The sequence below is a fragment of the Raoultella sp. T31 genome (assembly GCF_002806725.1).
Classification (GTDB): Bacteria; Pseudomonadota; Gammaproteobacteria; order Enterobacterales; family Enterobacteriaceae; genus Klebsiella; species Klebsiella electrica.
On record NZ_PIBO01000042.1, the window covers coordinates 1 to 47,150 of the forward strand.

45 protein-coding genes are annotated in these 47,150 nt (G+C 56.4%); 21 read left to right on the forward strand and 24 right to left on the reverse strand.

All coding sequences use genetic code 11. The features are described 5' to 3' along the window. Nucleotides 1-436: hypothetical protein (locus CWM52_RS21790; RefSeq protein WP_206057731.1), on the forward strand; the 436-nt coding region annotated here is incomplete at its 5' end. Between the two features lie 116 nt (nt 437-552). On the opposite strand, the gene rsxA is transcribed toward CWM52_RS21790, so the two are convergent. Together rsxA and CWM52_RS21800 are read right to left on the reverse strand one after the other, a co-directional pair. Continuing rightward, a complete protein-coding gene (gene rsxA, locus CWM52_RS21795; RefSeq protein ID WP_100685991.1) occupies nt 553-1,134 on the reverse strand; it encodes an electron transport complex subunit RsxA in 582 nt (193 codons plus the stop codon). A gap of 174 nt (nt 1,135-1,308) precedes the next feature. Then, nucleotides 1,309-2,208, reverse strand: coding sequence for a LysR family transcriptional regulator (locus tag CWM52_RS21800; protein WP_100685992.1), 900 nt, complete (start codon nt 2,206-2,208; stop codon nt 1,309-1,311). A gap of 115 nt (nt 2,209-2,323) precedes the next feature. On the opposite strand from CWM52_RS21800, the gene CWM52_RS21805 reads away from it, so the two are divergent. Both CWM52_RS21805 and CWM52_RS21810 read left to right on the forward strand, forming a co-directional pair. Continuing rightward, entirely contained in the window at nt 2,324-3,517 is a 1,194-nt protein-coding gene (locus tag CWM52_RS21805) for a serine hydrolase domain-containing protein (protein WP_100685993.1), read from the forward strand. Further along, nucleotides 3,514-4,686 carry an MFS transporter gene (locus tag CWM52_RS21810; RefSeq protein WP_100685994.1) on the forward strand — a complete coding sequence of 391 codons (1,173 nt, stop codon included), beginning with the start codon at nt 3,514-3,516 and terminating at the stop codon, nt 4,684-4,686. Before CWM52_RS21805 ends, CWM52_RS21810 begins: the two co-directional genes overlap by 4 nt. A 215-nt stretch (nt 4,687-4,901) precedes the next feature. Here the strand turns inward: CWM52_RS21810 and lldD are convergent, their stop codons facing one another. Continuing rightward, nucleotides 4,902-6,080 carry an FMN-dependent L-lactate dehydrogenase LldD gene (lldD, locus tag CWM52_RS21815; protein WP_100685995.1) on the reverse strand — a complete coding sequence of 393 codons (1,179 nt, stop codon included), beginning with the start codon at nt 6,078-6,080 and terminating at the stop codon, nt 4,902-4,904. 433 nt (nt 6,081-6,513) lie between these two features. Here lldD and CWM52_RS21820 point away from each other — a divergent pair, with 433 nt between their 5' ends. Further along, complete coding sequence (locus CWM52_RS21820) at nt 6,514-7,728, forward strand: MFS transporter (RefSeq protein ID WP_100685996.1); 1,215 nt, start codon at nt 6,514-6,516, stop codon at nt 7,726-7,728. Nucleotides 7,729-7,853: 125 nt separating this feature from the next. On the opposite strand, the gene CWM52_RS21825 is transcribed toward CWM52_RS21820, so the two are convergent. After that, nucleotides 7,854-8,204: a DUF1304 domain-containing protein gene (locus CWM52_RS21825; RefSeq protein ID WP_100685997.1), complete on the reverse strand. Its 351-nt coding sequence runs from the start codon at nt 8,202-8,204 to the stop codon at nt 7,854-7,856. A 172-nt stretch (nt 8,205-8,376) separates the two neighbouring features. Here CWM52_RS21825 and CWM52_RS21830 point away from each other — a divergent pair, with 172 nt between their 5' ends. Beyond that, on the forward strand, nt 8,377-9,663 hold the full coding sequence (locus CWM52_RS21830) for a citrate synthase (RefSeq protein WP_100685998.1): 1,287 nt from the start codon (nt 8,377-8,379) through the stop codon (nt 9,661-9,663). A gap of 188 nt (nt 9,664-9,851) precedes the next feature. On the opposite strand, the gene CWM52_RS27200 is transcribed toward CWM52_RS21830, so the two are convergent. Then, complete coding sequence (locus CWM52_RS27200; protein WP_416308817.1) at nt 9,852-9,971, reverse strand: YnaM/YnfT family protein; 120 nt, start codon at nt 9,969-9,971, stop codon at nt 9,852-9,854. Between the two features lie 444 nt (nt 9,972-10,415). After that, nucleotides 10,416-10,583, reverse strand: coding sequence for a hypothetical protein (locus CWM52_RS26405; RefSeq protein ID WP_165785425.1), 168 nt, complete (start codon nt 10,581-10,583; stop codon nt 10,416-10,418). A gap of 186 nt (nt 10,584-10,769) precedes the next feature. Here CWM52_RS26405 and CWM52_RS26540 point away from each other — a divergent pair, with 186 nt between their 5' ends. The 3 genes from CWM52_RS26540 to CWM52_RS21850 all read left to right on the forward strand — a co-directional run bounded on the left by CWM52_RS26540 (nt 10,770) and on the right by CWM52_RS21850 (nt 11,651). Next, entirely contained in the window at nt 10,770-10,958 is a 189-nt protein-coding gene (locus CWM52_RS26540; protein ID WP_100686000.1) for a cold-shock protein, read from the forward strand. A gap of 108 nt (nt 10,959-11,066) precedes the next feature. Further along, entirely contained in the window at nt 11,067-11,297 is a 231-nt protein-coding gene (locus CWM52_RS21845; protein WP_100686001.1) for a hypothetical protein, read from the forward strand. Nucleotides 11,298-11,438: 141 nt separating this feature from the next. Beyond that, entirely contained in the window at nt 11,439-11,651 is a 213-nt protein-coding gene (locus CWM52_RS21850; protein WP_004858906.1) for a hypothetical protein, read from the forward strand. Nucleotides 11,652-11,660: 9 nt separating this feature from the next. Here the strand turns inward: CWM52_RS21850 and CWM52_RS21855 are convergent, their stop codons facing one another. Beyond that, entirely contained in the window at nt 11,661-11,933 is a 273-nt protein-coding gene (locus tag CWM52_RS21855) for a hypothetical protein (RefSeq protein ID WP_100686002.1), read from the reverse strand. Between the two features lie 284 nt (nt 11,934-12,217). Between CWM52_RS21855 and CWM52_RS26910 the strand changes: the two genes are divergently transcribed. Continuing rightward, nucleotides 12,218-12,382, forward strand: a complete 165-nt coding sequence (locus CWM52_RS26910; protein WP_224742492.1) for a YnfU family zinc-binding protein — start codon at nt 12,218-12,220, stop codon at nt 12,380-12,382. 109 nt (nt 12,383-12,491) lie between these two features. On the opposite strand, the gene CWM52_RS21860 is transcribed toward CWM52_RS26910, so the two are convergent. Beyond that, entirely contained in the window at nt 12,492-13,358 is an 867-nt protein-coding gene (locus tag CWM52_RS21860; protein WP_100686003.1) for a GNAT family N-acetyltransferase, read from the reverse strand. A 371-nt stretch (nt 13,359-13,729) separates the two neighbouring features. Here CWM52_RS21860 and CWM52_RS26410 point away from each other — a divergent pair, with 371 nt between their 5' ends. Then, nucleotides 13,730-13,882: a hypothetical protein gene (locus tag CWM52_RS26410; protein WP_165785424.1), complete on the forward strand. Its 153-nt coding sequence runs from the start codon at nt 13,730-13,732 to the stop codon at nt 13,880-13,882. 204 nt (nt 13,883-14,086) lie between these two features. Here the strand turns inward: CWM52_RS26410 and CWM52_RS26415 are convergent, their stop codons facing one another. Next, nucleotides 14,087-14,248, reverse strand: a complete 162-nt coding sequence (locus tag CWM52_RS26415) for a hypothetical protein (RefSeq protein WP_165785426.1) — start codon at nt 14,246-14,248, stop codon at nt 14,087-14,089. 253 nt (nt 14,249-14,501) lie between these two features. Here CWM52_RS26415 and CWM52_RS21865 point away from each other — a divergent pair, with 253 nt between their 5' ends. From CWM52_RS21865 to CWM52_RS21915, 9 genes are all read left to right on the forward strand, one after another. After that, nucleotides 14,502-15,140 carry a CatB-related O-acetyltransferase gene (locus CWM52_RS21865; protein ID WP_100686004.1) on the forward strand — a complete coding sequence of 213 codons (639 nt, stop codon included), beginning with the start codon at nt 14,502-14,504 and terminating at the stop codon, nt 15,138-15,140. A 322-nt stretch (nt 15,141-15,462) separates the two neighbouring features. Further along, the gene (gene cadC / locus CWM52_RS21870; RefSeq protein ID WP_100686028.1) at nt 15,463-16,995 is read left to right on the forward strand and encodes a lysine decarboxylation/transport transcriptional activator CadC; all 1,533 of its coding nucleotides are present in this window, start codon (nt 15,463-15,465) and stop codon (nt 16,993-16,995) included. A 364-nt stretch (nt 16,996-17,359) separates the two neighbouring features. Beyond that, complete coding sequence (gene cadB / locus CWM52_RS21880; RefSeq protein ID WP_100686005.1) at nt 17,360-18,697, forward strand: cadaverine/lysine antiporter; 1,338 nt, start codon at nt 17,360-17,362, stop codon at nt 18,695-18,697. A gap of 81 nt (nt 18,698-18,778) precedes the next feature. Beyond that, on the forward strand, nt 18,779-20,926 hold the full coding sequence (cadA, locus tag CWM52_RS21885; protein ID WP_100686006.1) for a lysine decarboxylase CadA: 2,148 nt from the start codon (nt 18,779-18,781) through the stop codon (nt 20,924-20,926). A 140-nt stretch (nt 20,927-21,066) separates the two neighbouring features. Beyond that, nucleotides 21,067-22,530: a dipeptide permease DtpD gene (gene dtpD, locus CWM52_RS21890; RefSeq protein ID WP_100686007.1), complete on the forward strand. Its 1,464-nt coding sequence runs from the start codon at nt 21,067-21,069 to the stop codon at nt 22,528-22,530. Nucleotides 22,531-22,986: 456 nt separating this feature from the next. Next, nucleotides 22,987-24,504 carry a lysine--tRNA ligase gene (lysS, locus tag CWM52_RS21900; RefSeq protein WP_100686008.1) on the forward strand — a complete coding sequence of 506 codons (1,518 nt, stop codon included), beginning with the start codon at nt 22,987-22,989 and terminating at the stop codon, nt 24,502-24,504. An 806-nt stretch (nt 24,505-25,310) separates the two neighbouring features. After that, complete coding sequence (locus CWM52_RS21905; protein ID WP_100686009.1) at nt 25,311-26,234, forward strand: sugar ABC transporter substrate-binding protein; 924 nt, start codon at nt 25,311-25,313, stop codon at nt 26,232-26,234. Between the two features lie 33 nt (nt 26,235-26,267). Continuing rightward, nucleotides 26,268-27,752, forward strand: coding sequence for a sugar ABC transporter ATP-binding protein (locus tag CWM52_RS21910; RefSeq protein ID WP_100686010.1), 1,485 nt, complete (start codon nt 26,268-26,270; stop codon nt 27,750-27,752). Between the two features lie 19 nt (nt 27,753-27,771). Further along, nucleotides 27,772-28,794, forward strand: coding sequence for an ABC transporter permease (locus CWM52_RS21915; RefSeq protein WP_191121248.1), 1,023 nt, complete (start codon nt 27,772-27,774; stop codon nt 28,792-28,794). Nucleotides 28,795-28,839: 45 nt separating this feature from the next. On the opposite strand, the gene CWM52_RS21920 is transcribed toward CWM52_RS21915, so the two are convergent. Genes CWM52_RS21920 through CWM52_RS21950 form a run of 7 tightly spaced genes read right to left on the reverse strand, consistent with a single transcriptional unit; the run spans nt 28,840 to nt 35,305 of the window. Beyond that, nucleotides 28,840-30,081, reverse strand: a complete 1,242-nt coding sequence (locus CWM52_RS21920; RefSeq protein WP_100686012.1) for a Zn-dependent hydrolase — start codon at nt 30,079-30,081, stop codon at nt 28,840-28,842. Then, nucleotides 30,078-30,560 (reverse strand): L-2-amino-thiazoline-4-carboxylic acid hydrolase, encoded by a 483-nt coding sequence (locus CWM52_RS21925; protein ID WP_100686013.1) that lies wholly within the window; start codon nt 30,558-30,560, stop codon nt 30,078-30,080. The genes CWM52_RS21920 and CWM52_RS21925 overlap by 4 nt, the downstream gene beginning before the upstream one ends. A gap of 17 nt (nt 30,561-30,577) precedes the next feature. Continuing rightward, complete coding sequence (locus CWM52_RS21930; RefSeq protein WP_100686014.1) at nt 30,578-31,735, reverse strand: branched-chain amino acid ABC transporter substrate-binding protein; 1,158 nt, start codon at nt 31,733-31,735, stop codon at nt 30,578-30,580. 27 nt (nt 31,736-31,762) lie between these two features. Then, on the reverse strand, nt 31,763-32,482 hold the full coding sequence (locus tag CWM52_RS21935; RefSeq protein ID WP_100686015.1) for an ABC transporter ATP-binding protein: 720 nt from the start codon (nt 32,480-32,482) through the stop codon (nt 31,763-31,765). Then, nucleotides 32,475-33,242 (reverse strand): ABC transporter ATP-binding protein, encoded by a 768-nt coding sequence (locus CWM52_RS21940; RefSeq protein ID WP_100686016.1) that lies wholly within the window; start codon nt 33,240-33,242, stop codon nt 32,475-32,477. Before CWM52_RS21940 ends, CWM52_RS21935 begins: the two co-directional genes overlap by 8 nt. Next, a complete protein-coding gene (locus CWM52_RS21945; RefSeq protein WP_100686017.1) occupies nt 33,239-34,345 on the reverse strand; it encodes a branched-chain amino acid ABC transporter permease in 1,107 nt (368 codons plus the stop codon). Before CWM52_RS21945 ends, CWM52_RS21940 begins: the two co-directional genes overlap by 4 nt. Nucleotides 34,346-34,354: 9 nt before the next feature. Further along, nucleotides 34,355-35,305 (reverse strand): branched-chain amino acid ABC transporter permease, encoded by a 951-nt coding sequence (locus tag CWM52_RS21950; RefSeq protein WP_100686018.1) that lies wholly within the window; start codon nt 35,303-35,305, stop codon nt 34,355-34,357. 171 nt (nt 35,306-35,476) lie between these two features. On the opposite strand from CWM52_RS21950, the gene CWM52_RS21955 reads away from it, so the two are divergent. Next, a complete protein-coding gene (locus CWM52_RS21955; RefSeq protein WP_100686019.1) occupies nt 35,477-36,406 on the forward strand; it encodes a LysR substrate-binding domain-containing protein in 930 nt (309 codons plus the stop codon). Nucleotides 36,407-36,422: 16 nt separating this feature from the next. Here CWM52_RS21955 and CWM52_RS21960 read toward each other — a convergent pair whose 3' ends face one another. From CWM52_RS21960 to CWM52_RS21995, 8 genes are all read right to left on the reverse strand, one after another. Then, nucleotides 36,423-37,427: a LacI family DNA-binding transcriptional regulator gene (locus CWM52_RS21960; protein WP_100686020.1), complete on the reverse strand. Its 1,005-nt coding sequence runs from the start codon at nt 37,425-37,427 to the stop codon at nt 36,423-36,425. Between the two features lie 30 nt (nt 37,428-37,457). Next, nucleotides 37,458-38,858 carry a sucrose-6-phosphate hydrolase gene (locus CWM52_RS21965; RefSeq protein WP_100686021.1) on the reverse strand — a complete coding sequence of 467 codons (1,401 nt, stop codon included), beginning with the start codon at nt 38,856-38,858 and terminating at the stop codon, nt 37,458-37,460. Beyond that, nucleotides 38,858-40,228: a sucrose-specific PTS transporter subunit IIBC gene (locus CWM52_RS21970; RefSeq protein WP_100686022.1), complete on the reverse strand. Its 1,371-nt coding sequence runs from the start codon at nt 40,226-40,228 to the stop codon at nt 38,858-38,860. Before CWM52_RS21970 ends, CWM52_RS21965 begins: the two co-directional genes overlap by 1 nt. 136 nt (nt 40,229-40,364) lie before the next feature. Further along, nucleotides 40,365-41,882: a carbohydrate porin gene (locus CWM52_RS21975; RefSeq protein WP_100686023.1), complete on the reverse strand. Its 1,518-nt coding sequence runs from the start codon at nt 41,880-41,882 to the stop codon at nt 40,365-40,367. 166 nt (nt 41,883-42,048) lie between these two features. Continuing rightward, entirely contained in the window at nt 42,049-42,972 is a 924-nt protein-coding gene (locus tag CWM52_RS21980; RefSeq protein WP_100686024.1) for an aminoimidazole riboside kinase, read from the reverse strand. Nucleotides 42,973-43,269: 297 nt separating this feature from the next. Further along, entirely contained in the window at nt 43,270-44,061 is a 792-nt protein-coding gene (locus tag CWM52_RS21985; RefSeq protein ID WP_100686025.1) for an ABC transporter ATP-binding protein, read from the reverse strand. After that, nucleotides 44,058-45,083: a FecCD family ABC transporter permease gene (locus CWM52_RS21990; RefSeq protein WP_160702570.1), complete on the reverse strand. Its 1,026-nt coding sequence runs from the start codon at nt 45,081-45,083 to the stop codon at nt 44,058-44,060. Before CWM52_RS21990 ends, CWM52_RS21985 begins: the two co-directional genes overlap by 4 nt. A 62-nt stretch (nt 45,084-45,145) precedes the next feature. Then, nucleotides 45,146-46,264, reverse strand: coding sequence for an ABC transporter substrate-binding protein (locus tag CWM52_RS21995; RefSeq protein WP_100686027.1), 1,119 nt, complete (start codon nt 46,262-46,264; stop codon nt 45,146-45,148). A 268-nt stretch (nt 46,265-46,532) separates the two neighbouring features. On the opposite strand from CWM52_RS21995, the gene CWM52_RS22000 reads away from it, so the two are divergent. Beyond that, nucleotides 46,533-47,021, forward strand: coding sequence for a hypothetical protein (locus CWM52_RS22000; protein ID WP_100686029.1), 489 nt, complete (start codon nt 46,533-46,535; stop codon nt 47,019-47,021). The last annotated feature ends 129 nt before the right edge of the window (nt 47,022-47,150 follow it).

Genomic DNA, 47,150 nt, shown 5'->3' on the forward strand with positions numbered 1-47,150 from the left:
ATATGGTCGCAAACCGCATCGAACCAGTACTTGCATCACCCGGTGCGTCCATATATGGTTAACCGGGCACAAGCATTGCGTCAGTGAGATAATGAGTATGACATTCAAATTAATGACGATGATTGGCGCAGTACTGGTCGCGTTAGCAATAGTCCTGTTTTTCCCCAAAATACTCCGTGAATCACAGACCAATACTGAAATAGAAAAAATGTTACAACATCCCGACAGTACTTTTATTGTTTTCAGCAACTGCAAAAAGGACGTGTCAGATGTTGACCGTTGCTACAACGCATACAGTGCTGCGGTACAGATTGCGGACTCGAAAAGTTGTACTCCCTCTGGGATTAAGCTCAAGCGTCAATTTAAACGACTTGTAGAGCACGCGGAAGACAGAGACATTGAGAATGAAATAAGCAAAGAGTGCCAGTTAAAATGATAACGTTTATGCTAACAATGAGTTGTGGCTGATTCTGAACTGCCAGGTGCTGTTAATGTCCTCCTCCCACGCCTTACCCGCCTTATTAAGCCGTTTCGTGATAAATACGGCGGATACTACGCCTCCGTTAACCCAGTGAATCCCATAAAAGCCAGCGACATCAGACCCGCGGTAATAAGCGATATCGGAGAGCCTTTGAAGGGGGCCGGCACATTAGCGGCTTTCAGACGATCGCGAAGCGACGAGAAGAGCACCAGCACAAGTGAGAAACCAAAGGCGGCGCTGAAGCCATAGAACGTAGAAAGAAGGAATCCGTTGTTCTGAGTAATATTGATGAGCGGCACTGCCAGAACTGCGCAGTTGGTGGTGATCAGTGGCAGGAAAATACCTAACAGACGATACAGGGCAGGGCTGGTTTTTCGGATAATAGTCTCTGTGAGCTGAACCACAACCGCGCTGGCAAAAATATAGACCATCACGCGGAGATAGGTCAGTTCGTAGGGCACCAGCAGATAATTATCAAAAAACCATGCCAGTGCGCTGACCAGCGTCAGGACGAAGGTTGTCGCAAACGACATTCCTATCGCCATCTCGGGTTTCCCTGAGGCTCCCATAAACGGGCATAGCCCAAGGAAGCGGGACAGGACAAAATTGTTAACCAGTACCGCGCTGATAAAGAGTATGCCGAATTCTTGCATGGGTAAGCTCGTGTTTTTTGACATATTTGCTTACATAATACGGATTATCCTTTCTGGTATCGACCATGAAAAATTTAAGGGAACCTGGATTTTGTTGCCGATGGTGAGATTTGCATTGTGGCTCGTCTCACCGCGTCATCAGCCGCCGAAAGCTCAGCTTCTGCCCTGAGCGGATTATCTGCTTTCAGATGACGGAAATACCCGCGCACAGAGGAAGTCGACCATCGCCCGAATTTTAGGCGAGGGATGCCTGCTGGCGGGCCAGAGCACGTAGAAGACGCCAGTACGCTCCACGCGATCGGCCAGAATGGTGCGCAACCGTCCATCTGCCAGCGGTTCTCTGATCGAGAATTCCGGCAGACAGGCGATTCCCAGGCCCTGAAGCGCAAAGCACACCCGCGTCTCAATATTGTTGCAGATCATTGAGGTGGGGAGCTGCAGATCGGCTTCTCCCGGCGCTTGCCGCAGCGCCCACGGCTCCAGCTTACCGCTGTTGGGAAAGCGGTAGTGCAGGCAGGTGTGATCCAGCAGATCGGCGGGCACTTCGGGTATACCTCGTCGCGCCAGATAATCGGGCGAGGCGACCAGCATTGAGCGGAAGGTGCCCAGCTTCCGCGCGGACAGGCGCGAGTCCGTCGGATCTCCTGTTCTTACCACCACGTCGAACCCCTCTTCGATCACCTCGACCAGCCGATCGGTGAAGTCCAGATCCAGCTCGATGGCCGGGTATTCGCGCATGAACTCGCCAAGCACCGGTAACACCAGCGAGCTGACCAGGGGCAGGCTGATCCGTAACCGGCCCCGCGGCGCGGCCGTCGCCTGCGACAACTCCATTTCCGCGGCTTCGATCTCGGCAAGGATACGTCGGCTGCGCTCCAGGAACAGCGTTCCCTCGGCCGTCAGGGTGATGCTGCGCGTGCTGCGGTGAAACAGGCGCACGCCAAGCTTCTCTTCCAGCCTCGCCACGCTTTTGCCGATGGCGGATGCCGACACGCCCAGCAGCCGACTGGCCGCGACGAAGCTGCGTGTCTCGGCGACCCGGACGAACACGACGAAGCCATTCAGGTTGTCCACTTCATACCTCCATTGCGGACAAATAGTTCCGCTAAGAACGGAACTGTACCCTACTTTTTCTTTAATAGCTGCGTTTCTATCATGCGGGAATGTTCACTGATGAAAGGAGTTGCCCATGTCTGTTCCCGCCTTGTCTCTGCACGCAGGCGTCCCGCTTGCACATCTGTCCGCCCGTATTCAGGCCGCTGTTCAGAAGGCGCTGGATGAACGCCGTCTGGTCGGCGCCGTGGTCCTGGTCGCCCGCGACGGCGTGCTTCTTCACCGCCAGGCCGCTGGCTGGGCCGACAGCGAAAGCCGTCGGGCAATGACCACGGATGCTATCTTCCGTCTGGCATCGGTGAGCAAGACCATCGTCTCAACGGCGGCGCTGGTGCTGGTGGCTCAAGGTCGGCTCAATCTGGATGACGCTCTCGAACGCTGGTTGCCCGAGTTCAGACCACGGTTGGCCGACGGCCAGCCTGCGCGGATCGCCGTATGGCAATTGCTGAGCCACACCGCAGGGCTGGGCTATCGCTTCTTCGAGACGGATACCCGGGGGCCCTATGCGCGGGCCGGCGTGTCGGACGGTATGGATATGTCCGGTATTAGCCTTGCGGAGAACCTGCGCCGCATCGCCAGCGTGCCGTTGCTGTACGAGCCAGGCACAAGCTGGGGCTATTCACTGGCAACCGATGTGCTGGGCGCCTTGATCGAACGGGTGTATGGCGAACCGCTTGATATCGCCGTACATCAGCTCGTGACCGGCCCGTTGGCCATGGCGGATACCGGCTTTATCGCGCGGGATGCGCAGCGCGTAGCGACCGCTTACGTGAACGATGAACCTCAGCCGCACCCGCTGGCGGAAGGGGAAATCGTTTCACCCTTCGACGGGGTGGTCGGCATTCGCTACAGTCCTCAGCGCATCTTCAATCCGCAGGCATTTCCTTCGGGCGGCGCGGGCATGGCGGGAACGGCCGAAGACTTTATGCGCCTGCTGGAAGCCCTGCGTCAGGGGCAGGGGGCGATTTTGCCCAACGAACTGATTGCGGAAATGGCGCGCGATCGGACGACGAATATGGCGCTGCCCAATGTACCGGGCTTCGGCTTTGGGTTGGGATTTTCGGTCCTGCGCGATCCGACGCTGGCCGCCTCGCCTGAATCAGAAGGCACCTGGCGTTGGGGAGGCGCCTATGGCCACTCATGGTTCGTGGATCGCGCGCAGGGGCTTAGCGTCGTCGCTTTCACCAACACCCTGTATGAAGGCATGTCGGGGCGCTTCGTCACCGATCTGCGCGATGCGGTCTACGGCGCTCCGGGGGCTGAGCGATGAATTCGACGATGCAGGAACCCATGCCCGTCGCATCGCTGCTGGCGCTTGCGATGGCGGCTTTCATTACCATTCTGACCGAAGCGCTACCGGCTGGCCTGTTGCCCCAAATGGCGCAAGGCCTGGCCGTCAGTGAAGCATGGGTCGGCCAGACGGTCACTGTCTATGCCATCGGCTCTCTGGTGGCCGCCATTCCGCTGACCGCCGCCACTCAAGGTGTCCGTCGCCGGCCGTTGCTGCTGGCCGCCATCGCGGGTTTCGCTATTGCCAACCTGGTGACGACGCTCTCCGCCAGCTATGCGCTGACCATAGTGGCACGTTTCCTGGCAGGCGTGTCGGCGGGGCTGCTATGGGCGCTGCTGGCGGGCTATGCGGCGCGGATGGTGCCTGACGCTCAGAAGGGCCGCGCTATCGCTATCGCGATGGTGGGGACACCGCTGGCGCTGTCGCTGGGCGTACCTGCCGGTACTTTGCTCGGCAATTTGCTGGGATGGCGCATGTGCTTTGCCATCATGAGCCTGATGGCGCTAATGCTGATGGTCTGGGTGAGACTGAGAGTGCCGGACTTTGCGGGGCAGCCCGCGGGCAAACGTTTCTCGTTGCGCCAGGTGTTCAGCCTGCCGGGGATTCGCCCGGTGCTGTTCGTCGTGCTGGCCTTCGTTCTTGCGCATAACATCCTTTATACCTACATTGCGCCATTTCTGATGAGGGCGGGAATGGCGGATCGCACCGATGTGGTGCTGCTGGTTTTTGGCATGACCTCGCTATTCAGCATCTGGGTTGTCGGCGTGCTGATCGACCGGCACCTGCGCGCGCTGACCCTGGCAAGCACGGTCTTATTCGGCCTGGCGGCATGGCTGCTGGGGACGGCGGGCGGCGATCCCATCGCGGTCTACGCGGCGGTAGTGATGTGGGGTGTGGCTTTCGGCGGGGCGGCGACCTTGTTTCAGACCGCGCTGGCGAGGAGTGCGGGCGAGGCTGCCGATATGGCGCAGTCCATGCTGGTTACCGCCTGGAATGCGGCGATTGCCTGCGGCGGGATTGTTGGCGGCTTGCTGTTGGAGAGTCTCGGCGTAGGGGCATTCTCTCCTGCGCTGCTGGTGCTGTTGCTGGCTACGCTCCTGGTGGCGTGGTCTGCCAGGCGTCACGGTTTCCCCACTTCAGCGGCATGAGACAGGAGAGAAGCGCGGCATCCTGACGGTGTAAAACCGCTCACTTTATCCGCGCAGATATCCCTCATGTGCCATAAACGAGACCTGGATCAATACGATGCCATGATGAAAGTCGCATAAATCAGCCACTATTGTCGTTTCCTGATGCTAAATTAGCGGGCGACCAGCCGCGCTAAGCTTAGCGCCGGTCTGGTCGCGTGGCTCTCATGCACCGCTTATTGTCCGGAATGCGTCCTGGCTAGCTGCGCCATCTCTTTCTCTAAACGGTCGAGGCAGTCAGCGCGAATATCCGCCGGTGATGCTGCGCCCGTCAGAGTCATCGTCACCTTCATATCTTCAGCATACAGGCGCAGCAGGTGTGCGACGCCAGCTTCTCCTGCCGTCGCCAGCGCATAAATATATGAACGTCCCAGCAGTACCCCTTTCGCGCCAAGGGCAAGCATCCGGATAACGTCTACCCCGGAACGCACCCCGGAATCGACCAGAACCGTAAGGTCATCGCCGATGGCATCCACCACCCGAGGCAGCGCCCTGGCCGTTGGGATTGCGCCATCAAGCTGCCGGCCCCCGTGGTTAGAAACCACGATGCCATCAGCGCCCAGACGGACGGCATTCTTTGCATCCTCAGGGTCAAGGATGCCCTTGATAATCAACTTCCCTTTCCAGCTGTCGCGTATCCACTCCAGATCGTGCCAAGCAATGGAGGGGTCGAAGTTATTGCTTATAAACCCCATATAGTCGTCCATCGTCATCTTGTGTCCGGTGTAGGCTTCAATGTTACCAAACGACAGGGGTCTGCCAGCCAGCCCAACGTCTATGGCCCAGCGGGGATGGGTACAGGCCTGCAGGTATTGTCTCAGGGTGGCGCGCGGTCCGGACATCCCCGAGCGATTATCGCGATAGCGCGAGCCGGGGATGGGCATATCGACGGTGAAAACCAACGTTTTCATTCCTGCGGCCCACGAGCGTTCGAGGGCATTGCGCATGTAACCGCGATCTTTAAGTACGTACAGCTGTGACCAGAGTTCACCGGAGGCATGCTGTGCAACTTCTTCAATCGGGCATACCGATACCGTGGAAAGGGTATAAGGGATGCCGGCGTCGGTTGCGGCGCGCGCCGCTTTGACTTCACCGCGCCGTGCGTACATGCCAGTGGCTCCGACAGGGCCCAGTGCGACCGGCATTGCCCATGACGTTCCAAGGATATTCGTCGTCAGCGTCGGGTCGCCAACACCGCAAAGCACCCGCTGACGCAGCGCAATTGAGGCGAGTTCAGTTGAGTTCGCGTGCATGGTATTTTCTGCTACCGCGCCGCCGTCAATATAATCAAACAGAAATCGAGGAAGACGATGACGGGCGGCCTCACGATAATCGGCGGGTGCTGAAACGATCATTTTTCTTTCCTTATAGGTCTTAACTAAGTTTATGTTCTGCAGGCAGAAAGACTATAGGCCCAATAAAATGAGGGGGAAAATGAAATTTTAGAATCCCGGTCATGCAGAAAGGGAATAACCTGTTTTTTTTAACGCTGTTGATTTTCCTGATGAAATATTTCTGGTGAAAATGCGTTCATTCGTTGACAGCAATATTTGCTAGTGAAATAACAACCTCGCTCTTGGGTTTTACTCTACGATTGTGTATTGTCCGGACGACATCTTACTTTCAATTTCACTACCCATAATGAATGGTGACCCTTTATCGGGTTGTTTAACAATGACGTTAATGAGGACAATAATGAGAGTCCTCATTATATTAATTCTTCAGGAATATGCTGGTTTGAACGTTTTCGTGCATGAAGCGGTGCAAACAGGCTAAAGGGTAGAAAATATGACTCTGCGTTCATTACAGGCATTGTGTCTGACGAGTTTTTTTATTGCCGATGTTCGTGACGGACTGGGACCTTTTCTCGGCATTTTTCTGACCCAACATCACTGGCAACCGGATGATATCGGTTTACTGATGACCGCCGGCGGCATGGCAGGATTGCTGGCGACGCTGCCCGCAGGATTCATCACCGACGCTTCGCAGAACAAGCGTCTGATGCTGGCGCTGCTCTGCGTCATCATTACCGGGAGCACACTTTTGCTCTGGTTCAGTCAGGGAAACGGCGTGGTCGCACTCTCGCAAATCGTCAGCGGTATATGCGCGGCTTTTGTCGGCCCGCTTATCACCGGCATTACGCTGGGTCTGACGGGGCAAAACGGCTTCAGTGCGCAGATGGGCAAAAATGAGGCCTTCAACCACGCGGGAAATTTCGCCACGGCATTGATTGCCGGAGGGATCGCCTGGCGCTGGGGGATTGGCGGTATTTTCATCTTAATGGCCTGTACGATGTTATTAACCCTCGTTGCCTTGCTGGCTATACGCCGCGGCGATATCGATAACCAGGCGGCGCGAGGGCTGGAGTTGACGGATACCCCACAGATCCCCGACTTCTCGGTACTGACCAAAAACACCGCGCTGTTGATTACCGGATTGACGCTGCTGCTGTTTCATCTGGCGAATGCGGCGCTGCTGCCGATGCTCAGCATGCGAATTGCCTCCGCTCCCGGCGCCATCAACCCCGGGCTGTACGCTGCGGCCACGGTGATTATTTCTCAGGCGGTCATGATCCCGGTGGCAATCTGGACCGCCGGACGAATCGATAAATATGGATACTGGCGATTGATTATGCTGGCTCTGCTGATTATGCCGGTCCGCGCGGCGCTGGCGGCAAGCACTGCGGCACCGTTGATGATGGTGCCGGTACAAATACTGGATGGCTTAGCGGCCGGTGTGCTGGGCGTGGTGGTGCCGAGTTTCATTGTGGCGCTGCTGCGCGGAAGCGGGCACGTCAATGCCGGCCAGAGCGTGGTGATGCTGATGCAGGGAGCTGGCGCGGCCATGAGCCCGGCGCTGACAGGGATGATTGCCGGTCATTACTCGTTTGCCGCGGCCTTCAGCGTCCTGAGCGTTATCGCCCTGGCGGCGCTGATTATCTGGTGGCGTAATGCGCCGACGCTCTGCTCATCGATAGTCACGCCCACCCGGTCATACGATTGATCCCGGAAGCGGCGAGCCCGTGCGGGCACTGTTCCGTCTCCGGGCGGCATCAATCCTGACCTGTCCTTTCGCGCCGGGGGAGCGACCCGCACCCCGGCACCGTCAAGGGCGGTCGGCGCGCTTTGCTAGCTGACGTACAGCGCTATCAGCGCCACCGTTGCCGGGAGAGCCTGCACATACAGTATTTTCCGACTGGCGGTTGCGGCACCGAACAGTCCGGCAATGATCACGCAGATCAGAAAGAACGCTTTAAACTCAAACCCGCTCTGCGCACTCCAGAGTCCCCACAGCAAACCGGCGGCCAGAAAACCGTTATACAGGCCCTGATTGGCTGCCATCACCCGGGTCTCGCGGGCAAAGTTTGCGCTGAGGCTGAATGCCTTGCGTCCGGTCTTACTCTCCCACAAAAACATTTCCAGGATCAGAATGTAGATATGGATGGCGGCGACGATAAAAATAAGCGTATTGGCTAACACGGTAGTCCTTATTCAGGTTAGAGCACAGGGAACCCAGGTAAAACCCGCTTTTTATCGCGTGTTTTACCGTTTATATCAAAGAATAGCCGCATCACCCTGGCTATGTTGGAAATTCGGCCTGGAGAATGTCTCCAGGGTGATCATGCGCTGGCTGTTGAGGGGAATTTACAGGATGGGAACGAAACCGTTAATACTTTCTTTGGATGGACAAGAGGCCATCCCTCTGAATACGGTGTCCGGGACGCTGGGTCACCTGGGTATTGATCTCCGCGCGCTCGCGAATTCAGGAATGTGCAGTTTTGATCCGGGCTTCAGCAATACCGCCGGGTGCGAGTCGGCCATTTCCTATATCGATACTGAGAATAGCGTCCTGCTGCACCGTGGCTACCCGGTGGATCAGCTCGCCAGGCAGTGTGAATTTCTGGAAGTGGCGTACATTATGCTGCACGGAGAGGCACCCGATGAGGAGAGCTATCAGGCCTTCCGGGAAAAAATTACCCGCCACACCCTGGTGCATGAGCAGATGTCGAAAATGTGCAGCGGATTTCGTCGCGACTCCCATCCGATGGCGCTGATGTGTGCCATGGTGGGCGCGTTGGCCGCTTTCTATCACGATGTGCTGGACGTCGAAAATCCCGAGCATCGTGCGCTGGCCGCCACCCGCTTGCTTTCCAAAATGCCGACGCTTGCGGCGATGAGCTATAAGTTTTCCATCGAGCAACCCTCGGTCTACCCGAGAAATGACCTCTCTTACGCCGGGAATTTCCTGCATATGCTGTTTGCGATTCCTGCGGAAAAGTACCAGGTGAACCCGGTTATCGAACAGGCGTTGAACCAGATTATGGTGCTCCATGCCGATCACGGGCAGTGCGCGTCGACCACCACGGTACGGGCGGCCGGCTCCTCCGGAGCGAATCTCTTCGCCTGCGTGGCGGCCGGTCTGGCGTCGATGTGGGGGCCAATGCACGGCGGCGCCAACGAGGCCAGTATGCAAATGCTGGGGGATATTGAGAGCGTCGAACAGGTCCCGGCGTTTATCAGCAAGGTAAAAAGGGATCCCCTGGCTTTCCGTCGACTGGGCTTTGGCAACTCGCGCTACAAATATCTCGATCCCCGGGCGGCCATTCTGCGCGAAACCTGCCATAAAGTGCTGGCGGAGCTGGGCATGTCGGATCGGCTGCTTCAGGTGGCAATGGCTCTGGAAGAGGTGGCGCTCCACGATCCTTACTTTGTTGAGAATGGACTTTCGCCGAGCGTTGATTTCTATACCGCCGTGATCCTGAAGGCGATGGGACTCCCTTCGTCGATGTTTGTCGTCATGACCGCGGTGGGACGCACGCTGGGTTGGGTCGCGCACTGGAACGAAATGCACGAGTCGCCGCTGAAGATTTACCGCCCACGGCAGATTTACACCGGAGAAGCGGCGCGGGATTACGTTTCGCGTCGCGGGATAAAATAAGGACATGTCCGGTCCGGCGATGAGAGCCATTGCCGGACTTTCCACTGGCGAGGCAGGACCCGGTGCGGTTAGCCGAAAAGGCGTCGCTATGCTACCTGAAACGCCGCCAGTGGCGCGTTTCAGAATATCCGCGCAAGCGACAGCGCAGAGGCGCTGGCCTTTACAGGAAGATTAAATGGAGATGAAGTTTATATATCCGTGTTATCCGGATTATTTGAAACGGCAATCCACAGCAGGGACAGAGAAAATAAAGCCAGCGCGGCGACGGAACCGATAATTCCGAGATAAATGAATACTGTCATCAACATAGTGTGACCTTCGGTGTGGTTAATCTGTGTCGGTTATATTTTTTTACAATCGAAAACGCTCTTCCAGGGCATTAATCGCATCGGTAAGAGTGGGTCTCCGGCGGACCAGCGCTGTCTGCCTCTGGGCTTTTCCGCAGTCCTGCAGGTGCACTGCCCCTGATAATGAGCGGACCAGCGTTCCTGATAATCGCTCTGACCGGCGGTCGCTGGATAAAGTTCCCGTCAAGAATCTATTTTGTTGTCATAAACATTCCCGGGACAGACCGAAGACCAAAAAATAAGTAGGCAATGGGGCGGCAGCAGGAATAAGCTACTGATTAAGTTGTCAGTAACGGTAAGTATGTGCATAGTTTTATCAGCAAAAAATACGGTAAAAAAACGGTAAGAAAATAATGCTTGCTAATTGCTGGCCTACATGCGTTAATGGCTCCAACGGTTTGAGTCTTAAAAATTATCTGCAGTAGTTTCTGGAATTTTCTCATCACATTTATCTTCTGATATCTCCTTTTGGGTATTTTTCTCTTCGATAAGTTTTTTTGCAGGCCAGAGATGCCCTTGGGGCAAATTAAAAAAACGAACAACATATCTCAGACAATCACTACAATAAGTCATGATTAATCCGGTGAAAAACCTCAGGTTAATCATGCAGAGAATGGTCGCAAAAGAAAGCGTATTCTTTGCCTGCTGTTCAGTACGGTGATTTCTGCACTAACCTTGAAAACCAGCGATCGGTTTTCAGCAGAGTATCACCTGTGGTCCCTGCGGTAGTGAATGTTGTCACACATAAAGGTTAACATCATGACTGAATACATTCATTTCAGATGCCCGTGTTGTCATGGGTCACAATACAGAACATCGCATTACGATGTGACGGAAAAAAATCCCTTTGGCGCAAAATGTATCTTTTGTAAAACATCAATGGTTACATTTGATAATATTGCTCCTTACATTTCCAGCGGCACGGCGACAATGACGTGTCAGAAATAACGCAAGGGCCCCGGACGGGGCCTTTTCTTTTTTCATCCCATAATGCATGGCATGGCATGGCATGGCATGGCATGGCCAGCATTATGCTTGCAGCCAGGTGGTAGACTCATGAAGAAAGTCATCGTTTTTTTCAATGCATTACCGGCGGTTGTCGCGAAGATAGTACCGGGCGTAACAACAATATTACGTGAGTATCCTGACGGCGAACAAAAACAACTGCAGATCATGTCTGCGGAATTTCCTTCTTTGACGGGCGATCATCGTATTGTGCACGTTGCCTCCGATCGCGATTTAACATCAGCCGAGATTCAACACGCGGCGGGAAAGCTGTTGTCATAGCGCGGCGATGACCGGCGGCCAGCGGCAAGATAAGTCAGGCTTTATGCCGCGCCGACAGGGGCGACAGCATGATTTAACCGGTGAAGATCCTGTGAGCGCCTATAATTTAAAGGCGTGTGTTGCTAGCTGAGGTAAAGTTGTATGATTACGCACCCGGAAGTTCGCCGCTGGGCATCGGTCATGCTGACCTCCGCTTTACGCGGAGAGATGTCCCAGGAGGAAATATTGAAGCAGGTTCATATGATTTGTGAGAATCATGGTTCAGCGTGTCTGGAAGATGTTATCGATGAAATTTTAATTGAGGCGGGTCGTATTGGCTCAGGGCATAGCGACGGCACGTTTTATCGACATTGAGCCTGAGCATTAAAAGGCTATTGTGAAAGATCCTTTTTCATCGGAGATGGTCAGCTCTTTGCTTTCCGCCGCCCATACCATCTCCTGATTCTTAGAGCTAAAATAAGACCCGCGCATAATTTTTTCGTCGCCAAAATCAAATGTGATCTCAACAGGATGAACGGTGATATCAATCATATAGAGATGCCCATTGACATAACCTTTTACGCTGGCGGTGATTTGTTTTCCAATCCCGATATCGGTACGACAATTTTGAGCGTGAATTGTTGAGTTTCCAGTCATTTCTTATCTCTTGTTTGTCTGTAATCATTCGATATGAATGAACATTACCATATCTCATTCATCATATTAGAGTTAAATTAAGACTCATGCCATTTATCTTATTTTTATCGGGTTTTCTGCATTTAATAGGGCGATTGGGCTGTTTTTAGTGAAAACCCCTGAAACATAGCGATTAAAACCGCGATAAATTACCCACGATGGTCATTTCCCGGTATGTTTAGTGCTGTATTTTTTTTAATCGTCTAGTGGTATGATAGACCACATTCATTCAGCGGGTAAGATCTATGTCATTCTTCGACAACGCAATGAAGCGCTTGAGTTCCACCTCTGAGACCACGGTAACCTGTCCGGAATGCGGGCATAAGTCACGGCAGCCTGTTAACAAAATAAAGCATGGCGCGGCATTATTGTGTCCGCGCTGCAAGTCGATGTTTATCGTCACTAAATAATGTTTTCACCTCTCCCGTCACGCCCCTGGCGGGGTCGTGACGGATGTGGTTGCCGCCCGGACTTCAGTGTCAGAACGGACTTCGGCCAGTCGCAAGGTGCCCGGCCGATTCAGGCATGCGAGAGCGTCGGGAACATGAGCTTACGTTCCTTAAAGATATTTTCTTTTGCCGTATAGATGAAAAGAAAATCATCAATTTCAATCTTTTCGTATTCGCCCACGCGATCTTCCGTAGGGGTAAAGCCTAAAATAACCTGGCGGGTATGCTGCGCCGCAAGTTCATTCACGATCTTCGTCAGCGAACTCTCGCTGTCACAGAAAATATCAAAACAGAGCAGGGCATGATCGTTTTGCATGGCGATCGCCACGGCATTATTGTTCTCCGAATAATAGACGAAGTGCTTCATAAACGCCGAGCAGTAGAACATCAACAGGCCGAAGTTATTGCGTGCCGAGAGGCGGGAAAACGGGTTGGATTTCTGATAATAGTATTTGAGGATATTCACATCGCTCTCTTTGTCCATATCCAGCTTGCGAAAATCTCCGGCGACAGGTGTAACCGGCAGGGCGTACTGGTACTCGTCGGTTTGTTCAAAGCCGAATTTGGGATAGAAATCAACGGTTGTGGAGTTCGCGAAGAGAAAAATACCGTCGGCCTGCTCCTGCCAGTCAGCCAGAATATGGTTAATCAGCTGGCTGGCCAGCCCCTTCTCGCGATGATCGGTGGCGGTCATTACGGTCCCAATCTGGATATAGCGCCGCGGCTGCCCCTGCCACATCAGATCGATAATGTTAGCCGACGCATTGGCAATGACTTTATTATGTTCGACAAATGCATAAGGAATATAGGACTCGCTCCAGTAGCCTTTTTTGTACCACTCTTTAAAAGAGAGGTCGAAGGTCTTAATTGCCAAATTAATGAAGCTGTTTCTTAACACATCATCATGGACAACCTGCTTGACTAATTTGTATTTCATTGGCCTGTATTCCTTTTTATAAGTTCTGAGACCTGACATGGCGACTACCAGTTTAATAGCAAAAATATTGGCTCATTTATAGCGTTGAGTATGAACTTTTCCTGATGTTTGTACAGTTTGTCCCTTCAGCGGTTTCTCAGGACGTTGGCTCGGTCACAGTACGCCGGGCCGGAAGGGGAGGCGGCCGACGAATACGCTGAACGATGGCCCGCGACCGCTATCATTTTTGCGGCCTCATTTTCCGATATCAGTCTCACCGGTAAAATTTATTAGCGCTGAGATTTAATTTCTATTAACTCTCACCTGTTTCACTCGATAAAAACTTGAAAATATATTTCTCATTGCGAATAGTTAAGCTGCCAGCTTAAATAATGAAAAGTTTAATCGATGTAACTCAGCATCGTGAATCGCGCCGCCCGCTTTATCTGCTGGCGCCGGGGCGGAAGTGTCTACCCGGCCTCAATGGTGACAACAGTGATGAGGTCATCGCCGCGATTCTCGATGTGACCCCCGCTCGTCGCTAAGGCCGGAAGCGATGAATGAGCGCCAGCGGTTTGATGAGATGGCGCAGCGCCAGGGCGGACGGCAGAAGAGCTTACCGCCGGGCAGATGTCGATGGTGGCGCATCGTCTTTGGCCTGGGAGCGAGGTTTTTTCCGCCACCCTACCTACGGCCTGCATAATTGTATCGCTGGCGGCAGGAGAGGCGAAGAGCCCGGTGGCGAGCGCTTACTCACTACGCGTTCCCCTGTCGCCGATAATCACGTGGTGACGACTCCGGCAGCCACCGCGGGCGGTATCGTCACCTTGCGTCTCTTGTGGCGGCGGCGAAAAATATCCCGCGCGGGAGGCCAGCGGCAACGGCAAAGGGAGAATGACAAGTCTGGACACAGAAAAACCTGGCAGAGTGGGAGAAACGGCCCGTTTTTATCATTAAGAATATGATCGGGGTGGAGCTATTTTGTTTAATTATGGATAATGGCGGCGCGAGTAAATAAACATAATGTCTGTCAGTTTATTCTCAACAAAATATTTCCGGAGTCAGCCATCATGATACCGGCAGCGCTTGCTCCGGTATTAAGTTTTTCCGGCTTATGATGACGGGTCAGCAAGTGGATATATTAACGCAAGAAGGAATGCCTCGATGGCCAATAAACACTGGTCAATCACCGAACGCCTGCACCAGACGGTAACCAACCCGAATGTGATCATCCGCGGCAGTCACAGCTACTACAGCGACTGCTGGGATCGCGGGTTTGAACGTTGCGTGGTGCGCTACCTGCACGGCGATGCCGTCAGCGAAGGGTGGGAGCCCTTAGGCCATGTCGATAAGCTCTTTATTGGCAATTTCGTCTGCATCGCGCCGGAAGTGGTGATCCTGATGGGCGGCAACAGTACGCATCGGATGGACTGGGTCAGCCTCTATCCGTTTGTATCGTGCGTCAACGAAGCCTACCAGCATCGTGGCGATACCGTGCTGCAGGATGGCTGCTGGATTGGCATGCGGGCGATGATTATGCCGGGCGTCACGATTGGCGAGGGCGCCGTGGTGGCGGCGGGCGCGGTGGTCACCAAAGACGTACCGCCCTATAGTGTGGTAGGCGGAAATCCGGCCACTTTTATCAAGCACCGTTTTCCTGAGCCCGACATTGCGCGGCTGCTGAAGCTGAAGCTCTATGAATTAGAGGAAGAGACGCTGTTGACTCTGCAACCGCTGCTGTCGAGCCCGGATGTTAGCGCGCTGGAACAGGCGGTGGCGCAGCATCGGCAGGAGCGCGGCTAACCTGGCGGCAAGCGCGCCATCTGGGGTTTGCGGATCTGCTGCGCGGCGACGGCGGGGGAGTCCAGATAACCGGCTTTACCGCCGCCGAAGAAAGCCTCTTTTAATCGGCGAGAGTACCGCGGCCAATGATGCAGCAGGCGATTTTTGGGAAAAACAGTGCAGATGTTAATAAAGTATTTCCGGTTTTGTTTAGAGGTAAAAACTGGGTATTAGAAATATTTTTAGAATGATATAACGTGATCAAGGTAATGACCCCTATCATAAACAGGGCGGGGGAATGTGCTATCATCGCGCCTTTCCCTTTTCGTTTCGGGCTCTTTTTATGCAACAACCTGTTGTTCGCGTGGGAGAATGGCTGGTTACACCCTCTGTTAACCAAATCAGTCGGAAGGGGCGTCAGCTTACTCTTGAACCGCGCTTAATCGATCTGTTGGTCTTCTTTGCCCGTCATCCTGGTGAAGTGCTCAGCAGGGACGAGCTTATTGATAATGTCTGGACACGTAACGTGGTGACCAGTCATGTCGTCACGCAGAGTATTTCCGAGCTACGTAAATCGTTGAAAGATGGCAACGATAGTAGCCCAGAATATATTGCGACGGTACCAAAGCGCGGCTATAAGCTTACGGTGCCGGTGATCTGGTGTACGGAAGAGGGGGAAGAACCGACGATGGCGATCCCGTCCGCTCTCCCCGCAGCAACGCCTGAGCTGACGACCCTGACGCTCTCGGTCGCCGGGGTTGAGCAAGGCCAGGCGCCGGTCGTAAAACCGGAGAAGCGCCGACGTATCACGACCTTTTGGGTATGGGTGCTGTTCCTGCTGGCGCTGGGGAGCTGCGTGGCCCTGGTTGCGCTGTCGACGATCGAATCGCGGCCACCGGTGAATAAAGCGCGCTTGCTGCTGAACCCGCGCGATATCGATATTCACCTGCTGAAAGGTAATTCCTGCACCAACTGGGTATCGCAGCACTCGTATGCGGTGGGCTTAGGCAGCCTGGTGACCACGTCGCTCAACAGCTTCTCGACCTTTATGGTGCACGACAAAACCAACTACAACATTAATGAGCCGAGCAGTTCAGGTAAAACGCTGACGATTGAGTTCGTCAATCAGCGGCACTATCGCGCGCAGCAGTGCTTTATGTCTGTGCAGATGGTGGATAATGCTGACGGTTCAACCATGATGGATAAACGTTATTTCATCACCAGCGACAACCAACTGGCGATCCAAAACGATCTGCTGAACAGCTTATCGGAGGCCTTAAAGCAGCCGTGGTCGGAACGTATGCAGACGATGCTGAAACAGTATCAACCATCGCACAGTACGGCGCTGACGCATTTCTACGAGTCGCATCAGTTATTAATGAACGGCGATGTCGATTCATTAGGTAAGGCCAGCGCGCTGCTTGATGATGTGATTAAAGACTCGCCCGAGTTTTCTTATGCCTATGCGGAAAAAACGCTGGTGGATGTATTACGTCATTCGCAACAGCCGTTAAATAAAGAGCAGCTCGGCGCGCTGTACGCTGAAATCTCCCGGGTCGGCGATATGCCGGGGATCAAAGATACGGCGGTCTTTTACCAAATTAAAACAGTGGATTTGTTGGGCCAGGGCAAAGTCGATGAAGCGTATAACGCGATTAATACCGGGATCGATCTTGAGATGTCGTGGATGAATTACGTGCTGCTGGGTAAAGTCTACGAGATGAAAGGAGAGAACCGGGAAGCGGCCGATGCTTATCTGACGGCATTTAATTTACGTCCGGGCGAGAATACCTTTTACTGGATTGAAAATGCGGTCTTCCAGACTTCCGTCACCCGCGTTGTACCTTACCTCGATAACTTCCTCTCTTCAGAATAAATAAACCCTCACCATACTCAGGATATTGCGCGTGGTGAGGTTAAATTTATGTTTCTCATGAACACCCTGATTGTTATATATGTTTAACGCGTAAATCGCGGGGTGCAACACAAAATCAACACGTGCTCTTGATCGTAACTGTTTGTAAGTCAACAGTGTTTATCTTTTTATGATATCAACATGTCATCCTGATATGTTAATTGAAAAAGGTCAAAATATCATTTGTCTGATGTTTGTAGTTATTTCACTTTATCTTTAGGACTTATCGCGTACTAATCCGTAATCTGGTTGGCAGTTGGTCGGGTCAATAAAAGGTTCATCATCATGATCTGTACCGCAAAATAAACTCAGGAGAAAAGAAAGCATGAGTTCTGCCAAGAAGATCGGGCTATTTGCCTGTACCGGTGTCGTAGCCGGTAATATGATGGGGAGCGGTATTGCATTATTACCTGCAAACCTCGCTAGTATCGGTGGTATTGCCATATGGGGGTGGGTGATTTCTATTATTGGCGCGATGTCTCTGGCTTATGTTTATGCCCGGCTGGCGACCAAAAATCCGCAGCAGGGTGGCCCCATTGCCTACGCGGGTGAACTATCTCCGGCGTTCGGTTTCCAGACCGGTGTCCTTTATTATCACGCCAACTGGATCGGTAATCTGGCCATCGGGATTACCGCCGTCTCTTATTTATCAACGTTCTTCCCAATTTTAAATAACCCGGTGCCGGCAGGCATTGCCTGTATTGCCATCGTATGGATATTTACCTTCGTGAATATGCTCGGCGGGACCTGGGTTAGCCGTCTGACGACGATTGGCCTGGTGCTGGTGCTTATTCCGGTCGTCATGACCGCAGTGGTCGGCTGGCACTGGTTTGATGCCGCAACCTATCAGGCGAACTGGAACACCTCCAGAACCACGGACAGCCACGCGGTCATCAAAAGTATCCTGCTCTGCCTGTGGGCCTTCGTCGGGGTAGAATCCGCCGCCGTCAGTACCGGGATGGTGAAAAACCCGAAACGTACCGTGCCGTTGGCTACCATGTTGGGCACCGCGATGGCCGGTATCGTCTACATCGCTGCGACGCAGGTTATCGCCGGTATGTATCCTGCCTCGCAGATGGCCGCCTCCGGTGCGCCGTTCGCGATCAGCGCCTCGACCATTCTCGGCGGCTGGGCTGCGCCGGTAGTGTCGGCCTTCACCGCCTTTGCCTGCCTGACGTCTCTCGGCTCCTGGATGATGCTGGTGGGCCAGGCCGGCGTACGTGCCGCTAACGATGGTAACTTCCCGAAAGTGTACGGTGAAGTGGATAACAACGGTATTCCGAAAAAAGGTCTGCTGCTGGCTGCGGTGAAAATGACTGCGCTGATGGTGCTGATTACCCTGATGAACTCCACCGGCGGTAAAGCTTCCGACCTGTTCGGTGAATTGACCGGTATCGCCGTCCTGCTGACCATGCTGCCTTACTTCTACTCCTGTGTTGACCTGATTCGCTTCGAAGGCATAAATGTACGCAACTTCGTCAGCCTGATTTGCTCCGTACTGGGCTGCGCGTTCTGCTTTATCGCCCTGATGGGGGCAAGCTCCTTCGAACTGGCCGGTACCTTTATCGTCAGCCTGATTATCCTGATGTTCTACGGCCGCAAAATGCACCAGCGTCAGAACAACGACAACTCCGCTGATAGCAACACCGCCAGCGCGCATTAATCAGCAACCCTATTCCTGAGGCTCCTTCCATCACCTGTCACAACGTGGCGGGAGGGGCTTTCTTTATCTGGAGATTTGACTATGAACGTTATCGCAATCATGAATCACATGGGTGTCTACTTCAAAGAAGAACCCATCCGTGAACTGCATCGCGCCCTTGAACGCCTGGACTTCCGTATTGTCTATCCGAACGACCGCGAAGATTTACTGAAACTGATCGAAAACAATGCCCGTCTGTGCGGGGTGATCTTCGACTGGGATAAATACAATCTCGAACTGTGCGAAGAGATCAGCAAGCTGAACGAATATATGCCGCTGTATGCTTTCGCTAACACCTACTCCACGCTGGACGTCAGCCTCAACGATCTGCGGATGCAGGTACGCTTCTTCGAATATGCGCTGGGGGCCGCCGATGACATCGCCGATAAAATCAGACAGAACACCGATGAATACATCGATACCATTTTGCCGCCGCTGACCAAAGCGCTGTTCAAATATGTGCGTGAAGGTAAATACACCTTCTGTACCCCAGGCCATATGGGCGGGACCGCCTTCCAGAAAAGCCCGGTTGGCAGCATCTTCTATGATTTCTTTGGTTCAAACACCATGAAATCCGATATCTCGATTTCCGTTTCTGAACTGGGTTCCCTGCTGGACCACAGCGGCCCGCATAAAGAAGCGGAAGAGTATATTGCGCGCGTCTTTAACGCCGAACGCAGCTACATGGTGACCAACGGCACCTCAACGGCGAACAAAATCGTCGGCATGTACTCCGCACCAGCTGGCAGCACCGTGCTGATTGACCGTAACTGCCACAAATCGCTGACTCACCTGATGATGATGAGCGACATTACGCCAATCTACTTCCGTCCGACCCGTAACGCTTACGGCATCCTCGGCGGTATTCCGCAGAGTGAATTTCAGCACGCCACTATCGCCAAACGGGTAAAAGAGACGCCGAACGCCACCTGGCCGGTACACGCGGTGATCACCAATTCCACCTACGATGGTCTTCTGTATAACACCGACTTCATCAAGAAAACGCTGGATGTGAAATCTATCCACTTTGACTCCGCGTGGGTGCCTTACACCAACTTCTCGCCAATCTATGCCGGTAAATGCGGGATGAGCGGCGATCGCGTGGAAGGGAAAGTGATTTATGAAACCCAGTCCACGCACAAACTGCTGGCGGCGTTTTCTCAGGCTTCGATGATTCACGTTAAAGGTGCTGTCAACGAAGAGACCTTTAACGAAGCCTACATGATGCACACCACCACCTCTCCGCACTACGGCGTGGTCGCCTCGACTGAAACCGCCGCGGCGATGATGAAAGGCAATGCCGGCAAGCGGCTGATCGATGGCTCTATCGAACGTTCCATTAAGTTTCGTAAAGAGATCAAACGTCTGAAAGGCGAATCCGAAGGCTGGTTCTTCGACGTCTGGCAGCCGGAACATATCGATGGCCCGGAATGCTGGCCGCTGCGTTCCGATAGCGCATGGCACGGTTTCAAAAACATCGATAACGAACACATGTACCTCGACCCGATCAAAGTCACGCTGCTGACGCCGGGGATGAAGAAAGACGGCACCATGGATGAGTTCGGTATTCCGGCAAGCATCGTGGCGAAGTATCTCGACGAACACGGCATCGTGGTGGAGAAAACCGGTCCGTACAACCTGCTGTTCCTGTTCAGTATCGGTATCGACAAAACCAAAGCGCTGAGCCTGCTGCGCGCGCTGACCGACTTTAAACGTGCCTTCGACCTGAACCTGCGCGTGAAAAACATGCTGCCGTCGCTGTACCGCGAAGATCCTGAATTCTACGAAAACATGCGTGTGCAGGAACTGGCGCAGAACATTCACAAACTGATTACGCATCATAACCTGCCGGAGCTGATGTTCCGCGCTTTCGAAGTGCTGCCGACCATGATGATCACGCCGTATGCCGCGTTCCAGAAAGAGCTGCACGGTCAGACCGAAGAGGTGTATCTCGAAGAGATGGTGGGGCGCGTCAACGCCAACATGATCCTGCCGTATCCTCCGGGAGTGCCGCTGGTTATGCCGGGTGAAATGATCACCGAAGAGAGTCGTCCGGTACTGGAGTTCCTGCAGATGCTGTGCGAAATCGGTGCCCACTATCCGGGCTTCGAAACCGATATCCACGGCGCCTATTGTCAGACGGATGGCCGCTACACCGTGAAAGTGCTGAAAGAAGAAAACAACAAGTAATTGAAGCTCCTGGGAAGTGGCGGGCCACTTCCCTTTTTTCATTGCCGGGTGGCGCTGCGCTTACCCGGCCTACGATCCGCATGTCGGCCCGTGCGAGCAACGCGCCGCCGGGCAAATTCGACAGACCGCAGGGAGACCTCATGAAAACACCCTCACAACCGCGTGCGATCTATTACATCGTCGCGATCCAAATCTGGGAATATTTCAGCTTTTACGGCATGCGTGCCTTACTCATCCTCTACCTCACCCATCAGCTTGGCTTCGATGACAGCCACGCCATCAGTCTGTTCAGCGCTTACGCTTCTCTGGTTTACGTTACCCCCATTCTCGGCGGCTGGCTTGCCGACCGCCTGCTCGGCAATCGCACGGCGGTCATTGTCGGCGCGCTGTTGATGACGCTCGGCCACGTCGTGCTGGGCGTTGAATCGGATGCAACCTGGAGTCTGTACCTCGCGCTGGCGATCATTATCTGCGGCTACGGCCTGTTCAAATCCAACATCAGCTGTCTGCTGGGTGAACTCTACGCCGCTGACGACCCTCGCCGCGACGGCGGTTTCTCGCTGCTGTACGCTGCCGGGAACGTCGGCTCCATCGCGGCGCCCATCGCCTGCGGGATGGCGGCGCAGTGGTATGGCTGGCATATCGGTTTTGCGCTGGCGGGGATCGGCATGTTTATCGGGCTGCTGATTTTCCTCAGCGGCCATCGCCATTTCAGCCACACCCGCGGCGTCGACAAACAGGCGCTGCGTACGGTGAAATTTGTTCTGCCGACCTGGGGCTGGCTGGTGGTCATGCTCTGCGTGGCGCCGGTGTTTTTCACCCTGCTGCTGGAAAATAACGGCGCTGGCTATCTGCTGGCCATCGTCTGCGTTTTCGCCGCCCAAATGGTGGCGCGCATTATGGTGAACTCCCCGCAGCACCGTTGCGCGCTGTGGCAAATCGTACTGCTGATGCTGACCGGCACGCTGTTCTGGGTTCTGGCGCAGCAGGGCGGTAGTTCGATCAGCCTGTTTATCGATCGCTTTGTTAACCGCCAGCTGTTCGCCATTGAGGTGCCGACGGCTCTCTTCCAGTCGGTAAACGCCGTTGCCGTGATGGCGGCGGGCGTAGCGCTGGCCTGGCTGATGCGCCCGGAAGGCAGCACGCGATCGGTGCTGCGCGTGTGGCTGAAATTTGCTTTTGGCCTGCTGCTGATGGGCTGCGGGTTTATTGTGCTGGCCCTCAACGCACGTCACGGTGCGGCGGAGGGGCAGGCATCGATGGGCATGATGGTGGCCGGCCTGGCGCTGATGGGCTTTGCCGAGCTATTTATCGACCCGGTAGCGATGGCGCAGATCACCCGCCTGAATATGCCGGGCGTGACCGGGGTGCTGACCGGCATTTATATGCTGGCGACCGGGGCGGTGGCCAACTGGCTGGCGGGTATCGTCGCGCAGCAGACCACCGAGTCGCAAATCAGCGATACGGCGATTGCCGCGTATCAGCACTTCTTTGCCCAGATGGGCGAATGGACGCTGGGCAGCGTGGCGGTCATTGTCGTCGTCGCCTTCGCCGCCGCGTTCAGCGTTGGCAAACGCCGCGCGGCTGCCGGTGAACTTCCCTGAGGCGGCGCCGGGCTTACCGGGGCGACAACATCATGCCGCCCGGTAGCCAGGTAGCGCGGCTAAGGCGTTTACGCCGCGAGCCGGGGAGGGCCCGAATGCAGCGTCGCCTCCGGGGTCAGCATCCCCGACACTGGAGCCAGGTAGCCCGGCTAAGGCGTTTACGCCGCGAGCCGGGGAGGGCCGAATGCAGCACCGCCTCCGGGGTCAGCATCCCCGACACTGGCGCGAAATCCGCTCCTTGCACCGTTTACTGAATAGCGGGAGGATATTCTGGCAGGCAATGAATCCGAAGATAAAAAACTGTTACTTAAGCAAAGACTTAGTGAAATCAGCCGCAACCGAAGCCAGGACCATAAAAATTGTTCTCCGGAGTCAGCGCCGGAACAGGGCGCGCCAGAGAGTGGCCTGGGGCAATGTATCGAAGCAAGTTTGAAAGCAGGGTTATGAGGAACCAACATGTCTGAACAACAAGCACAAAGTGCCGATGAGGCAATTGACCTTAATAATGAACTGAAAAACCGTCGTGAAAAGCTGGCTCAGCTTCGTGAGCAGGGCATCCCGTTTCCGAACGATTTTCGTCGTGACCATACCTCTGACCAATTGCACACTGAATTTGATGACAAGGATAATGCAGCACTCACCTCCTTGAACGTTGAAGTCTCTGTCGCTGGTCGTATGATGACCCGTCGCATCATGGGGAAAGCCTCCTTCGTCACTCTGCAGGACGTCGGCGGCCGCATTCAGCTGTACGTCGCGCGCGACGATCTGCCGGAAGGCGTCTACAGCGAACAGTTTAAAAAGTGGGACCTTGGCGACATTATCGCCGCCCGCGGTAAGCTGTTCAAAACCCAAACCGGCGAACTCTCCATTCACTGCAGCGAGCTGCGTCTGCTGACCAAAGCCCTGCGCCCGCTGCCGGATAAATTCCACGGCTTGCAGGATCAGGAAGCCCGTTATCGTCAGCGCTACCTGGATCTGATTGCCAACGACGAATCCCGACGTACGTTTAAAGTCCGTTCGCAGATCCTCGCGACGATGCGCCAGTTCATGGTGGGCCGCGGCTTTATGGAAGTCGAAACCCCGATGATGCAGGTGATCCCCGGCGGCGCGTCTGCGCGTCCGTTTATCACCCATCACAACGCGCTGGATATGGACATGTACCTGCGTATCGCGCCGGAGTTGTACCTGAAGCGTCTGGTTGTGGGCGGATTCGAACGGGTATTCGAAATCAACCGTAACTTCCGTAATGAAGGTATCTCGGTGCGTCACAACCCGGAGTTCACCATGATGGAACTCTATATGGCGTATGCGGATTACAAAGATCTGATCGAACTGACCGAATCCCTGTTCCGCACTCTGGCGCAGACCGTGCTGGGTAAAACGGAAGTCCCCTACGGCGACCAGATCTTCGACTTTGGCAAACCGTTTGAAAAACTGACCATGCGTGAAGCTATCAAGAAATACCGTCCGCAGACCGAGATGGCGGATCTGGATAATTTCGCCGCGGCGAAAGCCCTTGCCGGGTCCATCGGCATTCACGTTGAGAAGAGCTGGGGGCTGGGGCGTATCGTCACCGAAATCTTTGATGAAGTGGCGGAAGCGCACCTGATTCAGCCGACCTTTATCACCGAATACCCGGCGGAAGTCTCTCCGCTGGCGCGCCGTAATGACGTGAACCCGGAAATTACCGACCGCTTTGAGTTCTTTATCGGCGGCCGTGAAATCGGTAACGGCTTCAGCGAGCTGAACGACGCCGAAGACCAGGCGCAGCGTTTCCAGGACCAGGTGAATGCCAAAGCCGCCGGGGATGACGAAGCGATGTTCTACGACGAAGACTACGTGACCGCGCTGGAATACGGCCTGCCGCCGACCGCCGGTCTGGGGATCGGGATCGACCGGATGGTGATGCTGTTTACCAACAGCCACACTATCCGCGACGTCATCCTGTTCCCGGCAATGCGTCCGCAGAAATAAGTTACGCCCACGACCAGGCCCCCCGTTCGTCAGAGCCGGGGGCTTTTTTATGCCTCATATTTGCCGGTGGAAGGCCGCCGTCATCGCGCCAGACGGGTGAGGTACGGCCTTTGGGCGCTGTTTTGCGTTTCAGTGGCCCGGGCTGAGTGAAATGGCCCGCTTGTAACCGTCAGCCCACCGGCATTCATCGTCTCAGGGGGGGAATTGTGCTCGTCCACACGCCTCGCCGCCTTGTGCTGCACAACCTGGTTCATCCCCCTCCAGGCTGGCCTTCAGCGTATTTTTTTATCCTCCCCGTCGCGTCCGGGGGGCAGGCAAACGTCTGCGGCAGCTCAGACGCCTGAAAGCGCCGCTGATGTTTCAAATACCCCTTTTCTTCAGGTGAGTAATCCCCTCTGGCGGATTGCCAGCGGCAGGCCCGCGGCTTGTGCGCAAACTGCTGGGCGCCTCTCATTTTTTGCGCGTTTATGCCGCAATGTTAGATATCTGTCAAAGTTCTGTTATCAGATGGTTTTAAAATTTTCATTTCAGTTATTTAATTATAAAAGTTTCATATGTGTTGCTAATGGAACAAATAATCTGAAATTGACCGACCGACAAATCGTATGATTTATGAACTATTGTTTTAATAACTCATTAAAAAAGCCGCTGAATTAAGTGGTTCTGATAAAAGTGTGCCAAAACAGTGCAGTCAGAAGAAAGATTTCTGACTGGCGAACCGGTCGGCAGCAGAAAGATGTTTTCCGAAATGAATTTTTCATTTCATCTCGATGAACTGGCATATCACTGAACCCCAAGGAACAACTATGAACATCAAGAAAACGATTGTTGCCTCTTTGTTAGTCTGTATGTTGCCCGCCGCGGTGATGGCAAAAGATCTCTCCGTCGGCGTGTCGATGGCACTTTTCGACGATAACTTCCTGACTATCCTGCGTACCGCTATGCAAAAAGAGATGCAAAAAGAGGGAGTGAAATCGCAGGTTGAGGATGCCAAGGGCGATGTCGCGCAGCAGTTGCAGCAGGTGCAAAACTTTATTGGCCAGGGTGTCGATGCCATCATCGTCAACCCGGTCGATACCAATGCCGTGAAGCCGATTATCGATCAGGCGACAAAAGCCGGGATTCCGCTGGTCTTCGTTAACCGCCGCCCTCAGGTTCCGCTGACCGACAAAATGGCCTACGTCGGTTCGGATTCGGTGCTGGCAGGCCGTCTGCAGATGGAAGCGCTGGCGAAGGCGATGAACGGCAAAGGTAACGTGGCGATTCTGCTGGGTGACCTGGCAAACGAATCCACCCGCGACCGTACCAAAGGCGTGGAAGAGGTCGTCGCGAAATACCCGAATATCAAGATAGTCCAGAAGCAGACGGCGAAGTTTATGCGTAACGATGCCGTTGATGTGGTGAGTAACTGGATGACCAGCGGGGAAGATATTCAGGCGATCGCCTCCAATAACGATGAAATGGCGATTGGCGCGCTGCAGGCGCTGGGGAGCAACCCGAAGCACATTCTGATCGCCGGGGTCGACGGGACGCCTGACGCCCTGCAGATGCTGAAAAACGGCAAGATGATCGCCACGATTTTCCAGGATGCCAAAGGGCAGGGGGAAGGGGCGGTGGATGCGGCCGTCAAACTGGCGCACGGGGAAAAAGTTGAAAAAGTCATCGATATCCCTTACCAGCTGATTACCAAACAGAATATGTCTGAATTTGTCAGTCGTAATCAAAAATAATCATTTCTGGCTCAGCGGTACGGAGGGTGATGTATGAACGCTTTTGCACTTGAAGCCGAAGGTATCAGTAAGTTCTTTCCTGGCGTGAAGGCGCTCGATAACGTCTCATTACGCGTGCGCCCGGGGACGGTGCACGCCCTGATGGGGGAAAATGGTGCGGGAAAGTCGACGCTGATGAAGTGCCTTATCGGGATTTACCGTCCCGATAAGGGCGCGATCCGGGTGAAGGGTGAACCGGTGCAGTTCCAGGATACGATGGATGCGCTGCGCGCGGGGATCTCGATGATCCACCAGGAGCTGAACCTGGTGCCGCATATGACGGTGGCGGAAAATATCTGGCTGGGGCGCGAGCCGATGAAATACGGCTTTGTCGACCATCGGCAGCTGACCCGCCAGACTCAGACCCTGCTCAATAAACTGAATATCCGTTTATCCGCCGACCGGCTGGTGGGCGATCTCAGCATTGCCGCCCAGCAAATGGTGGAAATAGCCAAAGCGGTATCGTGGAACGCGGATATTGTCATTATGGATGAACCCACCTCGGCGCTGACGGAAAGCGAAGTGGCGCACCTGTTTACCATCATTCGCGATTTACGCGAGCAGGGCAAAGCCATTATTTATATCAGCCACAAAATGGATGAGATTTTCGCGATTACCGATGAAATTAGCGTCTTTCGCGACGGGACCTGGGTGGGCAGTCGGCAGACGGGTGAATTTACCCGTCAGTCGCTGATTACCCAAATGGTGGGCCGCGAATTAACTCAGCTGTTCCCGAAATTCAATAATACGATTGGCGAGGAGGTGTTAACGGTCCGCAATCTGACGCGCCAGGGCTATTTCGAGGAGGTGAATTTCAGCGTCCGCCGCGGAGAAATTCTCGGCGTTGCCGGTCTGGTCGGCGCCGGGCGCAGCGAAGTGATGGAGAGCCTGTTCGGGATGGAGCGCTTTGACAGCGGCGAAGTGTTGATTGACGGCCAGCCGGTGACGATCGACTCGCCTTCCGTCGCCATTGAGAAAGGGATGGCGCTATTGACGGAAGATCGCAAAAAGTCCGGGCTGTTCCTCGTGCTCTCGGTGATGGAAAACATGAGTATCGTCAATATGCCGGAATATATCGGCAAGAGCGGGTTCGTCAAACATATGAAGATGGCGGAAGACTGCATGGAACAGATCCGTCGACTGAATATTAAAACCCCGACCATGGATCAAATTATTAATAACCTGAGCGGCGGTAATCAGCAAAAGGTCTTAATTGCCCGCTGGCTGCTGGCGCAGCCGAAAATATTAATTCTTGATGAACCAACCCGCGGGATTGACGTGGGGGCGAAAGCTGAAATTTATCATCTGATAAGCGAACTGGCCAACCGTGGCGTCGCGATCATTATGGTCTCTTCTGAACTGCCGGAAATTCTCGGCATGAGCGATCGGGTTATGGTCATGCACGAAGGGCGTATTACCGGCATCCTCGACAAAGACGAAGCCGATCAGGAAACCATTTTGTCGTTGGCATCCCACTGAGGTGTAGAGAATGAGTAATATGAAACTAACCGCAACCGCGGCAAATGAGCGATCCTCTTTCCTCGGTAATTTACGCCATAAATTGCCGAAAGATACCGGTATCTTTATTGTTATGCTGGTTATCGCCCTGACATTTGAAATTGCCGGCTGGTTTGTCCGCGACCAGTCTTTTCTGATGAATACCAACCGCCTGGTGTTGATCGTCCTGCAGGTCGCCATTATCGGGATTATCGCCGTCGGCGTCACGCAGGTCATTATCACCACCGGGATTGACCTCTCCTCCGGTTCGGTCATTGCCCTTGCCGCCGTGGTGGCAGCAAGCCTGGCGCAAACCTCGGATAGCCTGACGCCGATGTTCCCGTCGCTGGTTAACCTGCCGGCGGTCATTCCCATTTGCGCCGGGATTGGCGTCGGGCTGATCTGCGGATTAACCAACGGCTTTTTGGTCACCCGCACCGGGATCCCGCCGTTTATCGCCACCCTCGGGATGATGGTTTCCGCCCGCGGTCTGGCGCAATATTACACCCAGGGAAATCCTATCAGCTTCTTGTCCGACAGCTTTACGTCGATTGGTCAGGGGGCGATGCCGGTGATTATTTTCTTTGTGATTGCCGCCCTGTTTCACATCGCCCTGAAGCACACCCGCTACGGTAAATATGTTTACGCCATCGGCGGCAACATGACCTCGGCAAAAGTGTCCGGCATCAATGTGAATAAATATCTGGTTATCGTCTACACCATCGCCGGCGCGCTGTCGGGGCTGGCCGGAGTGGTGCTGGCGGCGCGCGTCAGCAGCGGGCAGTCCAGTATGGGGATGTCCTACGAACTGGACGCGATCGCCGCGGCCGTTATCGGCGGCAGCAGCCTGATGGGCGGCGTTGGCCGCATCACCGGGACTCTGATTGGCGCGATGATTCTCGGTTTAATCAAAAGCGGCTTCACCTTCGTCGGCGTCGACGCTTACGTTCAGGATATTATCAAAGGGATTATTATTGTTGCGGCGGTGACGATAGACATGCGCCGTAACCGCAAGAAGCATTAACCGGCAAGAGCCCGTGGCCTGAGCTGCCGCGGGCTCTATGACTTTCTACGCCGCGTCCGGTTCCGGCTCATCGGCGGCCAGGTGTAAACTGTTGAGCAACACGTTGGCCCCTTTTTCTGCCCATGCGGGCAGAATGTTTTCCGCCTCGTTATGGCTAATCCCTTTCTCACAGGGGATAAAAATCATGCTGGCGGGCGCGACCTTGCTGATATAGCAGGTATCGTGACCGGCGCCGGAGACCATACGTCGGGCGCTGTAGCCCAGCGCTTTTGCCGCCTGCTGGCTGCGGGCCAGACACTCTGCATCAAAGGCGATAGGGGCGTAATCGAAAATACGCTCGACTGTCGCCGTCACGCGGCGTGCCGCCAGCTCTGCGGCGGCACGATGCAACGCCTGTTCCATTGCCTCCAGCGCGCTGCTTTGCGGATGGCGGAATTCCACGCTGCAGGTTACGCGCCCCGGCACCACGTTGCGCGATCCCGGTATCACCTGCGCCATGCCGATGGTCGCCCGGCCATCGGGATTGTGGGCGATGCCGATTTGCTCAACCGCCAGCGCCAGCTCGGCGAAAGCGGTCAGCGCGTCGCGGCGACTGCCCATTGGCGTGGTGCCCGCGTGGGCGGAAAAGCCCTCCAGCGCGACGTTGAACCAGCGTTGGCCCATCGCCGCGTCCACCAGCCCGATATCAACCCCTTCTTCTTCCAGAATCGGCCCCTGTTCGATATGCACCTCATAACAGGCATGCAGCGGGAATGCGGCGGCCGGGCGTTCGCCGCGGTAGCCGATAGCCTCCAGCGCCGCGCCGACGCTGATGCCGTCGCGATCTTCGCGGGCCAGCGCGAAAGCTTCGCTGAACTGCCCGGCCCACACGCCGGAGGCGAGCATCGCCGGGGCAAAGCGCGCCCCTTCCTCGTTGGTCCAGTTGACCAGCACGATATCGCGTTCGGTCTCTATGCCACGATCGTTCAGCGTACGCAGCGCCTCCAGCCCGGCCAGCACGCCGTAAATGCCGTCATAGCGGCCGCCGAGCGGCTGGGAATCGACGTGCGAACCGGTCAACACCGGGGCCAGCTGCGAATTTTTACCGGCGCGGCGGATAAACATATTGCCCATACTATCGACTGTGCAGGGAAAACCGGCTTCCCGCGCCCACTCGCGCAGCAGGTCGCGTGCCTGCCGGTCTTCCTCGCTGAGCGCCAGTCGGGTGACGCCGCCCGCAGGCGTGGCGCCGAGACGCGCCATCGCGTTGAGCGTTGACCACAGACGTTCGCCGTTGACGGTTATCATGGTTTGTCCTTCTTCACGCGATAGCGGAAGTCGCAACACTTTCCGCCCTGCATAATGGTGGTGGTGCGGGTCAACTCCACGTCCGGGGCGTAGCCGACGATAAACTTGTCGTCGCGGGCGCAGGAGAGCAGGTGACCAATCTCGCCGAGGCCCATTTCGTGGTACATCTCGGCGTAGCGGCAGCGGTTAACGTTGTAGTTATACTGCTGGTCGTCGGCGTCCAGCACCTTGACCTCCAGCGCATTGTCCTTTTCCCACAGATATTGCAGGGCGACAAAGCTCTGGATGTTCGCGCCGTCCGGCTCCTGGCTGGCAAAGGCTTTTCCCGCCTCGATGGCGGCGTTTTCAATCGCTTCGCCGATGACCGCCTGGGCGCGAGCCTTGCCTATCTCGCGCACCAGAATGGCGTAAATCGGCTTAATAATTTCGGCTTCAATCTTGCGGCGGGCGAGAATGCCCAGCTCATTATTATCACTCATCACATTGCCTCACTGCGTTACTTCGTTGTTGCGCCGCCGAGTACGGTTTGCGGCTGCCATTTGCCGTCGACGACTTTGTAAACGGTAAAGGTTGGCGATTTCAGGTTGCCCTCTTTATCAAAGGCGATTTTCCCGGTGACCCCGGAGTAGTCGATCGCGCGCAGAGCGGGCAGGTAGTCGGTCGGGTCGACGGAGTCGGCTTTTTCCATCGCCGCCACCAGTACGCGGGTGGCATCATAGGCGAACGGCGCGTGCAGCTCGATATGGGTGTGGTAGCGCGACTGGTAGGCTTGCTCAAAGGCTTTGCCGCCCGGCATCTGGTCGACCGGCAGGCCCGGCTCCAGTGCCACCACGCCGTCACCCTCTTTTTGCGCCAGCTGGAGGAAGGTCTGGCTGACGAAACCGCCGGCGCCCATCAGGGTGGCGTTCATCCCCAGCTGTTTGATCCGCCGCGCCAGCGGAGCGGCCTGGCTATCGACGCCGCCGAAGAAAATCAGATCGGCGTTTTTGCTGCGGATTGCGGTCAGCACGGCGCTGAAGTCGACCGTTTTGTCGTCAACATACTGACGGTCAACAATTTTCACGCCCTGTGCTTCCAGCGACTTAATAAACTCGTCCGCCAGCCCCTGACCAAAAGCGGTACGGTCATCGATCACCGCGATGCGTTTCGCCTTCAGAGTTTGCACCGCGTACTGTCCGGCAAACTGGCCGCCGTCATCGTCGTGGCCCATCACGCGGAAGCTGGTGTCAAAGCCCTGTCTGGTATAGGCGTGTCCGGTGGCGACCGGGGCTACCTGGGCGATGCCGGCATCGTGGTAAACCCGTGCGGCGGGAATGCTGGTGCCGGTATTCCAGTGACCGACGACGCCGGCGACGCCGCTGTCCACCAGACGCTGGGCAACGGCAACCGCGGTACGCGGATCGGACTGATCGTCTTCCGATTGCAGTTTGAAGGTCACCGCCTTGCCGCCGATGGTCGGATGCTGCTGGTTGATATCATCAATCGCCAGCTGCGCGCCGTTTTCCAGATCCTTACCGATACGGGCGGAAGGACCGGTCAGCGGACCCGCCAGGCCGATAATGACGGTTTCGCTGGCCGCAGACCAGGCGGCGGATGAGGCAAAGCCACTGAGCAGAATAGCGGCGCTGAGCGCACTGATTTTGACTGTTTTCATTGTTTTTCCCTGAGGCTGGTTAGTGTGTCAGGCGGGTATCTCGCCCAAATAAATCTGTGCAATACGGTCGTCGGCCAGCAGCGCCTGCGAGGCACCGCGCTCGACAATGCTGCCGCTGTCCATCACCCACGCGCTGTCGGTGGCTTCCAGCGCCAGGCGCGCGTTCTGCTCAATCAGCAGTAGCGCCACGCCGCGCTGACGGAGAGTGGCTATCACACGGAAAACGTTCTCGACCATCAGCGGCGCCAGGCCCATTGACGGCTCATCAAGGATCAGCAGACGCGGCTGGCTGAGCAGGGCGCGGTTGAGCGCCAGCAGCTGCTGTTCGCCGCCGGAAAGCAGCCCGGCCAACTGATGCTGGCGTTCAGCAAGGCGCGGGAAGTTGGCGAAGATTTCGTCCATCTCCTGTCGGACCGCCGCGCTATCGCGACGCAGCCAGGCGCCCATTTGCAGGTTTTCCAGCACCGTCATGCGGGTAAAGATGCCGCGGCCTTCCGGTACCATCACCAGCCCTTCGCGCAGCAGCGACTCCGCTTTGCGTCGCCGCAGCGGTTTACCGTTGAAAATAATCTCGCCGCTAAAAGGCTCCAGCCCGGTAATGGCGCGCACGGTGGAACTTTTGCCCGCGCCATTGGCGCCGATTAACGTCGTCTGCTCACCCGCTTTAACGCTGAATGAGACATCGCGCACCGCCTGGATACCACCGTAGTGCACGCCGAGGCCGGTGACGGTTAACAGATCAGACATGGGCATTCCCTCCAAGCCAGGCGGCGATCACCGCTGGATCGCGGCGCACGGTCTCCGGCGTTCCGCTGGTCAGCGTTTTGCCGTAATCCAGTACCATCAGGCGATCGCAGATGCCCATCACCAGTTTGACGTCGTGCTCAATCATCAGCAGGGTTTTGCCGTCGTCGCGGATGCGCAGCAGCAGTTCGCCCAGCGCCATCTTCTCGGCGGCGTTCATCCCGGCCGCCGGTTCATCCAGCGCCAGCAGGCGCGGATCGGTCGCCAGCGCGCGGGCAATTTCCAGCCGCCGCTGGTGGCCGTAGGCGAGGTCGCAGGCGCGGTAGTGGGCGAACTGCGCGATACCGGTGTAGTCCAGCCAGTGCCACGCCAGCTCGCGGGTCTGCGCCTCTTCGGCGCGGGCGCGTTTATGGCGGGAGAGCGCGGCCCACAGACCGTTGCGGGTGCGCACATGGCGGCCGACCATCACGTTTTCCAGCACCGACATCTCGTTAAACAAGCGCACGTTCTGGAAGGTGCGGGCGATACCAGCGGCGGTGACCTTCTCGATATTTTTCGGGAAGTAGGGCTGCCCGGCGATAGCGAACTCGCCGCTGTCCGCCGGATAGAGCCCGGTTATCAGGTTAAAGCAGGTGGTTTTCCCCGCGCCGTTTGGTCCAATCAGGCCGTAAATTTCGCCTTCGTTGATGGTCAACGAGACGTTATCGACCGCCGTCAGGCCGCCGAAGCGCTTTGACATATGACGTACGCTTAACAGGCTCATACTTTGACTCCCTGATGACGCGCGGGCCAGATGCCCTGTGGACGCAGGAGCATGACCAGCACCAGCGCCAGGCCGTAGAACAACTGGCGCAATATTTCCGGGTCAATCAGCACCTCGCCAAACAGCGCCTGCTGTAGCGGCGCCGCCTGGCTGCGCAGCAGCTCCGGCAGCGCGGTCAGCAGCACCGCACCGAGGATCACGCCGGGGATATGCCCCATTCCGCCGAGCACCACCATCGCCAGCACCGCGATCGACTCCTGCAGGGTGAAGGATTCCGGGGAGACAAACCCCTGGAACGCGCCGAACAGCGCCCCCGCCACGCCGCCGAAGGAAGCGCCGATAGCGAAGGCCAACAGCTTGTAGTTACGCAGGTTGATGCCCATCGCGCGGGCGACGTCTTCATCCTCGCGGATGGCATGCCAGGCGCGGCCAATGCGCGAGTGCTGTAGCCGCAGGCAGACAAAAATAATTGCCACAATCACCAGCATCAGCAGGTAGTACCACAGCCACAGCGCCGGGACTTTAAAACCAAACCAGTGATAGACGCCGCTAAACTTCAGCCCGAACAGATTCAGCGAATCGACCCCGGAGATGCCTTTTGCGCCGTTGGTGATATTGACCGGACGGTCAAGGTTACGCATCAGGATGCGGATAATTTCGCCGAACCCGAGGGTGACGATGGCCAGATAGTCGCCGCGCAGTTTCAGCGTCGGCGCGCCCAGCACGATACCGCAGCCCGCTGCCACCAGCGCGGCAAGCGGAATAATCACCAGCCATGAGGTATGCAGGCCGTCGGGAAACCAGGTTTGCAACAGCGGGAAAACCTCCAGCAGATGCGGGGAGGCCAGCAGTGCCGCCAGATAGGCGCCGACGGCGTAGAAGGCGATAAAGCCCATGTCCAGCAGACCGGTGTAGCCGACCACAATATTCAGCCCCAGCGCCAGCATGATATACAGCAGGGCGAAGTCGATGACCCGCACCCAGTAGTTGCCGCCGAGCTGGCTGGCGACCATTGGCGCCACCAGCAGAGCGCAGATGAACAGGGTCATCCCGGACCAGAAGCGGCGGGAGGCGATAGGCGTGTCGAGTTGTACCGTTGTCATGATTTTCTCCTAAGCCCGGTGCGCAACGCGCTCGCCGAGTAAACCGGCAGGGCGGAAGACCAGCACCAGGATCAGCACCATAAAGGCGAAGATATCCTGATAGTTGCTGCCAAAGACGCCGTGGGTCAGGTCGCCGAGATAGCCGGCCCCGAGGGATTCGATCAGGCCCAGCAACAGGCCGCCGACCATCGCGCCGCGAATATTGCCGATGCCGCCGAGCACCGCGGCGGTAAAGGCTTTAATCCCCGGCAGAAAGCCCATGGAGAAGCCAGCGCTGCCGTAATTGCTGGCCATCATCACCCCAGCCAGCGCGGCGAATACGCCGCCGATGGCAAAGGTGAGGGTAATAATGGCGTTGGGATTGACGCCCATCAGCGTGGCGATGCGCGGGTTTTCCGCCACTGCGCGCATCCCCCGGCCTAAGCGGGTGAACTCCACCAGCAGCCACAGGCCGAGCATCACGGCAAACGCCAGCGCGACGGTGACGATACCGGTGACGGTCACGAGCGCCGGAGGATGCGCAGCGCTCCTCTGGGTCACGGCGATCGGGTCCATCGGCAGGATCTGCGGGAACATCAGCGGATTGCGCGACCAGACGATCATCGCCACGGTTTGCAGCAGCACCGAGACGCCGATCCCGGAGATCAGCGGCGCGAGGCGCGGGGCGTTGCGCAGGCGGCGGTAGGCAAAGCGTTCGACCGCCATCGCCAGCAGGGCGCACACCGCCATGGCCAGCAGCAGCGCCAGTCCGAGCTGCGCCAGCGGCGGCAGAGTGGGGAAATGGGCATTCAGCGCGTTCATCCCGGAAAGGGTGGTTAACGCGCCGACCATCAGAATATCGCCGTGGGCAAAGTTAATAATGCGCAGGATGCCGTACACCATGGTGTAGCCGAGCGCGATCAGGGCGTAGATGCTGCCGAGCATGACCCCGTTGATAATTTGTTGTATGAGTGTGTCCAACTGATTCTTCCGACAAGATGCTCGAATGACAGCTACCATCCAACAAATGAATTAAATTGTAAAATACGCATATATTCTTTCTTATTATAAATGCGTAGTTAACTATCTTTATGATTTTTAATATTATTAAGTAATGCGTCAGGTAGCGAAATACGCTAAGAAAATCAATATATGAAAAAAACAGAACAATTGCAGGGGCCGGTTAGCTGGTCGGAAAGTACGTTAGCCAACGATCCGCCGCTGCGGGCGGTGCGCGCCTTCGAGGCGATCGCGCGGCTGGGCAGCGTGACCCTGGCGGCGCAGGAGCTGGCGATTTCGCCCTCGGCGGTAAGCCATCAGCTGAAGGTGCTGGAAGGCTATTTGCAGATTCCGCTCACCGAACGCCAGGGGCGGCGGCTGACCCTCAGCCAGCAGGGGCGGGAGTATTACCGCTCTATTCGTGCGGCGTTTAACGTGCTGCGCCAGGCCACCGAACATCTGGTCGAGCAGGTGCAAACCCAGCAGGTGACGATCAGCCTGATCCCGCTGTTTGGCATGGGCTGGTTTATTCCCCGCCTGTCGTCGTTCGTCCATGCCAATCCGCATACCGAAATCAACGTGGTTTACGCCAACCACCGTAACTACCTCAGCGACGCCTCCGATATGTCGATCCGCTTTGGCAACGGCCACTGGACGGGCTATCAAAGCGAAAAACTGATTTCCGGAAAAATGGTGCCGGTATGCAGTCAGGCTTTTCTGCGCCTGCACGGGCATATTGATACCCCGGAGCAGCTCTTGCAGATGCCGCTGCTGCACGACGAGGAGCGCACGACATGGAATCAGTGGTTTGTGCAGCAGGGGGTTAAGCGTCCGCCGCGCTCGACGGGAGCGCTATTTGAGGATGGCCTGCTGACCCTGGCGGGCGTACAGGCGGGGCTGGGCTGCGCGCTGATGCGCGAGCCGCTAATAGCCCCCTACCTGAAGAGCGGCGAGCTGGTGAAAATCTTCGATGCGGCGATCGATGATGGTCGGGATTACTACCTCTGCGTGCGGCAGGACAGCGAGATGACGCCAAACGGCAAACTGTTGCAGAGCTGGTTACGCAACGAGGCGTTAAGCTAAGCCCCGCGTTAATGCGTCAGCGATGCCGAATCTGCAACGTCGCGGGCAGGTAGCGCTGTAGCGGCTCTGGCGTATTGCCGTCGATCAGCTGGCTTATCAGATCATAGCAGTGCCAGGCCAGCTGGCGATTGTCCTGCTGCACGGTATCGATACGCAGCGACAGTGAATCATAAAGGTAGTGATCGTCGAAACTGGCCAGGTGGATATCGGAATCCAGCAGATGATGCTGGCTCATATAGCGCAGCACCCCTTCCAGCAGACCGCAGGCGGCGGTGAACAGCGCCTTCGGCGGCCGTCCGAGACGCGCGCAGAGCGCGGCGAACATCTCATAGCCGGAGCTCGGGTGATAGTTGCCGTTAATCACCCACTCGGGACGCAGTTCGACCCCGGCGTTTGTCAGCCCCTGGGTAAACCCGGCGAGGCGATCGCGGGAGGGCGACAGGCGCGGCTGCCCGCCGAGAAACCAGAACTCATCGCGATGCGAAGGCGCAATGCGGGAAATCAGATCCGCCGTCGGGCTGATGGAGTCGGTCATCACCAGCGGCAGCGTGCTGTCGCTGGGGCAGCGGTCAAACAGCACCACCGGCAGCTGTTCGCTGAGCTTGCGGTAATCGGCGTCGTTATGCATACAGGAGGCGACGATCAGCCCGTCAACCTGGCGGGCAATCATATTATTGACCACCATGCTCTCCTGACCGGGGTTTTCGTCGGTACAGGAGATAAGCAGTTGAACGCCCGCCTCGCGGCAGAGCATTTCCAGCTCATGAGAGAAGACGGCAAATCCGTAGTTGGTGATTTCAGGCACCACCAGGCCGATGGTGTGGCTGCGGTTATCGCGCAGCAAGCGGGCGTGGATACTGGGCTGATAATGTTGTTCGCGGGCGATAGCCTGCACGCGCTCGCGCGTTTCCTGCGCCACGCGTAGCTCTTTGCCACGACCGTTCAGCACCAGGCTGGCGGTCGCTTTCGACACGCCAGCCAGTTCAGCGATATCTTTAATGGTAACGCGTTTGGTTTTCATCACAACAACATGCGCCTGAAAGCAAAACGCTTATTCTACCATGCATGGCTCCAGCGGCCAGTAGCAGAATGTTGCCGGCGTCGCGCCGCTGAAAACCAGCTGTGCGGGATAGTCCGGGAACAGGCGGCTGCTCATGACCCCTTCGCCATCGTTAATGAAAATCTCCACGCTCGAGCGGTCGATAAAAATCCGCAGCGAGCGGACTTCGCCGCGCCAGTAACGATAGAGCATCTCGTCGTTGGCGAGGCTGCGTCGCGCCAGGCGGATTCCGCTACCGTCGCGCTCAAGGGTTAACGCGCCGCCGAAATCGAGACTTAACGCGTCGTCACCGGCGGTATCGAGGGCGATTTCCAGCGGCGCCAGCGGCAGAACGTTGCCCTGCCAGCCGCGGGCTTCGCCGCGCAGGGCGCTCAGTTCGCGCAGCGGGCGCTGAAAGAGTTTGCCGTCCACCCACGCCAGTTCGCGCAGGCAGGTCATCTGGTGGATCCAGCCGTGGGCTCGCGTCGGCTGGCGCATCTCCTCGCCGTCCGGTACGCCCATCCAGCCGACCAGCAGCCGACGGCCATCGCTGGTCTGCATGGTTTGCGGGGCGTAGAACTCAAACCCGGCATCCAGTTCGTGCAACGCGCCGTGCGTGAAGGCGGCGCTGGCGTAGTCGAAGCTGCCGGCCATCCACACCGCCGGATAGCTGTTGAGGTAGCGCTCTTTCTCGCGGGCTATCCCCTGCGGGCAGCAAATCAGAATATGCTGGTCGGCGAGCGGGAACAGGTCCGGACACTCCCACATGTAACCGGCATCGTGCAGTCCGTTGATGCCGGCGCCGGCGATTTCGCCTTCGTTGATCCATTGATGGAGATCCACAGAGCTAAACAGCAGCACCTTGCCGCGTTCTTGTCGATTCTGGGCGCCCAAAACCATGTACCAGCGGCCTTCATGCCGCCACACTTTCGGGTCGCGCACGTGGCCGGTATAGCCCTCCGGCAGCGGCAGGACCGGCCCCAGCTTGCTGAAGGTGCCGTCGGCATTTTCCGTCGCCAGGCACTGCCAGGCGGTTCGGCTGCCGTCGGCAAACTTGACGTTGCCGGTATAGCACAGGGTCAGCGCCCCGTGATTATCCACCGCGCTGCCTGAGTAGCAGCCGTTGCGGTCATACTCCTCGTCCGGCATCAGCGCAATCGGTTCATGCCGCCAGTGCAGCAGATCGGCAGAACTCCAGTGCCCCCAGCATTTGAACTTATGGTCGCAGGCGAGCGGGTTCCACTGATAGAACAGGTGATAGCGCCCGGCAAATTCGACAAAGCCGTTGGGGTCGTTCATTAGCCCGGTGACCGGCGCATGGTGCCAGCGAGGATAGTGACTATCGGCCAGCGCGCGCGGCTGGCCCTGCATAACGGCCTGCAAAATTGCAGGCAGGCGTGATGGAAGTGACATTATTCCGCGTCCGTTTTGTATTTCAGCAGCAGGGAGACGATAAAGGCAACGCCGAAGGCGATGACCATCCCGATAATGTAGTTCAGCAGCGAGCTGGCCTGCACGATAGCCATACCGGGAATCGCCGTCAGGCCCACCGCGGTCATGTAGACGTGCATGGAGACGACCCACGCGCCGCCCGCCGCCCCGCCGATCAGCGCGGCGATAAACGGCTTCATAAAGCGTAAGTTGATACCAAAAATCGCCGCTTCGGTGATGCCCAGCATAGCGGAAAACGCCGACGGCAGGGCAATGGCTTTGATTTTGACATCTTTGGTTTTAAACCACACCGCCAGACAGGCCCCGCCCTGGGCGACGTTGGCCATTGCCCAAATCGGCAGCAGGAAGTTGACGCCGATGGACGGATTGCCCAGCAGGCCCGCTTCGATGGCGTGGAAGCTGTGGTGAATACCGGTGATCACAATAACCGAATAGAGACCGCCAAACAGCAGTCCGGCCAGCCAGCCGGCGTGGCTAATCAGGGTGCTGAGAATGAATGAAATGCCGTCACCCAGCGCGCGACCCGCCGGGCCGATAATCAGCAGGGCGATAAAACCGGAAATAATCACCGTCAGGAACGGCGTCAGGATCAGGTCCAGCGCATCGGGGATCACGCGGCGCAGCTGCTTCTCAACGATGCTCATAAACCACACCGCCAGCAGCACCGGGAACACCGTTCCCTGATAGCCGATCATGGCGATCTCGAGGCCGAAGAAGTTCATGGTATGGAAACCGGCGGCCACGCCCCAGGCGTTGGTCAGCGCCGGGTGGGTCAGAATGCCGCCGAGCGTCGCGCCGAGATAGGGGTTACCGCCGAATTCGCGGGCGGCGGTAAAGCCAATCAGGATCGGCAGAATAATAAACGCCGCCGAACTGCACATATCCAGCATGATGTAGATAGCGTTGCCCGGATCGACCCAGCCGTAGGTTTTGACCATGCCGAGCAGGCCCATCAGCAGGCCGGAGGCGACGATGGCCGGAATGATCGGTACGAAGATGTTCGACAGCAGGCGAGCGATACGCTGGAACGGATTAAGCTTTTTCGCCGCGATGTCGGCGGCTTCCGATTTGCTGGATTCGCCGATGCCGGCGGCCTGAATAAAGGCGGCGTAAACTTTGTTTACGACCCCGGTGCCAAAAATAATCTGCATCTGTCCGGCGTTGCGAAAACATCCTTTTACGCCTTCAATTTTGCCGATAGCCTGCTGGTCGGCGAGCGCATCATCGACCAGTACCAGACGCAGGCGCGTGGCGCAGTGCGCGGCGCTGGCAATGTTTTCCTTGCCTCCCAGAAGCGGAAGCAGCGAGCGGGAAATCTGTTCAAAATCCATAGTACCCTCTGAATGCGTAATGATTTTCGTGTTGTGGTCCCGTGTGCACGGGGGAGCAGTTTCTGCGTCGTTATTGTGTCCGGGGCGCTGGCCGACTCGCCGCCGCCCCGGTTTTTCTGGCGTCAGACGCTAGCCGTCAGAACCAGGTCTCCATTTGCATACCGAACGACCATTCGCCGCCCGATTTAAAACCGTTGCTGCCTAAAGCGTCATCGTTGGCGTAATTATCCAGTTTTTTGCTCCAGTCCATCCACGAGGTGTAGAGGCGGATCTCCGGACGGCTGAAGAAATCACCGATGCTACCGACCTTAAAGGTAGGGGCGAAGGTGAGTTTATAGAAGCTACCGTTCACCGCATGGCGGTCGTTGTAGCCTTCGGGTTTGAGATCCATGTACTGATAGCTGCCTTCGTAAGCGAGGGCGAAGTTCTGAGTGATCTCCTGAATCAGACGCAGGTTGAGCGTCGCCCACTGGTAGCTGTCGCCATCGACATAGCGATCTTTACTGCTCTGCGCCAGCACCGCCGGGGCGATAAACCAGTTCTTGCTCAGCGGCGTGGTGCCGTAGCTGGCGAAGCGCCAGGTGTTTGCTCCCGGGCGCAGCGCGCCGTCGGAACCCACGCCTTTCACTTCTGCGCCTAGCCCGTGGCCATAGAGCAGAGCCGTTTTGCTGAGCCCTTCACGCAGGCCGTAAAAGCTGTCGTTGTGCAAACCGAGCAGCGTATGCACCCCGGTATTGGCCGCATCGCCTTTGACCAGATTACCGTTGGTATCTTTACGCTCGTCATTATCTTTCGCCCGCATCCCGCTGACCATCACCTGCACCGGGCCGATGAAGTTGTTCATGCTGAGGATGTAGTTCTGCACACTATTGCTGGAATCAGCAATATCACCGAAGTTGCGCCCATATAACGAGAAGTTACTCCGCAGGCTGTCGTTCCACTTCACGTCATAAATACCGCCGCCGGTCCCGGCGAGGAAGACCACGTCGGAGTCTATCCAGTGAATATCAAAGTTGTCGCGGTCGAAGCGTTTCCCGGCCCACAGGGTCGAACCTTTGAAGGGGCCCTCGAAGGTGGGCAGATTACCCAGTTCGACGAAAGCCTGGCGCACGTTCAAATCGCTGCTGCTTGCCGTCCAGTCGTTATAGGTGGTTTGGCCGTCGGCCACCATCACTTTGAAGCGCGTCGTTGCCCCGTTATCCAGCGTCTGCTTATGTTCAAGGTTCATTTCGACATAGGTGTCGGCCTGATTCCCCAGACGGCCGATGGCTCCGCCGGTTTCCCCGGCAGGCGTCATGTAGGCGCCGGATTTGGTACTGGCGGCGGAGTCATTCATGATGACGCCGGAACGGGCGTAGCCGTGGAACTCAAACCCGCTTTTCTCGTCGGCTTTTTTCTCCAGCTTCGCGGTGCGTTGAACGACTTGCTGGGTTGTGTCCTGCGTTTTTTGCTGCTGCGTGGTGAGCTGCTGGACTTTTTTCTCTGCCGACTCGGCGCGGTTTTCTGCGCTTTGAGCCCGGTTTTCTGCATCCTGCAGGCGTTTCTCCAGTGCCATCAAACGGGTTTCTATACTACTCAGATCCGTTTGCGCATGAGCCGAGGCCGCGCCGGTTAGCAAAGTAATAAGAACCGCAAGTGTGCTTTTTTTATACATGTTAGTCGCATCCCAAACGTAAAATTGACAGAGTTGTGTTTTTTGCTAAACCGGTTTAGGTGCTATGTTAAACATGACCTTTAACATCTGGAAATAGAAATTGCTAAACCGATTTAATAAATGTGATGGATGCAACAAAGTGGGCTGCCGGAGCAGCCCGAAAGGATCAAAATGAGTGATGCAGATCGTGCTGGTAGGGCAGGGCGGTCATCGCCCCTTTGGCGGTAGTGGCCAGCGCCCCGCAGGTTTGTGCCTGCATAATTGCCGGTTCCAGCGCCGCGAGATCCGCGGGCATTCCCTTAGCGGCAAGGCTGGCAAGCAGCCCGGCGACAAATGCATCGCCTGCGCCGGTGGTATCGACGCTGACCACCGGCTGGGCGGGGAAGTGGGTGAACTGTTGCTGAAAAGCGGCGAGCACGCCGGCTTTGCCCTGAGTGACCAGCAGGAGTTCTGGCTGATAGCGCCGGGTCAGGGTGGCTATCCCCGCGGAGACATCATCGCTGCCGCCGATCAGCGCCAGCTCTTCTTCGGACAGCTTCACCACGTTCGCCAGACGCAGCGCGCGGTCGAGACAGGTGCGCAGCAGCTCCGGATCCTGCCAGAGATCCGCGCGAATATTGGGGTCAAAGCTGACCCGGCCGCCGGCTAATTTGATTCTCTCCATCGCCGCGAAGGTGGTGCTGCGGCTGGGTTCGGCGCTGAGCGCGATGGAGCAGACGTGCAGCCATTCGTTGGCGGCGAAGGACGGCAGGTCTTCCGGCTGTAAAAACAGGTCCGCGCTGGGGCGCACCATAAAGGTAAAGGTTCTCTCCCCCTCGCCGTCGAGATCGACCACCACGGTAGACGTCCGGTGCTGCGGGTCAGCGTGCATGTAGCGGATATCCACCTGTTCCTGGCGCAGAGTTTGCTGCATAAAACGCCCAAAGGGATCGTCGCCGACGCGGCCGATAAACCCGCTGTTGCCGCCCAGGCGGGCGACGCCTACCGCCACATTGGCCGGCGCGCCGCCGGGGCACTGCAACAGGCGACCGCCGCTTTCCGGCAGCAGGTCCACCACCGCATCGCCAAGTACCCATACTTTTGCATTCATACTGTTTCTACCTCAATGCTAAACTTAATTAAACCGGTTTAGCTTATTTAAGCATAGCCTGATGATGAACGAAACGCCGCGATCGATAAAGTGAGAAGCCGGGCAAAAAAACGGCACAGCGGGAGCGGGGAGCATCGTTCCCGGCGTTAGCGGAGAGGGGGGCACGCCGGGATGAGCATGATGCGGCTGGCAATGAACGAAAGCCTGTTTGTATCCCGGAGGTTAACGTTGAGTTTGCCAACGCCGTGAATCCGGCGCCGACCGGGCATCGTTGTTTACCCGGACGGCGTCTTATTCTCACTCCGCCAGGCCGTCGATAATCACCTGCATGATCCCCTGTGAGCAGGGCTCAATCCGTCCGCGCACGCCATAGACCGTCGCGAGTATCTCCGGGGTAATCACCTGCGACGGCGCGCCGTCGGCCAGCAGTCGGCCTTCCTTTAGCATCAGCACATGATCGGCATGGCGCAGGGCAATATTAATATCATGCACCACGACCAGGGTGATGATATTGCGCCGCCGGGTCTCCCGGCGAACCAGGTCCATCACGTGAAACTGATAGTTCAAATCCAGCGCGCTGAGCGGCTCATCCAGCAGCAGTAATGACGGCTGGCGGATAAGCGACTGGGCCAGGCCGACGAGCTGTTTTTGCCCGCCGGAGAGCTGGTCGAGGTAGCGTAACGCCAGATGCGCTATGCCTAACTGGCGCAGCAGGGACATCACTTCCTCCTCACTATCTGCACGTACGCCGCCGGCAGCGTGTCGGGCGACGATAATCGACTCCAGTACGTGCAGATGCACGCCCGCAGGCAGCGTTTGCGGCAGATAGACCACTTTTTCCGCGCGCCTGGCGAACGGTAGCGTCAGCAGGTTTTCCCCGGCCAGCGACAATTCCCCCGTCGACGGGCCAAGGCCGGCCATCGCCCGCATCAGCGTGGATTTTCCGCTACCGTTGGGGCCGAGAAGCGCGGTGATTTTGCCGCGCGGCAGATGGGGGACAGTCAGATCGTGAATGACCTGACGTTTCGGATAACCGGCGTTGAAATGACCGAGCGCCAGCCCTGATTCCGTCGAGGTGTGCAGGCTCATACGTTCCCCCGATGGCGTAAAATAATACTCAGGAAGAAAGGAACGCCGACCAGCGAGGTGACGATCCCCACCGGGATTATCGCCCCAGGCAGCAAATTTTTCGACGCCACCGAGGCCAGTGATAGCACCAGGGCGCCAGTCAAGGCGCTGGCGGGCAGATAAAAGCGGTGATCCTCACCAAAAACCAGGCGTGCGATATGCGGCGCGACGAGGCCAATAAAGCCGATTGGGCCAACGAAGGCCACCGACAGCGCCGACAGGATGCTGATTCGCAACAGCGTGGTCAGACGCAGGCGACGGACGTTGATGCCAAAGCTGATAGCCCGGTCTTCGCCGAGGCGCAGCGCGGTCAGCTTCCAGGCATTGAGCATGGAAAGCGGCATCACGACCGCCAGGACGGCAAACAGAATCCCCACCTTTTGCCATGAGGCGCGATCGATACTGCCCATAGTCCAGAATACCAGCCCCTGCAGCGTGTCCTCGTTGGCAACAAATTGCAGCATCGACACCAGGGCGTTAAAGGTAAATACCAGCGCGATACCAAATAAGATGACCCCGGAAGTGGCGACCTGGGTCCAGCGGGTTACGCCGTCCAGCAGCAGGGCGGCCAGCAGGGCAAACAGAAACGCGTTAGCGGAGGTAAACCACTGGCCGGGAATGCCGGGAATCCCAATCCCCAGCACGATAGCCAGCGCCGCGCCGAACGCCGCCGCCGAGGAGACGCCGAGGGTAAAAGGGCTGGCGAGCGGATTATTGAGGATAGTTTGCATCTCGGCGCCAGCCAGCCCCAGCGCAAGGCCAACCACCACCGCCATCAGCGCGTAGGGCATACGAATATCCCAGACAATCACCCGCGTTCCGGCCGCTGCGCTGCCGGGATCCGTCAGGGTTTGCCACAGGGTATGCAGCGACATGCCTGACGGTCCGAGCACAAAGTCGAGTAGCAGCGAGGCAACGATCAGCAGCAGCAACAGCAACAGCAAGACGACACGGCGGCGCAGAATGCGACGGTAGTGCGTCATGGCGCTGTCGGGGCCAGCGTTCAGCGTGTGGATATCGGATTCAGTCGTCGAACTCATGTCGATTATTCACCCTGTTTCCAGGAAAAGACGAACGGCAGGTCCGGCAGGGAGGTGAAGCGACGCACGATCTCGTGATAGGTCTCATCGGGATTCAGCGCGGTAAACGCCTGCGGGTAGATATCTTTTGCCAGATACTCCATGCCGACGATATTCCACGGATGGTTGTAGAAATGGTGGTAAACCCCGTAGGCCCGCTGCGCTTTTACCGCCGGGATATCGCTGACGCCGGTTCGTGCCAGCAGCGCCTCGCCCTGGGCATTAACCTCCTGCTGGCTGACCTGATAGCCTAACGGCAGGACCTGGCTGTTGCCGCGTTTCGAACCGGTCATGATGTAGGCATCGGGCTTCATGCTGATAATTTTTTCCAGCGCTACGAAACCGGAGGCGCCGGGCAGGACCTGCGAGCCAATATTGGTGGCGCCGACGGCTTCCACCAGTCCCCCCCAACCGCTGTGTCCGTGGGTAAAGCAGCAGGCATCGCTATTGCCGGCGATCGCTTCGACAAAGACCGTGGCTTTCGGGGCGATAGTGGCCGTTTTCTGTTCGATAGCCTGCAGGTGTTGGCGATAGAAATCGGTATAGGCTTTGGCGTTGCTCTCGCGGTTGAGCACCTGGCCTAACAGATCGATGCTGGGAGCGGTATCGCGGGCAGGATTGACCTCATAATCGACAAATAACACCGGAATATTCAGCGCGCTAAGTTTGCTGATAACCCCGCTTTCGGTTAGCGCTGGCTTCGCGCGCAGCTGGGCAATCATCAGGTCGGGCTGGCGGGAGAGCACGCTTTCCAGGTCAACGTTGCCCTTGTCACTAAAGCCCATATCGAGAATCGCCGCTGACTGCGGCCACTTCTGTTGCAGCATTTTCCAGGTCGCCACGTCCTGTTTTTTCGCCAGATTGTTCCAGGCCACAACGCGTTTAAACGGGTTGTCCCGGTCCAGCAGCGCCAACGACATAAGATCCCGCCCGTCCTGCAGGATGATGCGCTGGGGTTCGTGCTGGAGCGTTATCTGGCGGCCATCGAGATCGGTGACCGTGAGGGGATATTGCGTTGCGTGGCTGATAACGGGGATCGAGATTAACCCAGTAAGAATGATCGAACTTACTGATTTTCTTGCCATAATTTGAGTTCCGTCGCTTACTTATAACTATAATGATTTTGATAAGTATTCGCGTATAAAAATAAACGGCAGGTATATGAAAAACAAATTTCATAAGTTGTAACAACTTAGCGGAATATTCTGGCGTATCCTGATCAGGGTGACAGTTAGCCTGAAAACGGGGAAAAGAAGACGGTTCTGGTTTTAAGAACTATCCCTAATGCCATGACCGGAATGTTATGCCATGCTGTTGATGACTCATAACATTAAGCACGTTAGAGAGGAAATGATGAAAAAAGCAATGATTGCGTTATCTGCGATTCTGGTAGCAGCTCCTGTTTTTGCTGCGACAACACACGCAACTGATGATACCGTCGCGGCGGCCCATGAAGGGGCGAATACGGCGAAAGAAAAACTGCACCAGGCCCAGAACGAGGGCAAGGAGCTGAAGCTGAAATCCGAACACGCGGCGCAAGGTAAAAGCGACAGCGTGAGCAGCCAGGTAAGCGAAGACGCTCAAAAAGCCTGGCATAAGACCAAAGAAGGCACGGAGAAGGGTTGGGATAAGACCAAAGAAGGGACGGAAAAAGGCTGGAATAAAACCAAATCCGCCACCGAAAAAGGTTGGAATAAAACCAAATCCGCCACCGAAAAAGGTTGGGATAAAACCAAATCCGCTAGCGAAAAAGGCTGGGATAAAACCAAATCTGCTAGCGAAAAAGGCTGGGATAAAACCAGGCAGGGTGCGGAAGAGCTGAAAAATAAAGTTACCGAATAATCCCGGTGGCGTTGTAAAAAATAAGGTCGCGAAAGCGCTGAGGGATCCCCATAAAATCAGCGCTAGTAGACCAGTACCATTTTCTGGTAGGTCTTTGCGAGGTGGTTGAGAACAGCGTCCAGTGCTGTT

Coding starts and splice junctions, on each gene's coding strand:
- rsxA (WP_100685991.1), bottom strand. CDS start 1,134: ATGCAAGAATTCGGCATACTCTTTATCAGCGCGGTACTGGTTAACAAT.
- CWM52_RS21805 (WP_100685993.1), top strand. CDS start 2,324: ATGTCTGTTCCCGCCTTGTCTCTGCACGCAGGCGTCCCGCTTGCACAT.
- CWM52_RS21810 (WP_100685994.1), top strand. CDS start 3,514: ATGAATTCGACGATGCAGGAACCCATGCCCGTCGCATCGCTGCTGGCG.
- lldD (WP_100685995.1), bottom strand. CDS start 6,080: ATGATCGTTTCAGCACCCGCCGATTATCGTGAGGCCGCCCGTCATCGT.
- CWM52_RS21820 (WP_100685996.1), top strand. CDS start 6,514: ATGACTCTGCGTTCATTACAGGCATTGTGTCTGACGAGTTTTTTTATT.
- CWM52_RS21830 (WP_100685998.1), top strand. CDS start 8,377: ATGGGAACGAAACCGTTAATACTTTCTTTGGATGGACAAGAGGCCATC.
- CWM52_RS27200 (WP_416308817.1), bottom strand. CDS start 9,971: ATGTTGATGACAGTATTCATTTATCTCGGAATTATCGGTTCCGTCGCC.
- CWM52_RS26405 (WP_165785425.1), bottom strand. CDS start 10,583: ATGACTTATTGTAGTGATTGTCTGAGATATGTTGTTCGTTTTTTTAAT.
- CWM52_RS26540 (WP_100686000.1), top strand. CDS start 10,770: ATGACTGAATACATTCATTTCAGATGCCCGTGTTGTCATGGGTCACAA.
- CWM52_RS21845 (WP_100686001.1), top strand. CDS start 11,067: ATGAAGAAAGTCATCGTTTTTTTCAATGCATTACCGGCGGTTGTCGCG.
- CWM52_RS21850 (WP_004858906.1), top strand. CDS start 11,439: ATGATTACGCACCCGGAAGTTCGCCGCTGGGCATCGGTCATGCTGACC.
- CWM52_RS21855 (WP_100686002.1), bottom strand. CDS start 11,933: ATGACTGGAAACTCAACAATTCACGCTCAAAATTGTCGTACCGATATC.
- CWM52_RS26910 (WP_224742492.1), top strand. CDS start 12,218: ATGTCATTCTTCGACAACGCAATGAAGCGCTTGAGTTCCACCTCTGAG.
- CWM52_RS21860 (WP_100686003.1), bottom strand. CDS start 13,358: ATGAAATACAAATTAGTCAAGCAGGTTGTCCATGATGATGTGTTAAGA.
- CWM52_RS26410 (WP_165785424.1), top strand. CDS start 13,730: ATGAAAAGTTTAATCGATGTAACTCAGCATCGTGAATCGCGCCGCCCG.
- CWM52_RS21865 (WP_100686004.1), top strand. CDS start 14,502: ATGGCCAATAAACACTGGTCAATCACCGAACGCCTGCACCAGACGGTA.
- cadC (WP_100686028.1), top strand. CDS start 15,463: ATGCAACAACCTGTTGTTCGCGTGGGAGAATGGCTGGTTACACCCTCT.
- cadB (WP_100686005.1), top strand. CDS start 17,360: ATGAGTTCTGCCAAGAAGATCGGGCTATTTGCCTGTACCGGTGTCGTA.
- cadA (WP_100686006.1), top strand. CDS start 18,779: ATGAACGTTATCGCAATCATGAATCACATGGGTGTCTACTTCAAAGAA.
- dtpD (WP_100686007.1), top strand. CDS start 21,067: ATGAAAACACCCTCACAACCGCGTGCGATCTATTACATCGTCGCGATC.
- lysS (WP_100686008.1), top strand. CDS start 22,987: ATGTCTGAACAACAAGCACAAAGTGCCGATGAGGCAATTGACCTTAAT.
- CWM52_RS21905 (WP_100686009.1), top strand. CDS start 25,311: ATGAACATCAAGAAAACGATTGTTGCCTCTTTGTTAGTCTGTATGTTG.
- CWM52_RS21910 (WP_100686010.1), top strand. CDS start 26,268: ATGAACGCTTTTGCACTTGAAGCCGAAGGTATCAGTAAGTTCTTTCCT.
- CWM52_RS21915 (WP_191121248.1), top strand. CDS start 27,772: ATGAAACTAACCGCAACCGCGGCAAATGAGCGATCCTCTTTCCTCGGT.
- CWM52_RS21920 (WP_100686012.1), bottom strand. CDS start 30,081: ATGATAACCGTCAACGGCGAACGTCTGTGGTCAACGCTCAACGCGATG.
- CWM52_RS21925 (WP_100686013.1), bottom strand. CDS start 30,560: ATGAGTGATAATAATGAGCTGGGCATTCTCGCCCGCCGCAAGATTGAA.
- CWM52_RS21930 (WP_100686014.1), bottom strand. CDS start 31,735: ATGAAAACAGTCAAAATCAGTGCGCTCAGCGCCGCTATTCTGCTCAGT.
- CWM52_RS21935 (WP_100686015.1), bottom strand. CDS start 32,482: ATGTCTGATCTGTTAACCGTCACCGGCCTCGGCGTGCACTACGGTGGT.
- CWM52_RS21940 (WP_100686016.1), bottom strand. CDS start 33,242: ATGAGCCTGTTAAGCGTACGTCATATGTCAAAGCGCTTCGGCGGCCTG.
- CWM52_RS21945 (WP_100686017.1), bottom strand. CDS start 34,345: ATGACAACGGTACAACTCGACACGCCTATCGCCTCCCGCCGCTTCTGG.
- CWM52_RS21955 (WP_100686019.1), top strand. CDS start 35,477: ATGAAAAAAACAGAACAATTGCAGGGGCCGGTTAGCTGGTCGGAAAGT.
- CWM52_RS21960 (WP_100686020.1), bottom strand. CDS start 37,427: ATGAAAACCAAACGCGTTACCATTAAAGATATCGCTGAACTGGCTGGC.
- CWM52_RS21965 (WP_100686021.1), bottom strand. CDS start 38,858: ATGTCACTTCCATCACGCCTGCCTGCAATTTTGCAGGCCGTTATGCAG.
- CWM52_RS21970 (WP_100686022.1), bottom strand. CDS start 40,228: ATGGATTTTGAACAGATTTCCCGCTCGCTGCTTCCGCTTCTGGGAGGC.
- CWM52_RS21975 (WP_100686023.1), bottom strand. CDS start 41,882: ATGTATAAAAAAAGCACACTTGCGGTTCTTATTACTTTGCTAACCGGC.
- CWM52_RS21980 (WP_100686024.1), bottom strand. CDS start 42,972: ATGAATGCAAAAGTATGGGTACTTGGCGATGCGGTGGTGGACCTGCTG.
- CWM52_RS21985 (WP_100686025.1), bottom strand. CDS start 44,061: ATGAGCCTGCACACCTCGACGGAATCAGGGCTGGCGCTCGGTCATTTC.
- CWM52_RS21990 (WP_160702570.1), bottom strand. CDS start 45,083: ATGACGCACTACCGTCGCATTCTGCGCCGCCGTGTCGTCTTGCTGTTG.
- CWM52_RS21995 (WP_100686027.1), bottom strand. CDS start 46,264: ATGGCAAGAAAATCAGTAAGTTCGATCATTCTTACTGGGTTAATCTCG.
- CWM52_RS22000 (WP_100686029.1), top strand. CDS start 46,533: ATGAAAAAAGCAATGATTGCGTTATCTGCGATTCTGGTAGCAGCTCCT.